Annotated in this window: 49 protein-coding genes, 4 tRNA genes and 1 pseudogene (1 of these 54 only partly in view); 44 read left to right on the top strand and 10 right to left on the bottom strand. The window is 71.6% G+C overall.

Annotated elements, in window-relative coordinates; all coding sequences use genetic code 11:
• The 5 genes in view from AB0H83_RS03875 to AB0H83_RS03855 are tightly spaced (at most 42 nt apart) and all read right to left on the bottom strand, a layout consistent with a single transcriptional unit that may run on beyond the window.
• A protein-coding gene (locus tag AB0H83_RS03875; RefSeq protein WP_360086296.1) for a squalene--hopene cyclase crosses the window boundary here: on the bottom strand, positions 1 to 115 show its 5' portion. Its footprint begins 680 nt before the window's first position; the window shows 115 of its 795 coding nt (coding positions 1-115); its start codon is at positions 113 to 115; the stop codon falls past the left edge of the window.
• 42 nt (positions 116 to 157) lie between these two features.
• Positions 158 to 1,336, bottom strand: coding sequence for an adenylyltransferase/sulfurtransferase MoeZ (gene moeZ, locus AB0H83_RS03870; RefSeq protein WP_360086293.1), 1,179 nt, complete (start codon positions 1,334 to 1,336; stop codon positions 158 to 160).
• A 41-nt stretch (positions 1,337 to 1,377) separates the two neighbouring features.
• A complete protein-coding gene (locus AB0H83_RS03865) occupies positions 1,378 to 2,253 on the bottom strand; it encodes a DUF3152 domain-containing protein (protein WP_360086290.1) in 876 nt (291 codons plus the stop codon).
• A 7-nt stretch (positions 2,254 to 2,260) separates the two neighbouring features.
• On the bottom strand, positions 2,261 to 3,298 hold the full coding sequence (locus AB0H83_RS03860; RefSeq protein WP_360086287.1) for an alpha/beta hydrolase: 1,038 nt from the start codon (positions 3,296 to 3,298) through the stop codon (positions 2,261 to 2,263).
• A gap of 23 nt (positions 3,299 to 3,321) precedes the next feature.
• Complete coding sequence (locus AB0H83_RS03855; RefSeq protein ID WP_360086284.1) at positions 3,322 to 5,664, bottom strand: hypothetical protein; 2,343 nt, start codon at positions 5,662 to 5,664, stop codon at positions 3,322 to 3,324.
• A gap of 341 nt (positions 5,665 to 6,005) precedes the next feature.
• Between AB0H83_RS03855 and AB0H83_RS03850 the strand changes: the two genes are divergently transcribed.
• Positions 6,006 to 6,644 (top strand): TetR/AcrR family transcriptional regulator, encoded by a 639-nt coding sequence (locus AB0H83_RS03850; protein ID WP_360086503.1) that lies wholly within the window; start codon positions 6,006 to 6,008, stop codon positions 6,642 to 6,644.
• 75 nt (positions 6,645 to 6,719) lie between these two features.
• A complete protein-coding gene (locus AB0H83_RS03845) occupies positions 6,720 to 6,953 on the top strand; it encodes a DUF3107 domain-containing protein (RefSeq protein WP_344501879.1) in 234 nt (77 codons plus the stop codon).
• A 45-nt stretch (positions 6,954 to 6,998) separates the two neighbouring features.
• On the opposite strand, the gene AB0H83_RS03840 is transcribed toward AB0H83_RS03845, so the two are convergent.
• On the bottom strand, positions 6,999 to 7,646 hold the full coding sequence (locus tag AB0H83_RS03840; protein WP_360086280.1) for a ferritin-like fold-containing protein: 648 nt from the start codon (positions 7,644 to 7,646) through the stop codon (positions 6,999 to 7,001).
• Positions 7,647 to 7,889: 243 nt separating this feature from the next.
• On the opposite strand from AB0H83_RS03840, the gene AB0H83_RS03835 reads away from it, so the two are divergent.
• Positions 7,890 to 9,602 carry a DEAD/DEAH box helicase gene (locus AB0H83_RS03835; protein ID WP_360086277.1) on the top strand — a complete coding sequence of 571 codons (1,713 nt, stop codon included), beginning with the start codon at positions 7,890 to 7,892 and terminating at the stop codon, positions 9,600 to 9,602.
• A 299-nt stretch (positions 9,603 to 9,901) separates the two neighbouring features.
• Here the strand turns inward: AB0H83_RS03835 and AB0H83_RS03830 are convergent, their stop codons facing one another.
• Positions 9,902 to 10,753 (bottom strand): hypothetical protein, encoded by an 852-nt coding sequence (locus AB0H83_RS03830; RefSeq protein WP_360086274.1) that lies wholly within the window; start codon positions 10,751 to 10,753, stop codon positions 9,902 to 9,904.
• Positions 10,754 to 10,839: 86 nt separating this feature from the next.
• Here AB0H83_RS03830 and AB0H83_RS03825 point away from each other — a divergent pair, with 86 nt between their 5' ends.
• From AB0H83_RS03825 to AB0H83_RS03815, 3 genes are all read left to right on the top strand, one after another.
• Entirely contained in the window at positions 10,840 to 11,808 is a 969-nt protein-coding gene (locus AB0H83_RS03825) for an NlpC/P60 family protein (RefSeq protein ID WP_360086271.1), read from the top strand.
• Between the two features lie 233 nt (positions 11,809 to 12,041).
• The gene (locus AB0H83_RS03820; RefSeq protein ID WP_360086268.1) at positions 12,042 to 15,668 is read left to right on the top strand and encodes a PQQ-dependent sugar dehydrogenase; all 3,627 of its coding nucleotides are present in this window, start codon (positions 12,042 to 12,044) and stop codon (positions 15,666 to 15,668) included.
• Positions 15,669 to 15,698: 30 nt separating this feature from the next.
• On the top strand, positions 15,699 to 17,789 hold the full coding sequence (locus tag AB0H83_RS03815) for a DEAD/DEAH box helicase (protein WP_360086265.1): 2,091 nt from the start codon (positions 15,699 to 15,701) through the stop codon (positions 17,787 to 17,789).
• Between the two features lie 433 nt (positions 17,790 to 18,222).
• Here the strand turns inward: AB0H83_RS03815 and AB0H83_RS03810 are convergent, their stop codons facing one another.
• Complete coding sequence (locus AB0H83_RS03810; RefSeq protein ID WP_033357701.1) at positions 18,223 to 18,519, bottom strand: MGMT family protein; 297 nt, start codon at positions 18,517 to 18,519, stop codon at positions 18,223 to 18,225.
• A 52-nt stretch (positions 18,520 to 18,571) separates the two neighbouring features.
• Between AB0H83_RS03810 and proB the strand changes: the two genes are divergently transcribed.
• Entirely contained in the window at positions 18,572 to 19,672 is a 1,101-nt protein-coding gene (gene proB / locus AB0H83_RS03805; RefSeq protein ID WP_360086261.1) for a glutamate 5-kinase, read from the top strand.
• Positions 19,673 to 19,678: 6 nt separating this feature from the next.
• On the opposite strand, the gene AB0H83_RS03800 is transcribed toward proB, so the two are convergent.
• The gene (locus tag AB0H83_RS03800; RefSeq protein ID WP_360086258.1) at positions 19,679 to 20,998 is read right to left on the bottom strand and encodes a gamma-glutamyltransferase; all 1,320 of its coding nucleotides are present in this window, start codon (positions 20,996 to 20,998) and stop codon (positions 19,679 to 19,681) included.
• 143 nt (positions 20,999 to 21,141) lie between these two features.
• On the opposite strand from AB0H83_RS03800, the gene AB0H83_RS03795 reads away from it, so the two are divergent.
• From AB0H83_RS03795 to AB0H83_RS03725, 15 genes and pseudogenes are all read left to right on the top strand, one after another.
• Positions 21,142 to 22,482 (top strand): MFS transporter, encoded by a 1,341-nt coding sequence (locus tag AB0H83_RS03795; protein ID WP_360086255.1) that lies wholly within the window; start codon positions 21,142 to 21,144, stop codon positions 22,480 to 22,482.
• A complete protein-coding gene (locus tag AB0H83_RS03790) occupies positions 22,479 to 23,885 on the top strand; it encodes an aminotransferase class V-fold PLP-dependent enzyme (protein WP_360086252.1) in 1,407 nt (468 codons plus the stop codon). The genes AB0H83_RS03795 and AB0H83_RS03790 overlap by 4 nt, the downstream gene beginning before the upstream one ends.
• A gap of 5 nt (positions 23,886 to 23,890) precedes the next feature.
• A complete protein-coding gene (locus tag AB0H83_RS03785) occupies positions 23,891 to 24,403 on the top strand; it encodes an NADH-quinone oxidoreductase subunit B family protein (RefSeq protein WP_360086249.1) in 513 nt (170 codons plus the stop codon).
• Positions 24,404 to 24,412: 9 nt separating this feature from the next.
• The gene (locus tag AB0H83_RS03780; RefSeq protein WP_360086246.1) at positions 24,413 to 24,979 is read left to right on the top strand and encodes an NADH-quinone oxidoreductase subunit C; all 567 of its coding nucleotides are present in this window, start codon (positions 24,413 to 24,415) and stop codon (positions 24,977 to 24,979) included.
• Entirely contained in the window at positions 24,979 to 25,938 is a 960-nt protein-coding gene (nuoH, locus tag AB0H83_RS03775) for an NADH-quinone oxidoreductase subunit NuoH (protein WP_360086243.1), read from the top strand. Before AB0H83_RS03780 ends, nuoH begins: the two co-directional genes overlap by 1 nt.
• Before the next feature lie 15 nt (positions 25,939 to 25,953).
• Positions 25,954 to 26,586: pseudogene (locus AB0H83_RS03770) on the top strand (NADH-quinone oxidoreductase subunit I).
• Positions 26,526 to 28,109: a methyl-accepting chemotaxis protein gene (locus AB0H83_RS03765; protein ID WP_360086240.1), complete on the top strand. Its 1,584-nt coding sequence runs from the start codon at positions 26,526 to 26,528 to the stop codon at positions 28,107 to 28,109. Before AB0H83_RS03770 ends, AB0H83_RS03765 begins: the two are co-directional and overlap by 61 nt.
• Before the next feature lie 83 nt (positions 28,110 to 28,192).
• Complete coding sequence (locus AB0H83_RS03760; protein ID WP_360086237.1) at positions 28,193 to 28,723, top strand: NADH-quinone oxidoreductase subunit J; 531 nt, start codon at positions 28,193 to 28,195, stop codon at positions 28,721 to 28,723.
• Positions 28,723 to 29,085 (top strand): NADH-quinone oxidoreductase subunit NuoK, encoded by a 363-nt coding sequence (gene nuoK, locus AB0H83_RS03755; RefSeq protein WP_360086234.1) that lies wholly within the window; start codon positions 28,723 to 28,725, stop codon positions 29,083 to 29,085. Before AB0H83_RS03760 ends, nuoK begins: the two co-directional genes overlap by 1 nt.
• Positions 29,082 to 30,926, top strand: a complete 1,845-nt coding sequence (locus tag AB0H83_RS03750) for an NADH-quinone oxidoreductase subunit L (RefSeq protein ID WP_360086231.1) — start codon at positions 29,082 to 29,084, stop codon at positions 30,924 to 30,926. The genes nuoK and AB0H83_RS03750 overlap by 4 nt, the downstream gene beginning before the upstream one ends.
• Positions 30,923 to 32,449: an NADH-quinone oxidoreductase subunit M gene (locus AB0H83_RS03745; protein WP_360086228.1), complete on the top strand. Its 1,527-nt coding sequence runs from the start codon at positions 30,923 to 30,925 to the stop codon at positions 32,447 to 32,449. The genes AB0H83_RS03750 and AB0H83_RS03745 overlap by 4 nt, the downstream gene beginning before the upstream one ends.
• Before the next feature lie 319 nt (positions 32,450 to 32,768).
• Positions 32,769 to 34,370 carry a proton-conducting transporter membrane subunit gene (locus AB0H83_RS03740; RefSeq protein ID WP_360086225.1) on the top strand — a complete coding sequence of 534 codons (1,602 nt, stop codon included), beginning with the start codon at positions 32,769 to 32,771 and terminating at the stop codon, positions 34,368 to 34,370.
• A gap of 117 nt (positions 34,371 to 34,487) precedes the next feature.
• Complete coding sequence (gene htpX / locus AB0H83_RS03735; RefSeq protein ID WP_360086222.1) at positions 34,488 to 35,360, top strand: zinc metalloprotease HtpX; 873 nt, start codon at positions 34,488 to 34,490, stop codon at positions 35,358 to 35,360.
• Positions 35,361 to 35,448: 88 nt separating this feature from the next.
• Positions 35,449 to 36,648 (top strand): MFS transporter, encoded by a 1,200-nt coding sequence (locus AB0H83_RS03730; RefSeq protein ID WP_360086219.1) that lies wholly within the window; start codon positions 35,449 to 35,451, stop codon positions 36,646 to 36,648.
• Positions 36,649 to 36,768: 120 nt separating this feature from the next.
• Positions 36,769 to 36,918, top strand: coding sequence for a hypothetical protein (locus tag AB0H83_RS03725; protein WP_360086216.1), 150 nt, complete (start codon positions 36,769 to 36,771; stop codon positions 36,916 to 36,918).
• 4 nt (positions 36,919 to 36,922) lie between these two features.
• On the opposite strand, the gene AB0H83_RS03720 is transcribed toward AB0H83_RS03725, so the two are convergent.
• Positions 36,923 to 37,417 carry a YajQ family cyclic di-GMP-binding protein gene (locus AB0H83_RS03720; RefSeq protein WP_033357687.1) on the bottom strand — a complete coding sequence of 165 codons (495 nt, stop codon included), beginning with the start codon at positions 37,415 to 37,417 and terminating at the stop codon, positions 36,923 to 36,925.
• A gap of 99 nt (positions 37,418 to 37,516) precedes the next feature.
• Between AB0H83_RS03720 and AB0H83_RS03715 the strand changes: the two genes are divergently transcribed.
• The 22 genes from AB0H83_RS03715 (at position 37,517) to AB0H83_RS03610 (ending at position 57,536) form a co-directional block, all read left to right on the top strand.
• Positions 37,517 to 37,597: transfer RNA gene (locus AB0H83_RS03715), tRNA-Tyr, on the top strand.
• Between the two features lie 244 nt (positions 37,598 to 37,841).
• Positions 37,842 to 38,153 (top strand): hypothetical protein, encoded by a 312-nt coding sequence (locus tag AB0H83_RS03710; RefSeq protein WP_360086212.1) that lies wholly within the window; start codon positions 37,842 to 37,844, stop codon positions 38,151 to 38,153.
• A 159-nt stretch (positions 38,154 to 38,312) separates the two neighbouring features.
• The gene (locus AB0H83_RS03705; RefSeq protein WP_360086209.1) at positions 38,313 to 38,525 is read left to right on the top strand and encodes a hypothetical protein; all 213 of its coding nucleotides are present in this window, start codon (positions 38,313 to 38,315) and stop codon (positions 38,523 to 38,525) included.
• A 51-nt stretch (positions 38,526 to 38,576) separates the two neighbouring features.
• A complete protein-coding gene (locus AB0H83_RS03700; RefSeq protein ID WP_360086206.1) occupies positions 38,577 to 41,117 on the top strand; it encodes a bifunctional diguanylate cyclase/phosphodiesterase in 2,541 nt (846 codons plus the stop codon).
• A gap of 219 nt (positions 41,118 to 41,336) precedes the next feature.
• Positions 41,337 to 41,409: transfer RNA gene (locus AB0H83_RS03695), tRNA-Thr, on the top strand.
• A 34-nt stretch (positions 41,410 to 41,443) separates the two neighbouring features.
• Positions 41,444 to 41,516: transfer RNA gene (locus AB0H83_RS03690), tRNA-Met, on the top strand.
• Positions 41,517 to 41,615: 99 nt separating this feature from the next.
• Positions 41,616 to 41,783 (top strand): 50S ribosomal protein L33, encoded by a 168-nt coding sequence (rpmG, locus tag AB0H83_RS03685; RefSeq protein WP_033357682.1) that lies wholly within the window; start codon positions 41,616 to 41,618, stop codon positions 41,781 to 41,783.
• A gap of 494 nt (positions 41,784 to 42,277) precedes the next feature.
• Positions 42,278 to 42,724 (top strand): MaoC family dehydratase N-terminal domain-containing protein, encoded by a 447-nt coding sequence (locus AB0H83_RS03680; RefSeq protein WP_360086202.1) that lies wholly within the window; start codon positions 42,278 to 42,280, stop codon positions 42,722 to 42,724.
• A gap of 1 nt (position 42,725) precedes the next feature.
• On the top strand, positions 42,726 to 43,124 hold the full coding sequence (locus AB0H83_RS03675; RefSeq protein ID WP_360086199.1) for a MaoC family dehydratase: 399 nt from the start codon (positions 42,726 to 42,728) through the stop codon (positions 43,122 to 43,124).
• Between the two features lie 123 nt (positions 43,125 to 43,247).
• Positions 43,248 to 43,320 (top strand) — tRNA-Trp (locus AB0H83_RS03670).
• Positions 43,321 to 43,495: 175 nt separating this feature from the next.
• A complete protein-coding gene (gene secE / locus AB0H83_RS03665; protein WP_360086196.1) occupies positions 43,496 to 43,969 on the top strand; it encodes a preprotein translocase subunit SecE in 474 nt (157 codons plus the stop codon).
• 57 nt (positions 43,970 to 44,026) lie between these two features.
• A complete protein-coding gene (gene nusG, locus AB0H83_RS03660) occupies positions 44,027 to 44,740 on the top strand; it encodes a transcription termination/antitermination protein NusG (RefSeq protein WP_360086193.1) in 714 nt (237 codons plus the stop codon).
• A 124-nt stretch (positions 44,741 to 44,864) separates the two neighbouring features.
• Positions 44,865 to 45,296 carry a 50S ribosomal protein L11 gene (rplK, locus tag AB0H83_RS03655; protein ID WP_360086190.1) on the top strand — a complete coding sequence of 144 codons (432 nt, stop codon included), beginning with the start codon at positions 44,865 to 44,867 and terminating at the stop codon, positions 45,294 to 45,296.
• A 68-nt stretch (positions 45,297 to 45,364) separates the two neighbouring features.
• Positions 45,365 to 46,090, top strand: coding sequence for a 50S ribosomal protein L1 (rplA, locus tag AB0H83_RS03650; protein ID WP_360086187.1), 726 nt, complete (start codon positions 45,365 to 45,367; stop codon positions 46,088 to 46,090).
• Between the two features lie 67 nt (positions 46,091 to 46,157).
• A complete protein-coding gene (locus tag AB0H83_RS03645; RefSeq protein ID WP_360086184.1) occupies positions 46,158 to 46,874 on the top strand; it encodes an ATP-binding cassette domain-containing protein in 717 nt (238 codons plus the stop codon).
• Positions 46,871 to 47,557, top strand: a complete 687-nt coding sequence (locus AB0H83_RS03640; RefSeq protein WP_360086181.1) for a hypothetical protein — start codon at positions 46,871 to 46,873, stop codon at positions 47,555 to 47,557. The genes AB0H83_RS03645 and AB0H83_RS03640 overlap by 4 nt, the downstream gene beginning before the upstream one ends.
• 238 nt (positions 47,558 to 47,795) lie before the next feature.
• On the top strand, positions 47,796 to 48,344 hold the full coding sequence (rplJ, locus tag AB0H83_RS03635; RefSeq protein WP_360086178.1) for a 50S ribosomal protein L10: 549 nt from the start codon (positions 47,796 to 47,798) through the stop codon (positions 48,342 to 48,344).
• 39 nt (positions 48,345 to 48,383) lie between these two features.
• Entirely contained in the window at positions 48,384 to 48,767 is a 384-nt protein-coding gene (rplL, locus tag AB0H83_RS03630) for a 50S ribosomal protein L7/L12 (RefSeq protein ID WP_360086175.1), read from the top strand.
• Between the two features lie 526 nt (positions 48,768 to 49,293).
• A complete protein-coding gene (locus AB0H83_RS03625) occupies positions 49,294 to 52,719 on the top strand; it encodes a DNA-directed RNA polymerase subunit beta (RefSeq protein WP_360086172.1) in 3,426 nt (1,141 codons plus the stop codon).
• Between the two features lie 82 nt (positions 52,720 to 52,801).
• Positions 52,802 to 56,689, top strand: coding sequence for a DNA-directed RNA polymerase subunit beta' (locus AB0H83_RS03620; protein ID WP_360086169.1), 3,888 nt, complete (start codon positions 52,802 to 52,804; stop codon positions 56,687 to 56,689).
• Between the two features lie 75 nt (positions 56,690 to 56,764).
• The gene (locus AB0H83_RS03615) at positions 56,765 to 57,100 is read left to right on the top strand and encodes a hypothetical protein (RefSeq protein ID WP_360086166.1); all 336 of its coding nucleotides are present in this window, start codon (positions 56,765 to 56,767) and stop codon (positions 57,098 to 57,100) included.
• Between the two features lies 1 nt (position 57,101).
• Complete coding sequence (locus AB0H83_RS03610) at positions 57,102 to 57,536, top strand: DUF4190 domain-containing protein (RefSeq protein ID WP_360086163.1); 435 nt, start codon at positions 57,102 to 57,104, stop codon at positions 57,534 to 57,536.
• Positions 57,537 to 57,671 lie beyond the last annotated feature (135 nt).

Genomic DNA, 57,671 nt, shown 5'->3' with positions numbered 1-57,671 from the left:
TGTCCAGGACGTCTGCCGGTGGGAACTGGCCGGTGCGCAGCCAGGCGAGGCGGGCGCGATCAACGGCGTCGCCGTGTGCGACGACGTAGCCGATCGCGGCATCAAGGTCGACCATGCGCCGTACGCTACCGCCCGCCCGTTGTCCGCGCGTGGGTCCCTAGTACACCGGTAGTGACGGATCGACGGTCTTCACCCAGGACACGACCCCGCCCTGCACGTGGACCGCGTCCTTGAAGCCGGCCGCCTTGACCGCCGCCAGGGCCTCCGCGGAGCGCACGCCGCTCTTGCAGTACAGGACGATCTGGCGGTCCTGCGGCAGGTCGGCGAGGGCATTGCCGTTGAGGATCTCGCCCTTCGGCACCAGCCGCGCCCCGGGCACCCGCACGATCTCCCACTCGGCCGGCTCGCGCACGTCGATCAGCTCGATCGGCTTGCCCGAGTCCTGCCAGTCCTTGAGCTCGGTCGCGGTGATCGTCGAGCCGAGCGCCGCGGCCTGGGCCTCGTCGGAGACGGCACCGCAGAAGTCGTCGTAGTCGATCAGGGCGGTGACCGTGGGGTTCTCGCCGCAGATCGCGCAGTTCGGGTCCTTGCGCAGCTTGATCTTGCGGTAGGACATCTCCAGCGCGTCATACACGGTGAGGCTGCCCAGCAGCGAGTCGCCGATGCCGGTGATCAGCTTGATCGCCTCGGTCACCTGGATCGCGCCGATCGACGCGCACAGCACGCCCAGGACGCCGCCCTCGGCGCACGAGGGGACCATGCCGGGCGGTGGGGGCTCCGGGTAGAGGCAGCGGTAGCAGGGGCCGTGCTCGGCCCAGAACACCGAGGCCTGACCGTCGAACCGGTAGATCGAGCCCCAGATGTACGGCTTGCCGAGCAGCACCGCCGCGTCGTTGACCATGTACCGGGTGGCGAAGTTGTCCGTGCCGTCCACGATCAGGTCGTACTGCGCGAAGATGTCCATCACGTTGTCGTTGTCGAGGGCCTCGTTGTGGACCACGACGTTGACATACGGGTTGATCTCGCGGACCGAGTCGCGCGCCGACTCCGCCTTCGGCCGGCCGATGTCCGACTGGCCGTGAATGATCTGGCGCTGCAGGTTGGACTCGTCGACGGTGTCGAACTCGACGATGCCGAGCGTGCCGACACCCGCGGCGGCGAGATACAGCAGGGCCGGCGAGCCGAGGCCGCCGGCGCCGACGCACAGCACCCGGGCGTTCTTCAGGCGCTTCTGCCCGATGACACCCACGTCCGGGATGATCAGGTGCCGGGAGTAGCGGCGGACCTCGTCAATGGACAGGTCAGCGGCGGGCTCGACCAGTGGAGGCAACGACATGGTTCTCATTCTGCCGCGCCCGAGAGGCAATCCCACGTGAGCTACGGCACTTTGGTGCCCGTGTACCGCTGGCCACCGACAAACGGCCAGGCGTTGGCGACGCAGCCCTTCAGCCCGTAGGTCTGCTGCTGCATGACCGGCGCCGGCTTCCCGGGCCCGGGGCAGGCCTCGTGGCCGTTGCCGAGCTCATGGCCGACCTCGTGATTGATGACGTAGCTCTGGTACTCCGCGACGGGCGCGCCGTAGTCCGGTACCCCCGTGAGCCAGCGGGCCAGGTTGATGACGACCTTGCCGGTGATCCGGCACGAGCTGAAGCCGGCGGTGTGCAGGCCGGCGGTCGCGCAGATCTGCTCCGAGGTCACCGGCGTGGCCAGGAAGATCGTGAAGTCGGCGGTGCCCTGCCCGGCGACCCGCTGCAGGCGCACCTGGCCGGTGGCCGTCCAGCCGCGCGGGTCGGCGAACACCCGATCGACCGCGGCGGCGAACGCGTCCGCCTCCTGGCCGCTGCCGTTCTCCACCGCCACCCGGTACTTCTTGACCGCCCCGGCACCGCCGGCGACCGGCCCGGCGGCGGTGGCGTAGGCGAACGTGCCGGCGGCACTGGCCGGCCCGGCGTCCGGCGGCTGGCTCGCGGGCCGGCTCGGCGGGTCGAGCATCGGCGCCGGTCCGCGGGTCGCCGCGGCCGACACCGGCGCGTCGTCCCCGCCCCCGTCGCCGGCGAAGAACAACTGCCGGCCGAGCCCGGCGGCGGCGATCAGGAACGCGGCGAGCATCACGCCGGCGACCGCGTACCGCCGGCGCCGGATCTGCTCACGGCGACGGCGCTGCTCGGCCCGGACCACTTCACGGGCCTGCCGCGGGTCACTCGGCAGCGGCACCGGCAGCCGCCGGCGGTCGCTGCTCAGTCGGCTCGCCATCGATAGGTCAGCTTGCCATGCGCACCTGCGGCGCGCGCTGCCGCACCCCGTCCCGCACCTGAGTTGCAACCTGCGGCCGGGCGTCCTGCTCGGCGGCGCCCTGCAGCTCGTCCAGCAGGCCCAGCACCGCGCGGGCCACCGTGCGCGGCACCTCCATCTGTGCCACGTGGCCGACGCCCTCCAGCATCATCAGCCGGCTGTCCGGCACCAGCCGGGCCACCTGCGGCGCGGTGCGGATGTCGACCAGCCGGTCCTGCCGCCCGGCGATCACCAGCGTCGGTGCGGTGATCCGCGCCGCCGTCTTCCACATCGAGCCCTGACCCGGCAGGTACGCCCGCAGGAAGCTGCCGACCAGGCCGCGCAGGCTCGCCACGTACGCCTCGGCGTACCAGGGCACCGAGTGGCGCAGCCGGGCCTCCTCGATCGCCTCGAGCCGCCGCTGCTCCGGATAGCGGGTCGGGTCGGCGTAGCACGACTCGATCACCATCGCGGCGAGCGCCTCGGGGGCCATCGCCGACATCCGCCGCGCCGCCAGCTTCGCCGCGTTGGGCAGCAGCAGCAACGGCACGATGGGGCCCTGCAGCGAGCGGCGCGGGTCGAGGAACGGCATCGCCGGCGAGATCAGCGTCAGGCTGCGCACCAGGTCCGGGCGCAGCGCCGCGGCCACGACCGCCGCCGCGCCGCCCATCGAGTTGCCGAACAGGTGCACCGGGCCGCGGTCACTGTGCTCGATCCAGCGGATCACGTGCGCGGCCATCGCGGTCAGCGAGTAGCTGCGGGCCGGGCCGCTGTTGCCGAAGCCCGGCAGGTCGATCGCCTGGCCCTCGAGCCGCCCCGACAGCACGCCGGCCAGGTCGGTCCAGTTGGTCGACGACCCGCCGAGGCCGTGCACGTAGACCGCCGGCTCCGCACCTGGCGCGGTGGCCGGCGTGTCCCGCACGAATGCCTTCAGCCCGTCGAGCTCCACCTCGCGCCCCGGCCACCGCTCCGGCAGCCGCTCAGGTGACGGGACGGTGAACTCCGGGACAAGAGAAGCTCGCTTCATGTTTCCAGTGTGCCGCAGCGCGCCTACGGCAGCAGGGCCTCCAGGCGCCGGTTGACGGCCGCGAGGGTGGCGCGGACCACCGCCTGCCGCGGGTCGCCCGAGTTGACCGCGGAGCCCGTCAGCTGCTCGACCCAGCCGTCGTACAGCAGCAACAGCACGACGACGGCGACCTCGCACCCGCCGAGCTGCACCACCGCGGCATGCTCGATGTAACACCGGGCCCGTGCGGTCGCGTCCACGTCGACCAGCAGCTGGTCCACGGCGGAGGCCGCTGCGGCCGCGGAGAGCCGCAGGATGTAACCGTCGACCGCGGGCCCGCTGGCGACGCCGACCGCGGGGTGCCCGTCGGCGATCAGCCGCACCTCGACCACCGCGTCCACGCCCTGCGTGCTGACCTCGACCTGGTCGATGACGATCCGCGGCGACACGATCGCGCTGGACTGCGGCACCAGTGCCGGCGGCGCGTCGCGGTTGACCGGGGTCGGCGGCTGCGGGCCGAGCACCGGGGCGTCCGGCTGGCCGGTGACCGGCCCGGTTGCCTGGCCGGTCGGCTGTGCCGTGGCCAGTCTGGGGTCCTGCCGCTCGTCCTGGGTGGCCGGCTGGTCGGCGCGGGGGTGCAGCCCGGGCGGGCTGGGCGGCTGCCGCAGCTCGCCGAGGTCGGGGCGGGGCGCCTCGGCCGGGCGGCGCACGCCGCTCACCGGGCGGCGCCGGCGCGCCTCGCGGCCGTAGCCGGGCAGCGCGCTGTGCGGGGCGTTGCCGCGTATCGCAGACCCGGCCGGCGGGCGCGCCGACGGCGGGGTCAGGTCGGACGGGTGCGGCGGGTTCGGCTCGGCGGCCAGGCCCATCCGCTCGTTGAGCAGCCGCGCCACGGCCCGGCTCACCCGGCCCGGATCGGCCTCGTCGAGCAGCTCGAGCCGCAGCGTGTGCAGCCCGTCGGCGTTCTTGCGCAGGGTCGCCTCGCGCACGCCGGCGACGCCCTGCACCGCGCGCAGCACCGCCGGGATGTCGAACCCGTCCGGGCGGTCGTCGAGGCTGGGCTCGTCGTCCTCGTCCTCGCGGTCCTCGCGCAGGAAGGTCGCGATCCTCGCCAGGTCCTCGCCGCCGGCCGGCACGGCCTCCGCGACGAGCGGCTCGACCTCCACCTCGGGCACCTGTGGCACGTCGGGGCGCGAGGGCACCCGTTGCGGCAGCTCGGGGCCGTTGAAGTCAGCCTCCTCGGCGCCGGGTCCCTGGTACGCCGGGGGCAGGTACGCGGGCTGCGACGGCTCGGGCGCATACGGCGGCTCCGACGCGAACGCCGGCATCGTCGGCTCGGCCGCGGACAGTGGCGTGGCATTGCCGAGCAGCTCCGTCGGCAGCGGGCCGACGAGCGGGTCGTCCTCGGGCACCCGCTGGGCCGGTAGCTGCGGCGCGGCCGGGGCGGCCTGGCCGCCGTGCTGGGCCGCCGGGTCGTGCTGCGGCGCGGCCCAGTCGAAGTCGGGCCCCGGCTGCGGCTCGTACTGCTGCGGCTCGTACTGCTGGGTGTAGGCCGGGTAGCCGTCCTGGGCGCGGTAGGGGTCCTGTGGCTGGTAGGTGTTCTGCGGCTGGTAGGTGTCCTGCTGCGCCCGCTGCTCGTCCTGCGGGTGCGGCTGGGCCTCGGGGCGCTGGTAGCCCTGCTGGGGGTAGCCCTGCGGCTGGTACTCCTGCGGCTGGTACTCCTGCGGCTGGTACTGCTGCTGCGGGTACTCCTGCGAGTGGTACTGCGGCGCCTGGTAGCCCTGCTGCGGATACTGCTCCTGGTAGCCGTCGGCGGGCTCGTCGGGGCGGGCCGCCGCCTCGGTGGCGTGCGCCTGCTCCGGGTAGGCGCCGTTGCGGGGCCGGGCGTCGTAGCCCCAGGCCTGCTCCGGGTAGGCGCCGTACGGCGGCTGGCCGTTGTCGCCGTGCACCCGCGCGCGGGGATCGACCGGCGCAGGCGGCCCGGCGAGGCGGTCCAGCGCCGAGGGCGGCGGGCCGTAACCGCCGGACGTGGGCTGGACGGCCTCGTCGCGCAGCTGCGGCGCGGGCGAGGCAGCGGCGCCGTAGACGGTGCCGCCGGAGGGCACGGCCGGGTGGGCGCCGGTGTGGGAGCCGTTGACGTGACCGGTCGCGTGGCCGTTGACCTGCCCGTTCACGTGGCCGTTGAGGTGGCCGTCCACCTGGCCGCCGAGCGGCGCGCCGTCGTGGGGTGCCGGCAGGCCGGCGCCGGTGGTGGTCGCGGGGACGGACAGGCCGGTCTCGGGCTGGCTGACGGAGCTGGGCCAGCCCTGGCCGTCGGGGCCGTAGTGCCCGTAGTGCAGCGACGTGGTGGTCTGCTGACCGGGCGGCGGGACGGAGACCGGAGGGCTCATCGGGGCCAGCATGTCGGAATAGGCGCTGCGGACCTCGGCCCGGCCGCGCGGGCTGCCGTTGACCGATGCACGCCCGGCGATCGCGCCGCTGGCAGGCTCGCGCCACGCCGAGACGATCGCCTCGAGCGCGTCATCGCTCGGCGTCGAACCGTCGCCGTGGCCGCCGTCCGGTGTCCTCTGCGGATCCGTGTGTCCTCCTCCGCGATATGCGCCTGCACCTTGCGGGCTTCCGGCTTGCCCCGATTCGTCCACCGCGCGCTCCTCCGTCGCCCCTAGGTGAGGCTACCGTGTGGGCGGAAAGGGGGTAAGTTGCAATCCCGACCCAAATCCGGATGGTGAACATGACCTCGGCGATGAGTGGCACCCAGTCGGCCGGACGGCCGGTGCGGCTGCCCCGGTCGGCGCGCCGCAAGCAACTGCTCGCCGCGGCGCAGCAGGTTTTCGTGGCGCAGGGTTATCACGCCGCCGCGATGGATGACATCGCCGAGCGGGCGGGTGTCTCCAAGCCGGTGCTCTACCAGCACTTCCCCGGCAAGCTGGAGCTCTATCTGGCGCTGCTGGACACCCACTGCGACGCGATGGTGTCCCGGATGCGCGCCGCGATGGAGGCGACCACGGACAACAAGGAGCGCGTCCGCGGCGCGATCCAGGCCTACTTCGACTTCATCGACCACGAGAGCGAGGCGTTCCGCCTGGTCTTCGAGTCGGACCTGCGCAACGACCCCGCGGTCCGCGAGCGGGTGGACCGGGTCGAGAGCGGCTGCATCGCCGCGATCACCGACACGATCATGGCCGACACCGATCTGAGCCGGGCCCGCGCGGAGCTGCTCGCCTCCGGCCTGGTCGGCGCCGCGGAGGTCGCGGCGCGCTTCTGGGTGGCCGGTGGCCGCCAGGTGGACAAGCCCGACGCGGAGGCGCTGCTGACCGCGCTGTCGTGGCGCGGCATCGCGAGCTTCCCCCTGCACGGGGAGCACGCCTGATCGCGTTAGTCTTCAACCACACTGGGTGTGCGCGCCGAGGCACGGCCGCGCCGCAGCCCGATCAAGGAGGAAGACGTGGAGGTCAAGATCGGCGTGCAGTATGCGCCTCGGGAGCTGGTGCTGGAGAGCAACCAGTCGCCGGCCGAGGTTGAAGCTGCGGTCACCGACGCGATCGACGGTGGCGACAAGGGAGTGCTGTCGCTCGTGGACGAGAAGGGCCGCCGGGTGATCGTGCCGGTCGGCAAGATCGCCTACGTGGAGATCGCCGAGTCGTCGCCGCGGCCGGTTGGGTTCTCTTCCGCCCGTTGACAGATAGCGCTCAGGCCCTGCCCCGCTTCCGGGTCGGGGCCTGAGTCAGTTGTTCAGCCCGACGGCGCCCATGCGGGCGGTGTGCGCCGACGTGAGGCGCTTGAGCAGCGCCTGGAAGTCGGCGCCGCCGATGGCCAGCAGCCCGGCCAGCGACGGCCGCTCCGCGGCGACCCGCAGCGCCTGCGAGATGCCCTCGCCGACCAGCCGGCGCGACCACATCGACAGCCGGTTGGCGACCTTCGGGTCGGCGGCGATCGCGGCCCGCAGCTCGTCGGCGGCGAAGTCGGCGTGCCGGGAGTCGTGCAGCACGTCCAGGATCAGGTCCTGGTCCGGCCCGGCGAGCACCGCCGCGACCTCCCGGGTGAAATCGTCGGCGATGCCGTCGCCGACGTAGGCCTTGGCCAGGCCCTCCAGCCAGTCGGCGGGCTCGGTCTGGGCGTGGTAGTCCGAGACGGCCTGCACGTAGGGCCGCATGGCCTCCTCCGGGTCCGCGCCCAGCTCCGTGAGGCGGTCGGCGAGCCTGCAGTAGTTGGTGATCTCGCGCCCGGCCATCTCGCTGAGCACCGCCCGGCGGCGCAGGTCGGGGGCCAGGCGCGCGTCGGCCGCCATCCGGTCGAAGGCGACCAGCTCGCCATAGGCCAGCATGCCGAGCAGGTCGACCACTGCCGAGGCGGGCGGAGTGAGATCGGACACGACGGCACACTACATCGCCGGGTCGCCCGGCGCGCTCCGGTGCCACCTGGCGGCGTGGTGCGCGCATTGGTCCGCGAGCCGGTACAATGGCTCCAACGGCCGTGGACGGACCCTAGTCCCGGCGCCGGCGCTTGTAGCCCGCGACCTTGATCATTTCGGTTGCGTGTGGCCCGCGCCCTATCCATTCGAGCGCACCCGGCTTCACCAGGGGCGCTCCCGCGAGAGAGACACCCTGAGCACAACATGACGATCGACAACACTGAGGCCGCCGAAGCTGTGGCCCCGCGCGCACCCGTGCGCCCAGACGCACCCACCTTCGCCGACCTGGGTGCCCGGCCCGAGACCGTGGCCGCCCTCGAAGCCGTCGGCATCGTCCACGCCTTCGCCATCCAGGAATACGCCGTGCCGATCGCGCTGCGCGGCACCGACCTCATCGGCCAGGCGCCCACCGGCACCGGCAAGACCCTCGGGTTCGGTGTGCCGCTGCTGGACCGGGTCACCGCCCCGGCCGAGGGCGCCGACGGCCTGCCGCAGGCGCTCGTCGTGGTCCCGACCCGCGAGCTGGGCCTGCAGGTGGCCCGCGACATCGCCGCCGCCGGCAAGACCCGCGGCATCCGCGTCCTGCCGCTCTACGGCGGCGTCGCCTACGAGCCGCAGGTCGACGCCCTCACCAAGGGCGTCGAGATCGTCGTGGGCACCCCGGGCCGGCTGCTGGACATGGCCAAGAGCAAGCACCTGCGCCTGCACGCCGTGCGGGCCCTGGTGCTCGACGAGGCCGACCGCATGCTCGACCTCGGGTTCCTCGACGACGTCGAGCGGATCCTGACCCTGCTGCCGGAGGACCGGCAGACGATGCTGTTCTCCGCCACGATGCCCGACCCGATCGTGACCCTGGCGCGGCGGTTCCTGCGCCAGCCGATGACGATCCACGCGCACCACGACGCCAGCACCGGCCCGTCGCCGCTGACGAAGCAGTTCATCTACCGCACCCACCCGATGAACAAGATCGAGATCGTGGCGCGGATCCTGCAGTCGACGGACCGCGGCCTGACCATGATCTTCACGCGGACCAAGCGGGCCGCCGACCGGGTCGCCGAGGACCTCGACTTCCGCGGCTTCGCCGCCGCCGCCGTGCACGGCGACCTCGGCCAGGGCGCGCGGGAGCGGGCACTGCGCGCGTTCCGGGCCGGCAAGATCGACGTGCTGGTCGCCACCGACGTCGCGGCCCGCGGCCTCGACGTGTCCGGCGTCACGCACGTCATCAACTACGACTGCCCCGAGGACCAGGACACCTACACCCACCGCATCGGCCGCACCGGCCGCGCGGGCGCGACGGGCGTCGCCGTGACGTTCGTCGACTGGGAGGACATGCCCCGCTGGCGGATCATCGACAAGACGCTGGGCATGGACCTGCCGGAGCCGCCGGAGACCTACCACACCTCCGCGCACCTGCTCACCGACATCGGCATCCCGGAGGGCATGACCGGCTCCCTGCCGACCGGTGACCGCAAGCGCGCCGGCCTCGCCGCCGAGCAGCTCGAGGACATCGAGGGCAAGCCGCGCGGCCGGGGTGCCCGCTCGCGGGGCCGCGGCCGGAGCGAGGCGGCCGCACCGGCGGCAGAGCCGGCCGGTGAGGCCCGCCGCCCGCGGCGCCGCCGCCGGCACGGCGAGGTCGACCCCGCCGAGCTGGCCCCCGCCGACGGCCAGGCCGTCGAGGCGGGTCCGGCCGGCACCGGCGAGGAGGGCGAGCCGCGTGCGGCCCGCACCCGCACCCGCCGGCGCCGGGTCGAGAGCGCCGACGCCCTGGAGGGCGTGGAGAGCAGCCCGGTCGTCACCGCCGAGGCCGGCGAGGAGGGCGAGGCCCGCACGGCCCGCGCCCGCACCCGCCGGCGCCGCCGAGGCGGCCGCGGCCGGGGCGGCGACGCCGCGACCGAGAGCGCTGGCTCGGAAGACTGATCGCTCGTGCCGCTTGTCACCGCCGGGGCCGGCGAGGAGGGCGCGGCCCGCGCCCGCCGGCGCCGCCGGGGCGGCCGCGACCGAGAGCGCCGGCTCGGAGGACTGACCGCTCTTGTCGCTCCTCACCGCCGGGGACGGTGAGGACGGTGCGGCCGCGCTGCACCCGCCGACGCGACCGAGAGCGCTGGCTCGGAGGGCTGACCGCTTGTGCCGCTCCTCACCGCCGGGGCCGGTGAGGAGGGCGAGGTCGCGCGGCCCGCGCCCGCACGGCGCTGGCGCCGCGGCCGAGAGCGCTCGCTTTACCGCACGTCGACGGTGAATTCAGCGCGGTGGACCTGTCCACCGCGCTGGAACTCGAAGTAGAGGCGGTAGCGCCCGACGCTGGGCGCTGACAGCCAGAACTTGACCGCCCCGCCGACGAGCTGGTCCTCGGGGTGCACGTGCAGGTAGCCCAGGTCGCCGTCGCGCAGCACGACCAGGTGGCCGTAGGCGCCGAGGTACCGCTCCAGGTCGGTGACCGGTGTGCCCGATGCCAGGACCCGCAGCGACAGTGGCCGGGTGGCGTTGACCGCGGGCGTGCCCTCCAGCGCCACCGTCATCCCGCCGGTCTCGGCGGTGCGCACCGGGTCGGGCAGCGGCACCGGCCGGTAGTCCCCGGCGACCGTGGCGTCCACGGCGAGCGTGACCGGCACCTGCGCGCCTGACGGGTCGAACGTGAGGAAGTCGGTGTAGATCCGCCAGATGCCGGGCGACGGCAGGCCCAGCGGCACCGACCAGGTGCCGTCCGGCGCCATCTGCGGGTGCAGGTGCTGGAAACCGGACAGGTCGTGCCGGGCCACCACCAGGTGCATGAGCTTCTCGTGGTTGAGCACGAAGCGGGTGACGGCCTTGCCGTCCGGCCCGAGCACCCGGAACGTGAAGGGCTGCGCCGCGCCGGCGGCGAACGTCGTGGCCGCCGGGGCGAGGGTGAAGCCGCCGGCGCTCAGCGACAGCCCGCCCAGGTCGCCGGCGGTGGCGCCGCCGTGCGCGTGCGACGGGATGGCGGTCGGCGCGCTCGCGGCCGGCGGTGCCGCCCGCTCGGTCGACCTGGCGATCACGAAGCCCAGGAGCAGCGCCAACACGAGTCCACCAGCGACGACCGGGCCCTTCATGTCCAAGACCGTAGCCGCCGCCCCGCCCTACTACTCCACCGGGGGACTTTTAGTCACGTTTGTCCATAATGTTTCGTTGGCGACACGTGGGGTCAATCGGCAAGTTATGGAGCGCGGCCGCGGGGTTCGTCGTCGCGGCCCTGATCGTTCCCGGCGCCGGGCACGCGGACCCGGTCACCGACCGGCAGCGCCAGCTCGCCACCGCGTGGCAGGAGCTGGAAGTGGTCATCGAACGGTTCAACGCCGTCCGCGACGACCTGCGCGCGACCGACGCCCAGCTGGAGCGGGTGAACTCCCGCACCGGCCCGCTGCAGGCGCGGGTCGACGCGGCCCAGCGCGACGCCGACGAGGTCGCCGCCACGCTCTATCGCAGCGGCGCGGTGACCACCACCGCGGTGCTCATCAGCGCGCCGTCGCCCGAGTCGTTCATGGACCAGCTGGCCACCCTCGACCACCTGCAGCGCCGGCGGACCGACGCGCTGCGCCGGCTCAAGGCCGACAGGGCCGCCCTGGCCAGGGAGCACGACGAGCTCAGCGGCCTGAAGGTCCGCCAGCGTACGCAGCAGCAGGAGCTGGGCCAGCGCAAGGCGACCATCGAGGCGCAGCTCAGGCGGCTCGGCGGCGACCGGGCCGGCCGGGCCGCCCGCGCCCCCTCCGGCGCGCTGCACGACGGCTACGTGCCGGTGTTCACCGACGACCCGGCGGGCCGCGCGGTCCGCTACGCCTTCTCCCAGCTCGGCAAGGTGTACCGGTGGGGCGCCGACGGACCTGACACCTTCGACTGTTCGGGGCTGACGATGGCGGCGTGGAAGGCGGCCGGCGTGGTCCTGCCGCACAACGCGGCGCGGCAGAAGAAGACCGTCACGCCGATCAGGCGCGAGGACCTGCGCCCCGGTGACTTGGTCTTCTACTACAAGGACGTCAGTCACGTCGGCATGTACATCGGCGACGGCCGGGTCATCGAGGCGCCGCGTGCCGGCGAGCGCATCTCGATGCGGCTGCTCGACTACGCCCCGATCGTCGGGTACGGCCGCCCCGACTATGCGGCGGGGTGATCCGGATCGATCTTGAGGTACCGCAGGTAGTGAGCCGATCGCGAAGCGCTGATCGACTCGCAGAGACGGGCTACAACGGGGTTCTGTTTGTGTCCTAACGGACGAGGCGCGCCAGTCGGCTTGGCGACAGCATCGATCAGGCAGTGGACATCTACTTATGGTTCCCCCAGTGCGTCCGCATCAGGAGTGCTCGCATGAGGCGTCGTCGCCACTCCCGCTTTACCATGGGCCTCGTGCTCGCGCTCTGCGTGCCCGCGTCGGCGGCACTGACCGCACCGCAGTCGGCCGGCGCGGTGACCACGCTGCCGAACGGGTTCTCCGAGCAGATCGTGCTGTCCGGGCTGACGCACCCCACCAAGCTGGTGTTCGCCCCTGACGGCCGGGTCTTCGTCGCGGAGAAGGGCGGCACGATCCAGGTCTACGACAGCCTGTCCGACCCGACGCCCACCCTGTTCGCCGACCTCAGCGCGCGGGTGCACGACAACGAGGACAAGGGTCTGCTCGGCCTGGCGGTGCCGCCGAACTTCCCGTCGAACCCGTCCGTGTACGTCACGTACACCGCGACCACGCCGATCGGCGGCGGCCTCGACCTCGGCGACACCTGCCCGACGCCCGGCACCGGCTGCATCGTCAGCGGGCGGCTGTCCAAGCTCACCGCCAGCGGCAACACCTGGACCGGCACCGAGCAGGTGCTCCTCAACGACTGGTGCCAGCAGTTCGAGACCCACTCGATGGGCGACGTGCGCTTCGGCCCCGACGGCGCGCTCTACGTCAGCGGCGGCGACGGCGCCAGCCCGGTCTTCACCGACTGGGGCCAGCAGGGCAACCCGGTCAACCCGTGCGGCGACCCGCCCGGCGGCGTCGGCGCGGCGCTGAGCCCGCCCACCTCCGAGGGCGGCGCCCTGCGTTCCCAGGACGTGCGGACGCTGAGCGACCCGACCAGCCTCAGCGGCACCATCATCCGCATCGACCCGGTCACCGGCGCGGCCAAGACCGACAACCCGCTCTACAACGCGACCACCGACCCCAACGCGCGGCGGATCGTGGCGTACGGCCTGCGCAACCCCTTCCGCTGGACCTTCAAGCCCGGCAGCAGCGAGATCTGGATCGGCGACGTCGGCTGGCGGACCTGGGAGGAGATCAACCGGCTGCCCAACCCGCTCGCCACGCCCGTCACCAACTTCGGCTGGCCGTGCTACGAGGGCAACGCGCAGCAGGCCGGGTACCGCGACGCCAACCTGAACCTGTGCACCAGCCTGTACAACACCAACGCCGCGACCGGCCCGGTGTACACGTACGGGCACCACCAGTACGTCAACGACAACGACGGCTGCCCGACCGGCGGCTCGAGCCCGACGGGCATCGCGTTCTACCCGACCTCCGGCGGCGCCTACCCCGCCCAGTACCAGGGCGCGCTCTTCTGGGGCGACTACGCCCGCCGCTGCATCTACGCGATGCTGCCGACCAACGGCACCCCGGACCCGAGCAAGATCCAGACGTTCGCGCCCGGCGCGGCCGGCCCCGTCGACCTGGAGATCGGCCCCGGCGGCGACCTGTACTACGTCGACATCGACGGCGGCACGGTGCGGCGGATCAACTACAGCGCCGGCAACCAGCCCCCGTCGGCCGTGATCAGCGCCGACAAGACCTCGGGCGCGCCGCCGCTGGCGGTGCAGTTCACCTCGGCCGGCACGAGCGACCCCAACGCCGGCGACGTGCTCACGTACCAGTGGGACTTCACGAACGACGGCACCTGGGACGCGACCGGTCCGGCCGCGGCCCACACGTACACCAGCATCGGCAACTACACGGCCAAGCTGCGGGTCACCGACGCGGGCGGGCTGTCGGACACCAAGACCCTGCAGATCCTCGTCGGCTCCGACGCGCCCGTGCCGGTGATCGACACCCCCGCGGCCGGCTTCACCTGGGCCACGAACGACACGGTCACCTTCACCGGCCACGCCACCGACGCGCAGGACGGCACCGTCCCGGCGGCGAACCTGCACTGGCAGCTGATCTTGCAGCACTGCGCCGCGCCCGACAACTGCCACCAGCACTACATCAGCGAGGTCGACGGCGCGTCCGGGTCCTTCATCGGGCCCGACCACGAGTACCCGTCCTATGTCGAGTTGCGGCTCACCGCGACCGACAGCAGTGGTCTGAGCACCACGGTCAGCCGCCGGGTCGACCCGAAGACCGTGAACATGACGTTCAACTCCGTGCCGAGCGGCCTCAACGTCACCGTCGGCTCGGTCACCGGCGTCACCCCGTTCGTGGCGACGGTGATCCAGAAGTCGACGCAGACCGTGTCGGCGCCGACGCCGCAGACGCTCAACGGCACCCAGTACACCTTCGGCTCGTGGAGCCAGGGCGGCGCCGCCACGCAGGTCATCACCGCACCGACCGCGGCGGCGACCTACACCGCGACCTACGAGGCGACCGGCGGCGGCTCGTGCTCCGACAGCTTCGGCTACGTCTGCAGCACCGCCACCCGGGCGTTCGTCAACGCCGACACCACGGTGCTGGCCCTGACCGGCGACGACGCCGTGCAGCAGATCTCCCTGCCCTTCCCGATCAAGTTGTACGGCCAGACGTACAGCACCGCTTGGATCGACACCAACGGCCTGGTGAGCTTCGTCAACCCCAACGGGTACAAGTGGGACAACACCGCGCTGCCGAACCCCGCGCTGGCCAACGCGGCGGTCTACGCCTTCCACGACGACCTGATCGTCGACGCCAACGCGTCCGTGCGCACGACCACCATCGGGACCGCGCCGAACCGCCAGTTCGTCGTCGAGTGGCGCAACCCGTACATCTACGGCAACACCAGCCGGCGGATCACCTTCGAGGCGATCCTCTCGGAGAACGGTGACGTGATCACCAACTACGCCAGCCTGGACAGCGACATCGAGCGGGGCAGCACGGCCACCGTCGGCATCGAGAACGCCGACGGCACCGTCGGCCTCGCCTACTCGGTCAACACCGCGAAGCTGCAGTCCGGCCGGGCGGTCGTCTTCACCGCGCCCGGCGGCACCACCCCGCCGCCCCCGCCGCCGCCGTCCACCGCGACGGTCAGCGGCACGGTGACGGTCTCCGGCGGCGGCGCCGCCGCCGGGGCGACCGTGACGCTCACGGCCGGCACGACGACCACCACCAGCGCGTCCGGCGGGTACAGCTTCGCGGACGTGCCCTACGGCTCGTACACCGTGAGCGCCACCGCCAGCGGGCAGTCGACGTCGTCGGCGCTCACCGTCGACGCGGCCAGCAAGACGCTCAACCTCACGCTGCCGGCACCCCCGCCGCCGACCGGCAACTACGCGGTCACGACGGTGGCGACCCCGTTCGTCCCGGCCGACGCCACGGTGCTCACCCTCACCGGCGACGACAACATCCAGCAGGTGACCCTGCCGGCGCCGGTCACCCTGTACGGCCAGACCTACACGACGGCCTGGATCGACACCAACGGCAAGGTCTCGTTCGTGAACCCGGGCGGCGCCTACGTGGAGCACTCCGCGCTGCCGTCGGCCGCGGCGCCGAACGCGACCGTGTACGCCTTCTGGGACGACCTCGTCGTGGACGGCTCGGCGTCCGTGCGCACCGCGCTCGTCAACGGCTCGGTCGTGATCGAGTGGCGCAATCCGTACATTTACGGCAACGGCGTGCACAACCGGGTGGCGTTCTCCGTCGTGTTCGCCCCCGACGGCACGATCACGCTGCACTACTCCAGCCTCGACAACGACGTGAAGAAGGGCAGCGGCGCCACCGTCGGGGTCGAGAACGCGGCCGGCACCACCGCGGCGCAGTACCTGTACAACCAGCCGCTGCTGGTCTCCGGCACCGCGGTGCGCTTCACGCCGTGATTTGTCATACCTGGTTGCTAGGTTCGTGGGGTGCGATCTGAGGCAACCGACGTTCTGAAGAAGCTCGCTGGTCCTTCCGCCGAGTTGCGGGAGGACCAGTGGGCCGCCATCTCCGCGCTGGTCGCCGAGCACCGCCGGGTGCTCTGCGTGCAGCGCACGGGGTGGGGCAAGTCCGCGGTCTACTTCATCGCCACCGCGCTGCTGCGCGCCCGCGGCGCCGGGCCGACGGTGATCGTGTCGCCGCTGCTCGCCCTGATGCGCAACCAGGTCGAGGCGGCGGCCCGGGCCGGCATCACCGCCCGCACGATCAACTCGGCCAACCTGGAGGAGTGGGACCAGATCACCGCCGAGATCGCCGCCGGCGGCGTCGACGTCCTGCTCGTCTCGCCCGAGCGGCTCAACAACCCCGACTTCCGCGACAACGTGCTGCCCAAGCTCGCCGCCACCACGGGCCTGCTGGTCGTCGACGAGGCGCACTGCGTCTCCGACTGGGGCCACGACTTCCGCCCCGACTACCGGCGGCTGCGCACCCTGCTGCTCGACCTCGCCCCCGGCACCCCGGTCCTGGCGACCACCGCTACCGCCAACGCTCGGGTCACCGCCGACGTCGCCGAGCAGCTCGGCGACGCCCTGGTGCTGCGCGGCTCGCTGGACCGCGAGTCGCTGCGCCTGGGCTCGCTGACCCTGCCGTCGGCCCCGCACCGGCTCGCCTGGCTCGGCGAGCACCTGGGCGGGTTCACCGGCTCCGGGATCATCTACACGCTGACCGTCGCCGCCGCCCACGAGACCGCCGCCTATCTGCGCGCCTGCGGTTACGAGGTGGCCGCCTACACCGGCCAGAGCGAGGGCGCCGACCGCCTCGCCGCCGAGGAGGACCTCCTCGCCAACCGGATCAAGGCCCTCGTCGCCACGTCAGCCCTCGGCATGGGCTTCGACAAGCCCGACCTCGGCTTCGTCGTGCACCTCGGCGCGCCGTCCTCCCCGATCGCCTATTACCAGCAGGTCGGCCGCGCCGGCCGGGCCGTCGACAAGGCCGACGTGCTGCTCCTGCCCGGCACCGAGGACCAGGCCATCTGGCGTTACTTCGCCTCCCTGGCCTTCCCGCCCGAGCCGCAGGTCCGCGCGGTCCTCGACACCCTCGCCGAGGCCGGCCGCCCGCTGTCCACCGCCGCCCTGGAGACCCGCGTCGAGCTGCGCCGCACCCGCCTCGAGCTGATGCTCAAGGTCCTCGACGTCGACGGCGCCGTCCACCGCGTCCGCGGCGGCTGGGAGTCCACCGGCGCCCCGTGGCGCCACGACACCGAGCGCTATGACCGCATCGCCGCCGCCCGCGCCGCCGAGCAGGGCGCGATGCGCGACTACGCCGCCCTGACCACCTGCCGCCTCGAGTTCCTGCGCGCCACCCTCGACGACCCCGGCGCCGCCCCCTGCGGCCGCTGCGACAACTGCGCCGGCACCTGGTATCCGACCGCCGTCTCCCCGGACGCCCTCGCCTCGGCCCGCTCCCACCTCGGCCGCACCGGCGTCGAGATCACCCCCCGCCGCATGTGGCCCACGGGCCTCGCCGCCATCGGCGTCCCCCTCGCCGGCAAGATCCCGCCCGCCGAGCAGGCGCTGCCGGGCCGCGCCATCGGCCGCCTCAGCGACCTCGGCTGGGGCGACAAGCTGCGCAAGCTCCTCGCCGCCCCCGACGCCCCGCTCCCCGACGACATCTTCGCCGGCGTCGTCGCCACCCTCACCGAATGGGCCAAGGGCGACGACCCCTGGCCGGCCCGCCCCTCCGGTGTCGTGATCCTCGGCTCCCAGAGCACCCCAACCCTCCTGCACTCCCTCGGCACCCGCATCGCCGAGGTCGGCCACCTGCCCCTGCTCGGCACCGTCGAGCCCGCCCACTCCGCCGACGCCGCCTCCCGCACCAACAGCGCCCAGCGGGTGCGCGCGCTGCACGATGCCTTCACGGTCCCACCGCCGCTCGCCGCCCAGCTGTCCTCCCTCCGCGGCCCCGTCCTCCTCGTCGACGACCTGGTGGACAGCGGCTGGACCATGGCGATCGCCGCCCGTCTCCTGCGCCGGGCCGGCGCACCTGACGTTCTGCCGTTCGCGCTGGCGCTGTCCGCCTGATCGGCGCCTTCACCGGCCTTTGGCTGCACACTGTGCGGTCTTCGCTGCGTCTGTCTCGGCCGTGCCAGTGGCGGGTGGGCCCGTCTCAGCCCTGTCCGCCAGACGCTCTTGCCCGCTCTGTCTGATGCTCTTGCCCGCCTGCCCGGACCCGGGCAGGCTTCTCGGCGGGCCACGTGACCGCTCAGCCAGCCACATCCGCGTTCGCACTGCCTGCGCGGGGGCGCGGCAGCGCCCGTCCATCGATCGCCTTGCTTACCCGGTGGATTGCTGGAACCCGGTGGATCCCTGTTTGCCGGCGACCAGTAATCCACCGGGTTGCAGTAGTCCACCACGTTGTCGGCAATCCGGCCGCTGGTCGATGTGACGGCGGGCCGGGCCGCCAACGCCCATGCGGCCGGACGAAGGTCCGCGCCAGGTGCTGCCGTGGGCCGGGTCAGTCCTCCGGGTACCAGGCGGCCCGGCGCATGTCCACCTTGTCCGACTTGAGGGGGGTTCCCTCCTGGCGGTGGCGGCGGAGGGCTTCCTGTTCGTGGCCCGGGACGAGGCGGCCGTTGGCGGCCACGACGCGGTGCCAGGGGACGCCGCCGCCCTCGCGGGCCATCACGGAGCCGACCTGGCGCGGGCCGCCCCGGCCCAGGTAGTCGGCGATCGCGCCGTAGGACATGACGCGGCCCGGGGGAATGCGTTCCACCACGGTGAGGACCAGCTCGGCGAAGTCGTCATCGGCCACGATATGGGAACCTACCGTGGGTTCCGGACGGGAACCCGGCAAGATAGGCGGCGTGCGGGAACAGGTCATCGAGGCTCGACGGATCGTGGTCAAGGTCGGGTCGTCGTCGTTGACCACCGCGGCCGGCGGGCTCGACGCGGAGCGGGTGGACGCGCTGGTCGACGCGCTGGCGAAGAGTCCGGCGGAGGTCGTGCTCGTGTCGTCGGGCGCGATCGCGGCGGGGCTGGCGCCGCTGGGGCTGGCGCGGCGGCCGCGGGACCTCGCGACGCAGCAGGCGGCGGCGAGCGTCGGGCAGGGGCTGCTCATGCGGGCGTACAACGACGCGTTCGCCCGGCACGGCAGGGTGGTCGGGCAGGTGCTGCTCACCGTCGACGACGTGACGCGGCGGGTGCACTACCGCAACGCGTACCGGACCCTGCGCCGGCTGCTGGACCTGCGGGCCGTGCCGATCGTCAACGAGAACGACACCGTCGCCACGGAGGAGATCCGGTTCGGTGACAATGACCGGCTGGCCGCGCTCGTGGCGTCGCTCGTCCACGCGGACCTGCTGGTGCTGCTGTCGGACGTCGACGGCCTGTACACCGGCGACCCGGCCAAACCCGGCTCGCTGCCGGTGACGGACGTGCGGTCACCGGACGACCTGGCGGGCATCGACGTGAAACGGCCCGGCAGGGCGGGGGTCGGCACCGGCGGCATGGTGACCAAGGTCGAGGCGGCGAGGATCGCGACGACCAGCGGGATCCCGGTCGTGCTGACGTCCGCGCCCAACGCGGCCAGGGTCCTGGCCGGGGAGCCGGTCGGCACGCTGTTCCACCGGCTGCGGGAGCGGCCGCAGGCGCGGCTGTTCTGGCTCGCGCACGCGACCAGCCCGCGCGGCAGGCTGCACCTGGACCCGGGCGCGGTGCAGGCCGTCATCCAGCGGCACGCGTCGCTGCTGCCGGCCGGGATCACCGCGGTCGACGGGCGGTTCGCGGCCGGGGACCCGGTGGACCTCGTCGACGTCGGCGGGGTGCCGGTCGCCCGGGGGTTGGTCAACTACGACGCCACGGAGCTGCCGCCGCTGCTCGGCAGGTCGACCGGGGAGCTCGCCGCGGCGCTCGGCCCCGCGTACGAGCGCGAGGTCGTCCACCGCGACGACCTGGTGCTGCTGTAGCGCCGTCTACAACAGCCGGCCCACGCCGCCCCGGCGCGGGTCGCCGCCGGCACCGGCCAGACCGACGCCGCTGACGCCGCCGAAATAGTGGTCGAGCCGGTCCCACTGCTGCACCACATAGCCGGCCCCGGCGAAGGGCGCGGGGTCGCAGCCCGGCTCGACGTGCATCCGCCGGACCCCGTCGACCGCCACGGGATGGAAGCGCGGCCGGCGGATCGCCGTGGCCATGTCGTCGCCGTGGACCAGCACGTTGGTGAGGGTCTGGATCAGGGCGGTCCGGATGCGGGTCGCCCCGGCGGAGCCGATCGCCATGACCAGGCCGCCGGCGGAGTCCAGCACGACGGTCGGGCACATGCACGACGCCATCCGCTCGCCGGGCAGCGTGCCCGGGCGGATGAGCTCACCCTCGCCGAGCATGGAGTTGAGGTGGACGCCGAGGCCCGGCAGCCACACCCCGGCGCCGATGCCCAGCGTCATGGTGATCACGCAGGCGTTGCCCGAGTCGTCGACGACCGCGATGTTGGTCGTGTCGCCGAGGCGCTGCGAGCCGTACGCCAGCAGCGTGTCGGCCAGCTGCACCGCCGAGAACCCCGCCGGCAACGCGGCAATCGTCCGGATTGTTTCATTCAGGTCGTCCCGTGCCAGGACGCGGTACGGGCCGAATGCGGCCGCCGCCACGGGCACCTGCAGCACCCGGTACGAGGAGAGATCCCGCGCGCTGAGCACCCCGCCGCCGGCCTGCACCTGGGACAGCAGCGCCTGCCCGACCCGCCCGGTGTAGAAGGCGGCCGGCCCCTCCGCGGCCAGGATCCCGAGCGCGTCGTCCAGGCCGGGGTGGTGCAGCAGCTCGCCGCCCTCCAGCAGGCGGCCCTCGGGTGCGTACACGGCCGAACCGAACCCGGGCAGCATCGCCGGCGCGAGCGACACCAGGGTGCGGGCGTGCGCCCCGGGCAGCAGCACGCCGCTGCGGGCCAGGTTCAGCGCCGGCGCCACCACCCGCTGCCAGGGCAGCCGCCCCCATCGACGGTGGATCTCGCCGGCCCCGGCCGGGATGCCGGGCACTCCTACGCTCGACGCGCCGATCTCGTACCGCTGCGGCACACCGCCGAACGAGATCTTGATCGGCACCATGGGCGCCGCCGGTGCGGTGCTGTCCAGGCCGGGCACCGCGCAGAAGAAGTCCAGGCAGGTGGTGGCCCCGGTGGCGGCGTCGAAATAGGTGGCGAACCCGCCGCCGGCCAGGCCGGTCAGCACGCTCTCCGCGACGCAGCCGGCGAGCATCGCGGCCACGGCCGCGTCGGCGGCGGACCCACCGGCCTCGAGCACCCGCAGCCCGACCTCGGTCGTGGCGGGGTGCCCGGCGGCGACCCCGGCCGGGATCCGTGACCGGGGGCGCGATGCTGCCTGCAGCAGGGCGGTCGACAGCGGAGGTTCCTTTCCACGATGGTGATCGCTAGCATTCGTGGACCATGGCCCCAGACGTGCGAACCCAGGTCCTGCCGGGACGTGTGCGGGCGGGCTATGCGCTCGGCTCGCTCGTCACCGGCGCGTTCGGCACCGTGCCGGGCCTGCTCCTGCTGCCTTACCTGACGGACACGCTCGGCGTCGCTGCCGGGGTCGCCGGGCTGCTGGTGCTGGCGCCGAAGGCGTGGGACGTGCTGATCAACCCGGTTGCCGGGAGGATTTCCGATCGTACCCGCACTTCGATGGGGGCCAGGCGACCATTTCTGCTCTTCGGCGGCCTGGCGCTGGCGGTGCTGTTCGCCGCGATCTTCGCCGCGCCGAACGGTGCGGACTCCGCCGCCTACGCGGCCGTGATGTTCCTGCTCGCGGCGACCGCGTTCGCGTTCTACCAGGTGCCGTACGTCGCGATGCCGGCCGAGATGACCGACGACTACGCCGAGCGGACCCGGCTGATGAGCTGGCGGGTCGCCATCCTCGCGGTCGCGATCCTGGTCTCCGGGGCGCTGTCGCCGATGGTGACGAAGCAGTTCGGCGGCGGCATCCCCGGTCACCGGGCGATGGGGATCTTCGTCGCCGCGCTGATCCTCGTCGGCACGTTCGGCTCGTTCTTCGGTACCCGCGCCGCCCCCGTCGGCAAGGTCCTGCCGAGCGAGCCGTCCTTCGCCGCGCAGCTGCGGGTGGTGCGGGCCAACCGGCCGTTCCGGCTGCTGCTGATCTGCTTCGTCGTGCAGGCCGCCGGCATCGCGACCATGCTGGCCGGGGTCAGCTACTTCGCCACGCAGATCCTCGAGTCCCCGGACACCGGCGCGACGCTGCTGTTCGCCTGCTTCGTCGGCCCGGCGCTGCTGGTCATGCCGGTGTGGACCCGGGTCGGCCGGCGGGTCGGCAAGCTGCGCGCCTACGTGTACGCCTCGGTGCTGTTCGCGGCCGCCGCCGGGTTGCTGGCGTTCGCGCCGTTCCTGCCGGTCGTCGCCGTGTACGTCCTGACCGGGCTCGTCGGCAGCGGCTACGCCGGCCAGCAGGTCTTCGGCATGGCCATGCTGCCGGACTGCATCGCGTTCGACGCCCAGCGCACCGGCCGCCGCCAGGCGGGCGTCTTCACCGGTCTGTGGACGGCGGGCGAGACGTTCGGCATGGCGCTCGGCCCCGGGATCTTCGCGCTGCTGCTCGCCGCGTTCGGCTACGTGTCCAGCTCGTCGGGCGAGGCCGCGGCGCAGTCCGGCACCGCGAAGCTCGGCGTCCTGCTCGGCTTCACCGTCGTGCCCGCCATCGTCATGGCATCGGCGCTCATCGGTCTGCGAGGCTACGACCTGGACGAGCGACGACTGACCGAGGGGGTCACGTGAAAGGCATTCCGGCGCAGCAGGTCCTGGCCGAGCTCGCCGAGCTGCGCAAAGGGGATCTGCCGACGCACGGCGGGCGGCTGTTCGCCTACGTCTACGACCCGGCCGTGCCCGGCCTCGACGAGCTGGCCTCGGCCGCGTACGCGTCGTCCGCGCACGTCAACGGGCTCGACCCGACCGCGTTCCCGTCGCTGCTGCGGATGGAGAACGACCTCGTCGGGATGGCCGCGGCCGTCCTCGGCGGGGGGCCGCAGACCGTCGGCAGCGTCACCAGCGGCGGCACCGAGTCACTGATCCTCGCCGTGAAGGCGGCCCGTGACGGCGCCCCGCACATCGCCGAGCCGCGCCTGGTCATGCCGGTCACCGCGCACGCCGCCCTCGCGAAGGCCGCCGCCTACCTGCGGGTGGCGTTGGATGTGGTACCGGTGGGCGCCGACCTGCGGGTGGACCCTGCCGACGTCGCGGCGGCGATCGGGCCGTCCACGGTGCTGGTCGCGTGCTCGGCGCCGTCCTACGCGCACGGACTGATCGACCCGGTCGAGCCGATCGCGGCCGCCGCGGCCGCCGCCGGGGTCCGCTGCCACGTCGACGCCTGCTTCGGCGGGTGGACGCTGCCGTTCCTGCGCCGCCTCGGCGAGCCGGTCCCGGCGTTCGACCTGTCCGTCCCGGGCGTGACCAGCATCTCCGTCGACCTGCACAAGTACGCGTACGCGCCGAAGGGTGTCTCCGTCCTGCTGCACCGCGACGAGGCGCTGCGCCTGCCGCAGTACTTCGGCTACGCCGACTGGCCCGGCTACACGATGGTCAACCCGGTCATCTCCTCGACCCGCTCCGGCGGGCCGATCGCGGCGGCCTGGGCGACCCTGCGGCACCTCGGCAACGACGGCTACCTGGCCCTCGCCGACACCACCCGCACCGCGGTGCGCGGGCTCGCCGCCGCCGTGTCGGCCGTCGACGGGCTGCGGCTGCTGCCGGTCGAGTCGACGGTGGTCGCGTTCCAGTCCGCCCCGCCGGACGGCGTCGACCTGTTCGTGCTCGCCGACGAGCTCGCCGCCCGGGGCTGGCACACCCAGCCGCAGTTCCAGCACGGGGACATCGCGCCGTCGGTACACCTGACGGTGACCGCGGCCGTCGCACCCAGAGTGGAGGAGTTCGCCGCGGACCTCGCCGCGTCCGTCGCCGCTGCCCGGGCCCTTGGCCCCGTGGAACTGCCCGACGGCATCTTCGAGCTGCTCGGCTCGGTCGAGTCGGTGGCCGCCGCGCTCGGCGTCGGTGCCGGCGACGCCGTCCTGCCCGAGCGGATGGCCGTCATCAACACGCTGCTCAACGCCGCGCCACCGGCCGTGCGCGAACAGTTACTGGTCGCATTCCTCAGTCTGCTGCAGCGCCCGACGGGCGTAGGCTGACGCATATGGGGAGTGTCGTGGGCGACCCGATCAAGTTCGTGCTCAACTGGGGACGTCGCTATTCGCTGTGGGTGTTCAACTTCGGTCTCGCCTGCTGCGCGATCGAGTTCATCGCCACGTCCATGGGGCGGCACGACTTCATGCGCCTTGGCGTCATCCCGTTCGCGCACGGGCCGCGCCAGGCCGACCTCATGGTCGTCTCCGGCACCGTCACCGACAAGATGGCGCCCGCGGTCAAGCGGCTCTATGACCAGATGCCCGAGCCGAAGTACGTGATCAGCTTCGGCGCGTGCAGCAACTGCGGCGGGCCCTACTGGGACTCCTACTCCGTCACCAAGGGCGTCGACCAGCTCATCCCCGTCGACGTCTACGTCCCCGGCTGCCCGCCGCGCCCGGAGGCGCTCCTGCACGGCATCATGAAGCTCCAGGACAAGATCGCGGGGGAGCAGTCGGGGCTCGGCGGGGTCAACCGCACCGACGTCAAAGCGCTGACCGCCCCTGCTGTGCGCAAGCCGTAGGATCTCGGCATGAACTCCGACGAGCTCGGCGGGCTGTTCGGTGACGACGCGTCCGTCAGCGAGTCCGCCGGGGGTGGCCGCCACAGCCGGCCGACCGTCGACGTGCCGCCCGAGCGCTGGCACGACGCGCTGCTGACCGCCCGCGACCGGCTGGCCTGCGACTTCTTCGACTGGCTGTCCGCCGTTGACGAGCTGCCAGGCGGCTTCACCGTGGTCGCGCACGTCTGGTCGACGACCGCGCACCACGGCCTGCTGCTGCGCACCTCCCTGCCGAGGGAGGCACCCGCCGTCGATTCGGTCGTCGACGTGTATCCGGGAGCCGCCTGGCACGAGCGGGAGACGCACGAGATGTTCGACATCGGCTTCGTGGGCAACGACGCACTGGCGCCGCTGCTGCTGCCGCCGGAGTTCGAGGGCCACCCGCTGCGCAAGGAGTTCGTGCTCGCGTCCCGGGTGGCGAAGCCGTGGCCCGGCGCGAAGGAGCCGGGGGAGAGCGAGCACACGGTGAGCAAGCGCGCCCCGATGCGCCCGCCGGGCGTGCCCGACCCCAGCGAGTGGCCGGGAGGCCGGGCCTGATGCCGATCTGGTTGGAGCTGGCTCTACGGGTCCTCGTCGTGGTCGGCGCGTTCCTCACCCTGCCGCTCATCGTCGGCCAGGCCGAGCACAAGGTCATGGCGCACATGCAGGGCCGCCTCGGCCCCATGTATGCCGGCGCCTTCCACGGCTGGGCGCAGCTGGTCGCCGACGGGGTCAAGTTCGTGCAGAAGGAGGACATCACGCCGCGCGCCGCCGACCGGCAGGTCTTCCGGCTCGCCCCGGTCGTCGCGCTGCTGCCCTACCTGGCCGTCCTGCTGGTCATCCCGCTCGGGCCGCACGGCCTCGTCGCTCAGCCGCTGGACGTCGGGCTGTTCTTCGTCCTGGCCGTCGTCGGCATCGGCGTGATCGCCGTGCTCATGGCCGCCTGGTCGTCGGCCAACAAGTACTCGCTGCTCGGCGGGTTGCGGGCGGCGGCCCAGCTGCTCGGCTACGAGCTGCCGTTCGTGCTGTCGGCGGCGTCGGTCGCGATGGCCGCCGGCACGCTGTCACTGTCCGGCATCGTCGAGGCATGGCGCCCCTGGTGGCTGCTGTGGCAGCTGCCGGCGATGCTGATCTTCTTCACCGCCGGCCTCGCCGAGATCCGCCGCCCGCCGTTCGACATGCCGATCGCCGACTCCGAGCTGGTCTTCGGCTACCTGACGGAGTACACGGGCCTGCGGTTCGCGTTCTTCCTGCTGGCCGAGTATGTCGGCATCGTCGTGATCGCCGCGCTCACCACCGTGCTGTTCCTCGGCGGCTGGAAAGGCCCGTTCGACGACCAGCTCGGCTGGCTGTGGACGCTGCTGAAGGTCTTCGCCGTCGCGTTCGTGGTGATCTGGCTGCGGGTCGCGTATCCGCGCCTGCGCGAGGACCAGCTGCAGCGGCTGTGCTGGCTGGTGCTGGTGCCGCTCGCGCTGCTGCAGCTCGTCATCACCGCCGCGGTCAAGGTCGCACTGTAAGCAAGGAGGGCACGCATGGAACTTCCCGGTAAGGGCCTCGTCAAGGGCCTCGCGGTGACCCTCGGCACGCTGGGCCGGCGCACCGGCACCCAGCAGTATCCCGACGTCGAGCCCGACCTGCCGCCGCGCAGCCGCGGTGTCATCGCGCTCATCGAGGAGAACTGCACGGTCTGCATGCTGTGCGCCCGGGAGTGCCCCGACTGGTGCATCTACATCGACTCCCACAAGGAGGAGGTCGTCGTCCCGGGCGCGGCGCGGGCCAGGCAGCGCAACGTGCTCGACCGGTTCGCGATCGACTTCTCGCTGTGCATGTACTGCGGGATCTGCGTCGAGGTGTGCCCGTTCGACGCGCTGCACTGGTCGCCCGAGTTCGAGTACGCCGAGCACGACATCCGCGACCTGCTGCACGAGAAGGACCGGCTCGAGGAGTGGGTCGCCACCGTCCCCGCGCCGCCGGCCCACGACCATCGGGGCGAACCGGCCAAGGAGCAGACCGCCGCCGCAAAACGCTCAGGTGGCGGCGCTGCCTGACCGATCCTCGTGGTGAGCCGCGCCTTTGCCGCGGCCGACTGCGCGGAGGTGGCGGCATGTCCCGGCTGGGGATCTCGCAGAAACTGTTCATCGGCTTCCTGCTCGTCTCGGTGGTGACGGTGGTGGTCGGCGTCTACGGGATCACCCGGCTGAAGGTGCTCAACCAGCGCGCCGACGACGTCTACGCCACCGCCGGCGCGCCCGGCTACAACGCGCAGAAGATGCAGAACCACTGGACCGAGACCCAGCTGCTCATGTACGCGGTCGCCGTCAGCCCGGCCGCGAACGTGGAGCAGATCGTGTCCGGGTACATCAAGCCCGTCGACGCGAGCTTCGACGAGGCGTACGCCGCCTACCTCGCCAGCCGCCACACCGCGGAGGGCAAGACGCTCGCCGACGAGCTGGCGCGGCAGATGGCCACCATCCGCAAGATCCGCGACGAGCAGGTCCTGCCGGCCGCCCGCCAGGGCAATCTGCCCGGCGCGCTGCAGGCCCTGTTCACGCCCGAGATGGGCGCCATCCTGGAGGCGCAGCAGAACGCCGGCAGCAAGATCGCCGACATCGAGCAGGCCAACGCGAAGAAGATCTCCGACGACGCCACCGACACGTACGAGTCCGCCCGCACCAGCCTGATCGTCATGCTGGTGCTCGGCATCCTGCTGTCGATTGGCCTCGCCGGGCTCGTCGCCCGGTCGATCGTGCGCTCGGTGCGCCGCGCCAAGACCGTCCTGGACGAGGTCGCCGGCGGTGACCTGACCGCCCGCATGGACGTGACCAGCGGCGACGAGGTCGGCCAGATGGGCCTGGCGCTCAACGGCAGCCTCGACCGCATCGCCGAGATGGTGCGCCTCGTCAGCACGTCGGCGACGTCCTTGGCTGGCTCGTCGACCCGCCTCACCGCCGTGGCCCGCACCATCGCCTCGGGCGTCGACGACGCCGCCGAGCAGGCCACCGCCGTCAGCGGCGCGGCCGGCCAGGTGTCGCGCAACGTGCAGACCGTCGCCGTGGGCACCGACGAGATGAACGAGAGCATCCGGGAGATCGCGCAGAACGCCACGGAAGCGGTACGGGTCGCGAACGAGGCCATGGAGGCCGCCAACGAGACGACCCGCACCATGGCGAAGCTGGGCGAGTCCAGCGCCGAGATCGGCAACGTCATCAACGTCATCACCGGCATCGCCGCGCAGACCAACCTGCTCGCGCTCAACGCCACCATCGAGGCCGCCCGCGCCGGCGAGGCCGGCAAGGGCTTCGCGGTCGTCGCCAACGAGGTGAAGGACCTGGCGCAGGAGACCGCGAAGGCGACCGAGGACATCAGCCAGCGGATCTCCGCGATCCAGGCCGACGCGGCCAGCGCCGTGGCCGCGATCAGCCGCATCAGCGAGGTCATCGAGAGCGTCAACGGCTACCAGACGACGATCGCCTCCGCCGTCGAGGAGCAGACCGCGACGACGAACGAGATGGGCCGCAACGCGGCGAACGCGGCCAGCGGCAGCACCGAGATCGCGGCCAGCATCGGCCGGGTCGCGCGGGCGGCGCAGTCCACCAGCGTCGGGGTGCAGGAGACCGAGTCGGCGGCGGCCGAGCTGGCGGGCATGTCGCAGGAGCTGAGCCGGGTGGTGTCGCGCTTCCGCGCGTAGCTTTTTGTTCCTCTTTTGCCGCCCGCCGGTCGAATCCTGTCGGACCCTGGTGGCAGGATGTCCGCCATGAGGGTGGCATCGGGATGACAGCGGCGGATGTGCTCCTCGTCGCACTCGGCGCCGTCGCGGTGGGCGCGGGCCTGCTGGTCGTGACCACCCGGCACGTGGTCCGGGCCGGGCTGTGGCTCGTCGTCACGCTGGGCGCCGTCGCCGGGCTCTATCTCGTGCTGTCCGCGGAGCTGCTGGCCTGGGTGCAGGTGCTGCTCTATGTCGGCGCCGTGGTGGTCCTGCTGCTGTTCGCCGTGATGCTGACCCGCGCGCCGATCGGCGCCAGCGACGACCTCGACCGGGTCCGCTGGCCGGGCGCGCTCGTCGGTGCCGGCGCCGCCGCCGGCCTGGGGGTGCTGTTCATCGACGCCTTCCATTGGAGCCGGGTCGGGCTGCCCGAGCCCGGCACCGCCGAGGCGATCGGCGGCGCCGTCTTCCGCACCTGGGTGCTGCCGTTCGAGCTGGTGTCGGTGCTGCTGCTGGCGGCGCTGGTCGGCGCGATCGTGGTGTCCCGGCCGGACGTCAGCGCCGGGTCCGGCCCCCGTCCAGGCGGGCGGGGGCGCTGATGCATCCGGTCCTGCCGTTCACGATCGCGGCGCTGCTGTTCGGCATCGGCGTCTACGGCGTCATCGTCCGGCGCAACGCCGTGCTGCTGCTGATGGCGGTCGAGCTGCTGCTCAACGCGGTCAACCTGGTGCTCGTCACCGCCGACGCCACGATCCGCTCCATGGTGCCGCACGGCGGCCAGTCGTTCGCCCTGTTCGTCATCGTGCTCGCCGCCGCGGAGATCGGCGTGGGTCTCGCCCTCATCCTCCAGCTGTACCGGCTGCGCCGCTCGGTCGACGTCGAGGACCTGCCGCTCACCGAGCAGCCCGCCGGCCCGGCTGCCGAGGCGTCGCCCGAGCCCGACCCGGAGGTGGCGCGGTGAAGGTCGACCTGCTCGGGCTTGCGCTGCCCGCGGTCCCGGTGGTCGCCGGGCTGCTCGGTCTGCTGCTGCGCAACCAGCGCCGCGGGATCGCCGCCGCGCTCGGCATCGGCGCCGCGGCCGCCGCGCTGGCCTGCGCGGTTGCTGTCGCCCTGCGCGGGGCGCGGGAGGCCGACGCCGGCGTCGTCGTCGCCGAGTTCGGGCGGCTGTCCGTCACGTTCGGCACCTGGCTCGACGGCCCCGCCGGGCTCGTCGCGGTCGCCGTCGGCGTCGTCGCCCTGTGCGTCCAGGTCTACTCGGTGGCCTACCTGCACGACGACGAGCGCTACGCGCCCTATGCCGCGCAGGTCAGCCTGTTCACCGGCGCGATGCTGCTCGTCGTCGTCTCCGGCGACCTGATCGCCCTGCTGGTCGGCTGGGAGGTCATGGGCATCTGCTCCTACCTGCTGATCGGCCACGACCGGCGGCTGCCGGAGGCACCCCGCGCCGCGGTCAAGGCGTTCCTGGTGACCCGCGTCGGCGACGTCGGCTTCCTGATCGGCATCGTGCTGCTCGGCCTGCACGCCGGCAGCTTCCGCATCGCCGACGTGTTCGCCGCGGACCTGCCCGCCGGCACCGTCACCGCCGCCTGCGTGCTGCTGCTGGCCGGCGTCGCGGGCAAGAGTGCCCAGTTCCCGCTGCACACCTGGCTGCCCGACGCGATGGCGGGCCCCACCCCGATCTCCGCGCTCATCCACGCCGCGACCATGGTCGCCGCCGGCGTCTATGTCGTGGCCCGGCTCTATCCGCTGTTCGAGCAGACCGGCGCGGCGCTCACCGTCCTCGCCGTCATGGCGTCGGTCACGATGCTGCTCGGCGCCCTCGCCGCCCTCGGCCAGGACGACATCAAGCGGGTCCTGGCCTGGTCGACGGTGAGCCAGCTGGGGTACATGACCGGCGCCCTCGCCGTCGGCGCCCCCGCCGCCGCGCTGTTCCACCTGCTCACGCACGCCGCGTTCAAGGCGCTGCTGTTCCTCGCCGCCGGCGCGGTGATCCACGCCGTCGGCACCAACCTCATGGCCGCCATGGGCGGGCTGCGCACCCGCATGCCCGTGACGTTCTGGACGATGACCGCCGGCCTGGCCGCGCTCGCCGGCGTCCCGCCCCTCGCCGGGTTCTGGAGCAAGGACTCGATCATCGAGGCCGCCTGGCACGCCACGTCCGACGCCGGTGCGCCGGTGCCGCGGGCCGCCGCGGTGCTCGTGCTCGCCGCCGCGGCGCTGACCGTGCTGGTCACCGCGGCCTACGTGGTCCGGTTGTGGCGCCGCACGTTCCTCGGCGCGCCCCGCGGCGCCGCCGCCCGCGCCGCGCACGAGCCACCGTGGGCGATGCGCGGGCCGCTGCTCGTCCTCGCCGTGCCGACCGTCCTGCTCGGGTTCGCCGGCCTCTCGGCCGCCTTCGCCCGGCGGCTCGGCGGCGCGCACGCCGTCGCGGAGCTCGGCGCGTTCGCGCTGGCGCCGCTCGCGCTGCTGGCCGCCGGTGCCGCGCTCGCCTGGCGCCGCGACCCGGCCGCCGACCTGCCCGACACCGCCCTCACCCGGCTGCTGGCCAACGCGTTCTATCTCGACGCGGTCCAGGACGCGCTGGTCACCCGGCCGGTCACCGCCCTGGCCCGGCTCGCCCGCCGCACCGACGAGACCGTCGTCGACGGCGCCGTTGACGCGACCGGTGCCGGCGCCGCCGGTGCCGGCGCGCTCCTCGCCCGGGCGCACATCGCCGGGCTGCCCCGCGCCACCGGCGCGGTCCTCGGCGGCGCGGTCGTCCTCGCCGCCGCCATCGCCGTGGTCGTGGGGGTGTCCTGGTGAGTGCCGGTCAGACCCTGCTCCTCGCGCTGCTGATCCTGCCGGCGATCGGCGCGCTGTTCGCCGCGGGCATGCCCGCCCGCCTCGACCGGGCCGCCCGCATCGGCGGCACCGCGTTCGCCGCCGCCACGTTCGGCGTCGCCCTGGCGTTCCTGCCCGGCGCCCCGGCCGTGCCCGCCGGCACCGCGCCCGCCGCGGCGATCGCACCCTGGGCGGAGATCGACGTGCCCTGGGCACCCGACCTCAGCCTCCGCTTCCACCTCGGCGTCGACGGCATCTCCTACCCGCTGGTCGTGCTCACCGCCGCCCTGACGATGCTGTGCTGCGCCTACTGCCTCTGGCGGGTCCCCGACCCGGGCCGCGGCCGGCTCCTCGTCGCCCTGCTGCTGGTCCTCGAGGTCGGCATCATCGGCGTGTTCCTCTCCCTCGACCTGGTGCTGTTCTTCGTCTTCTTCGAGGTCGTCCTCCTGCCGATGTATGCGGTGATCGCAGTCTGGGGCGGTGCCGACCGCCGCCGCGCGGCCCGCAAGTTCGTGCTCTACACGCTGCTGGGCTCGGTCCTGCTGCTCGTCGGCGTCTTCACCGTCGTCTCCGCCACCGGCACCGCCGACCTCGTCGCCCTCACCGACCCGGCGACCCGGCCGATGAGCAGCGGCCTGCAGCTGTTCGCGTTCGTGCTGCTGGCCGCCGCGTTCGCGGTCAAGAGCCCGCTCTGGCCGCTGCACACCTGGCTGCCGGCGGCGCACACCGAGGCGCCGACCGTCGGCTCGGTCGTGCTCGCCGGCGTCCTGCTGAAGATGGGCACCTACGGTCTGCTCCGGGTCGCCGTCGGCGTCGCCCCCGACGCCGCCGCCCGCAGCGCCCCGGTCCTGGGCATCCTCGCCACCGCCGCGATCATCGTCGGCGGCCTCGTCTGCCTCGCCCAGACCGAGCTCAAGCGCCTCATCGCCTACTCGTCAGTCGGGCACATGGGCTTCGTCCTGCTCGGCGTCGCGACCCTCACCACCACCGGCTTCCAGGCCGCCCTCATCGGCAACATCGCCCACGGCGTCGTCACCGGCCTGCTGTTCTTCGTCGCCGGCGGGATCAAGGACCGCGCACACACCGGCGACCTGGCCCAGCTCGGCGGCCTGCGCGAGACCGCACCCGCGCTCAGCGGCGTGCTGGCCTTCGCCGCCATCGCCTCCCTCGGCCTGCCGGGCCTGGCCGGCTTCTGGGGCGAGTCGTTCGCCGTGGTCGCCGCCTTCGAGCGCGGCGGCCCGCTCTGGACCACGCTCGGCGTGCTCGCCGCCGCCGGTGCCGCCCTCGCCGCCGCGTACTTCCTGCGCCTGCTGCGCCGCGTCACCCACGGCGCCGCGACCCCGCCGGTCACCGCCCTCACCACCGCCGGCCGGCTGCGCCCGGGGGAGCTGGTCGCGTGGTCCCCGCTGATCGCGCTCACCCTGGCCGTCGGCGTCGTCCCGGACCTGGTCCTCGGCTACTCCGCCGACCCGGTGGCCGCCCTCGCCGAAGTGATCACCCGATGATCCCCGCCCGCCGCCTGCCTACCTACCGGCCCTCTCCGGCCGGCGTGCCCTGTGGGGCCTTCGCGCCGGCCGGGGTGTCGTTGCCGTCGGGTGCCGCCGGCTCGGCGGTGGCCCTTGCCGCCGGCTCCTGCCGGGCAGGCGGGGCGGCTGTGGGTTCCTCCGCGGCGGTTGCCGGGGCGGGCCGGGCAACGGCGCGCCGAGTGACCGGCACCATCCGGCCGCCCGTTTCCGCCGCCCGCCGGGGCGTGGGCGCGGGGCCGTCACACACCAGGGACTCGGACCGGCCGACCGGCCGCGGGCAGGCCGGGGAGGCCGGGCGATGAGGATCGACCAGGTTGCGCTCCTGCCGACGTACGTGGCCGCCGCCACCGCCGTCCTCGCCCTGCTCGTCGACCTCCTCGTGCCGGGCAGGCGGGGTGCAGTCGTCGGGGTGACCGCGCTCGGCATGCTCGCCACGGCGGCCACCGCGATCGGGGTCGGTCTCGGGCTCGGCGACGCCGGGCGGCGCACCGCGTTCTGCGTCGGGCCGGACCAGTGCTCGCTGGTCTCCGACCCCGCGGCCGCCGCCGTCGGGGCCGCGTTCGCGCTGCTCGCCCTCGGTGCCGTCGCCCTGTCGGTGCCGCTGCTGCGCACCGGCGAGGTGCCCGTCGGCGAATACTGCTTCCTGCTCGCCTGCTCGCTGACCGGCGCGGTCGTCCTCGGTGGCGCCCGCGACCTGATCACGCTGATCGTGGCGCTCGAGACGCTGACCCTGCCGCTGTACCTCCTCGTCGGCATCAGGCGCGGCGCGACCAACGGCGCCTCCGCGGCGGTGACGTTCTTCGTGGTCAGCGTCGTGTCGACGGCGGTGGCCCTGCTCGGTGCGGCGCTCGTCTACACCGCGACCGGCGGCGTACACCTCGCCGGCATCGCCGACGCCGGCGCGAGCGCGCCCGAGCTGCGGCCGCTGCTGCAGGCCGGCGTGATCCTCTTCCTGGCTGGTCTGGCGTTCAAGGTCGCCGCCGTGCCCGCGCACGCCTGGGCGCCCGCTACCTACGACGGCGCCCCGCTGCCCGTCGCCGCCTACCTGTCGACCGCCTCGAAGCTCGGCGGCGTCGTCGCCCTGCTCCTCGTCGGCGTGGTCGCCGGTGGCCCGGTCCTCGCCACGTCCGGCCTGACCCTCGCGGTCCTCGCCGTGCTGAGCATGACCGTCGGCAACCTCGTCGCCCTCCGGCAGCGGCGCATGGTCCGGCTGCTCGCCTGGTCGTCGGTGGCCCAGGCCGGCTATCTGCTCGCCCCGCTCGGCGCGCTTCTCGCCGCCGGCGGCCGCAGCCCCGACGCGATCGCACTCGCCGTCACCGCGACCGTCGCGTACGCCCTCTTCTACGTCATCCTCGAGTTTGCCGCCTTCGCCGCCGTCGTCGCCGTCCGCGGCAGCACCGACGGCGGCGACCTCGACGACTACCGTGGCCTGGCCCGCCGCGCACCATGGCTGACGGCGGTCCTGGTCATCGCGCTGACCGGCCTCGCCGGCCTGCCGCCGGGCCTGGCCGGGCTGTTCGCCAAGGTGGCCGTGGTCCGCTCGCTGCTCGGCGGTGACGCGGCCTGGCTGGCGGTGGTGGTCGCCGTCAACGCGGTCATCGGCCTCGCGTACTACGTCCGCGCGGTCGCCACCCTGTTCGCCGCTCCCGCCGCTGTCCCGTCCGCCGCTCCTGCCGGTGTTGCCGCGCCATCCGCGGCTCCGGAGGCGGCTCCCGTGGCTCCGGCGACGGCTGTGGCGACAATCTCACCCGACGCGATCACCCCGGTCGCCGGCTCGGCAGGTGCGCGGGTGCGCGTCGGCTGGCCAGTCGCCGTGGCCGCGGGGACAGCGACCCTGCTTGCGGTGATCGTCGGGCTCGCGCCGCAGGGCATCCTCGAGCTGGCCGCGTTCTTCTCCTGAGCCGAAGCGCCACCGCCCCGAGGACCCGCCGCCGCCTGCCGTTCGCCCGAGGCACGTTCAGGCACCTCACAGCCAGTGCCGGGAAGGGACACAGCCGGTCGCGGTGTTGTAGGAGGTATGCAGCACAGGCATCTCAACGGTCTCAAGACGGCGGCCCTGCTTGGGCTGCTGACCTCGCTGATCCTGCTTGTCGGCTTCTGGCTCGGCGGTAGCACCGGTCTGGTCATCGCCGTGTTCCTGTCGCTCGGCATGAACGCGTTCAGCTACTTCTACTCCGACAAGCTGGCCCTGCGCGCGATGCACGCCCAGCCGGTCACCGAGGCGCAGGCGCCCGAGCTCTACGCGATGGTCCGGGAGCTGGCCACGTCCGCCGGGCAGCCCATGCCGCGGCTGTACGTGAGCCCGACGATGCAACCCAACGCCTTCGCCACCGGGCGCAACCCGCAGCACGCGGCGGTCGCCGTCACGCAGGGCATCCTCGGCATCCTGACCCCGCGCGAGCTGCGCGGCGTCATCGGTCACGAGCTGTCGCACGTGTACAACCGCGACATCCTGATCTCCAGCGTCGCCGGGGCGCTCGGCGGCATGATCACGATGCTGGCCCAGCTGGCGATCTTCCTGCCGATCGGCGGCTCGTCCGAGGACGACGACGGCCCCGGGCTCGGCGGCATGCTGCTGATGCTCATCCTGGGCCCGCTCGCCGCGACCGTGATCCAGCTGGCGATCAGCCGCAGCCGCGAGTACCAGGCCGACGAGTCCGGCGCGCGGCTGACCGCCGACCCGCTCGCCCTGGCCAGCGCGTTGCGCAAGATTCATCGCGGTACCCAGGCGCTGCCGCTGCCCGCCGACGGCCAGCTCGCCAGCCAGGCCCACCTCATGATCGACAACCCGCTGCGTAGCGGCGGAATCGCGTCGCTGTTCTCGACCCACCCGCCGATGGATCAGCGGGTCGCCAGGCTCGAGCAGATGGCGGGTGTCACACACCGCTGACGCGCCGATCTCCAGCCGGGTGACCGGAGCCTGCCGTTAGGATCGGCAGGCTCTTCACTCGTTACCCGGTTTGAGATGAGGCAAGGCGTTGCGGCAGTACGCGGCGGTGTGGCGGCTTCCCGGCGCACCCGTTCTGCTGATCGTCGGGGTGCTCGCGCGGCTCGGCATCGGCATGGTCTCGCTGTCGCTGCTGCTGCTCCTGCAGCAGACGACCGGCCGGTACGCCCAGGCCGCCGCGGCCTGCGCCGTGTACGCGCTCGCCGGCGCGGCGGCCAGCCCCTTCGCCGGACGGCTCGCGGACCGGATCGGCCCGGGGCCGGTGCTGATCGTCACCGGCGTCGCGCACCCGGTCGCGCTCGGGCTGCTGATCGTGGTCGCGCTCAGGCAGGCGCCGCTGCCCGTGATCATCGGGGCGGCCGTCGTGGCCGGGGCCACGTTCCCGCCGCTGACCGCGGCCGTGCGCGGCACGTGGAACGCGCTGACCGCCGATCTGCCACACGTACGCGTGACGGCACTGGCTGCCGAGACCGCCCTCTTCGAGGTCGTCTTCGTGGCCGGCCCGATGCTCGTCGCGTTGTGCGTCGTGCTGTGGCAGCCCGCCGTCGCGCTCGGCGCCGCGGCCGGGATCACCCTGCTCGGCACGCTGGTCGTGGCGAGGGGCCGGGCGATCCGGTCCTGGCGCCGCCACGTCGATCACACCGACGCCAAGGGCCTCGGCCCGTTGAAGGTCGCCGGCTTCGTGCCGCTGCTGGTGACGGCGTTCGGCCTCGGGTTCGCGTTCGGTGGCGTGGGGGTGGCCGTGCCCGCGTACGCCACCGCGTACGTCGAACACGACCCGGACAGCGTCGGCGGGCTGTTGCTCGGCGTGTGGGGCATCGGCAGCGCCGTGAGCGGCTTCTACTTCGGCACCCGCCCGCCGGGGCGGCTCGGCTGGCTGCTCGGCGGGGTGGCCGCCAGCATTCTCGTCCTCGCAGCCATGCCCACCGCGCTGGCGCTCGGCGTTGCCCTCGTCCTCGGCGGTGCCACCATCGCGCCGGCGCTCACCGTGCAGAACTCGCTCGTCGGCAGGATCGTGCCCGGCTCGATGCTGAACGAGGCGTACACCTGGCTGGTCACCGTCTCGGTCGCCTCCAGCGCCGCCGGGGTCGCCGTCATGGGGCTTGTCGTCGACCACCCCGGCGGCGTCGTCTGGGCGTTCCTGCTGGCGGGCACCGCCGTCGGCCTGGGCGCGCTGGTGGCGGCCAACCCGCGCGGGACGATCGCACGGGCCGCCGCCGCGCAGGCCTGACGGCGCCGCCGTCACCTGGGCGGCACCGGCGCCACGCGCTGTCACCCACTCGGGTGGGCGCCGCGCGGGCGTCACTCGGATGAGTGATGCCTGGCATACGTCCGTGTAGGGTCACGCCTCATGGCAATGCCGCTCCAAGCCGTGCTGGCGGACCCCGATCACCGGGAAGAGCCCGACACCGAGATCCGCGACACCGACAGCTTCGTGCTGATCCGCGCCGAGGAGACCGCGGAGCGTCCCGAGCGGCGCCCACCGGCCCGCCGGGACTGAGCCGTCACCGGTAGTTGGTGAACTGCAGCGCGATGCCGAAGTCCTCGCCCTTGAGCAGCGCGATGACCGCCTGCAGGTCGTCCTTCTTCTTGCCGGTCACGCGCAGCTGATCGCCCTGGATCTGGGCCTGGACGCCCTTGGGGCCTTCTTCGCGGATCTTCTTGGAGATGGCCTTCGCCTTCTCCGACTCGATGCCCTGGATGACCTTGGCGTCGATCTTGTACGTCTTGCCGGACGCGCGCGGCTCGCCCGCGTCGAGCGACTTGAGCGAGATGTTGCGCTTGACCAGCTTCTCCTTGAAGACTTCGAGGGCCGCGACGACGCGCTCCTCGGTCTCCGCCTGGAGGCTGACCGTCTCCTCCCCGGACCACTTGATCTCAGCACCGGTGCCGCGGAAGTCGAACCGCTGCCCCAGCTCCTTGTCGGCCTGGTTGAGCGCGTTGTCGACCTCCTGCCGGTCGACCTTGCTGACGATGTCGAACGAAGGTGCCGAAGCCATGGCAGCTGCTCCTGTGGTGCGGTCGTTGGCGGTTACGGGCGTGCCGAGGGTACCCGTTTGCGTTGCCCCCGGGGCGTACCGCTATTCTTGCTTCCGCCAGGCGGGTTGCCCGAGCGGCCAATGGGAGCGGACTGTAAATCCGTCGCGAAAGCTACAGAGGTTCGAATCCTCTACCCGCCACCGGCAGCATCAAAAGGGCCGCTACCAGGGGAAACCCGGTAGCGGCCCTTTTGCGTCCCTGTCGCGCCGCGTGCGGTGTTTTCCGCGGCGCCGGACCTGTCCGGACTCCCGATGAGCGTGTCCCGGCGGTGGTGTGGTCACCGGTGGCCGGCCGGTGCGCTGCCGCTGTCACCCTGCGGCGGAATCTGCGGCACCGCCCCCGGACGTCCCCGAAATTGTCGTACACCAGTTCTAGGATGTATCCATGAATGAACGGCAGTGGTGGAACGGGCGGTGGTCGCGGCTGGTACGCCGGGACGTCTTCGTGCGCAACGCGGCCGACGGTCGGTGGCAGGTCGAGCTCCGGCGCGGCGGGCCCGAGGGGCGGCAGCGGACGCGGTCGTTCGAGACCGAGCGGGAGGCGGTCGGATGGGTCGAGTCGGCGGTGCTCGACCCGGAGGCCGGCTGGCGCGAGATCCGCGACGCGGCGGTCCTGTCCGTCAGGAAGAGAGGGATGGGCAAGTCTGACTCCCGAAGGCTCGGAAAAGTTGCACAAGGTTTAGATCGGGCCGGTTGATATGGCCGGACCGCCACTCCCGGAATCGGCCGAAAGGTCGATTCTTCCGCGCACGCGCGTCATCCTTGCCGCCGCACTGTCGGTTCCGAGGTTGGCTGTGGCAGGATCGTGGGTATCCATACCGGACCTGATGTCACTGCGATCGCATGGGAGCGACAGATGCGTGAGACGACGCTTGGCCGATGGATGATCCGACTGGCGGTGACGGTTGGCGCTGGGGTTGTCGCCCTCGGCATGTCGGCGGCCGCGGCGCACGCAAGCGAGGTAAGCAGTGAGGCGGCCCCAGTGACCCTCGTCGGTATCGCACAGGCGGTGCAGGCCGGCACGAGCACGCTCCGCCTCAATGCGACCGAGGGCTTCGACTGGAACTAAGGGCCTCAGTGCTCACCGGCCAGGCCCCTTGCCCGAAGGATTGGGGAACGGGTGCCTGCTCCGAAGGTTCCGGTCAGCCGCTCTGACGCTCACTCATGGCTGATCACCGGGCCGCTGCTGCTGCTCGGTGCGCTCCTGTCGCTGCCCATCCTGCTGTCCGACGGTGACACGAGCAGGCCGGGCGACAACCAGGTCGGCTATGCGCTGATCCTGCTGGTGCTTGCCACGCTCGCGACGCCCATGGCGCTCCGCTTCGACATCAGGCGGCAGGCACTCGTCACGCGCATGGACGACATCCCGGTCATCCTGGCGCTGTTCTACCTCTCGCCCTGGCTGGCCGTCGGCGTGCGGGTCATCGCCGGGCTGATCTGGAACATCCTCGGCGCCCGGCTGACCCCGCACAAGCTCGCGTTCAACGCGGCCAGCCACTTCGCGGGCATCGCGACCGCCAATCTCATCGTCTTCGAGTTCGGCCTCGGCAGCGGCGGGTCGCCCGGCACCTGGCTGGTCCTCGCCGCCGCGGTCTTCGCCGGCAACGTCGTGGCCCTGTCGGCGATCGCGGGCGTGATGGTGCTGCTGCAAGGCGTCGGCCAGCTGCCCTACTTCCTGCGCTCGTCGCTGGCCGGCTTCGCCGTCATCGGCGTCAACATCGTGCTCGGCCTGGTCATGCTGCTGACGCTGCAGGCCAGCAAGTGGGGCAGCCTGCTGCTGATCGCCCTCGCGATCGTGCTCGGTGTCCTCTACCGGTCCTATGCCCAGTTCTTCCGCCAGCACCGCAGCCTCACCGAGATGTACGCGCTGACCCGCGACATCGCCGCCACCAACCACGACGGCACGCTGCCCGACGTGCTGCTGGCCCGGGTCCGGGCGCTGCTGGCGGCCGACTCGGCGACGCTGTGGCTGCCGGAGTACGGGCGGCACCACGAGGTCCTGCTGTCCGCCCGGTTCGACTACCCGGGCCTGCTGGACAGTGCCACGACGCCCGACCTGTTCCGGCAGCTGGCGATGCGCACCGGCAACACCGTCGTGGCCGGCCCCAAGTCCGGCCCGCCGGAGCTGCAGTCGGCGCTGCAGGAGGCCCGCGTCAAGGACGTCATCGTCGTGCCGTTGCGCTCCAGCGGCGTCGCGATCGGCACCCTTGAGGTCGCCGGGCGGCTCGGCGACAAGGTCGTGTTCGGCAAGGACGACGTGCAGCTGCTCGAGACGCTGTCGGTGCAGGCGGGCGCCGCGGTGGAGAACAGCCGCCTCGTTGACCGGCTCCAGTTCGACGCCAACCACGACGCGCTCACCGGCCTCGCCAACCGGCGGCGGATGCTGGAGGCGCTCGGCGAGGCGATGACCGGCCGCGGCCCGCGCGAGGTCGTCGCCGTCCTGCTCTTCGACGTGATCGCCCTGCGCGAGGTCAACGACTCGCTCGGGCACGACGCCGGGGACCAGGTGCTCATCCAGGTCGCCCGCCGGCTGCGCGACCTCGCGCCGCAGGGCGCCCTGGTCGCCCGGGTCGGCGGCGACGAGTTCGCCGTCGAGCTGCGCACCGCCAGCGCCGACGCGGCCGTCGCGGTCGCCGACACGCTGCGCGCCGGCCTGCGCGACCGCATGGTCATCGACACGCTCACCGTGGACGTCGACACCAACGTCGGCGTCTCGATCTACCCCGACCACGGCACGGAGCCCGAGGCGCTGCTCCAGCGGGCGATCGTGGCCACGTACGTGGCGAAGTCCCGGGGGATCGTGCAGATGTTCAACGCCGGGCTGCAGTCGCGCTCGGTGCGGCGCGTCGGGCTGGCCGCGGATCTCGAGGCCGCGCTCAACACCGGTGAGCTGGAGGTGTACTTCCAGCCGAAGGTCGCGCTGCAGGACCGGCGGCTCGTCGGCGTGGAGTGCCTGGCCCGCTGGGAGCACCCGGTGCACGGTCAGGTCGCCCCGCCGGACTTCGTCTCCGTCGCCGAACACACCGGGCAGCTGTCCCGGCTCAACGGTGTCGTCCTTCGTGAGGGCATCCGCCGGGCCCGTGAGTGGGCCGACGCGGGCCGTTCGCTGACGGTCGCGGTCAACATCTCCGTGCGTACGCTCAACGACGCCGACTTCCCCTTACAGGTCGCGGAGCTGCTCGACGAGCACGGCGTGCCCGCCGACCGGATCATCCTCGAGCTGTCCGAGGAGGAACTGCTGCGCAGCGGCCGGGGCATCCCTGCCCTGCGGCGCCTGCGCGACCTCGGCGTGCAGCTGTCGGTCGACGACTTCGGCGCGGGGCGTTCCTCGTTCGCCGACCTCAGCCGCCTGCCCGTGCAGGAGGTCAAGATCGACCGTACGTTCGTGCAGGGCATGGCCACCGGCGCCAGCGACCTCGCGATCGTGCGCACGGTCGTCGACATGGCCCGGCACTTCGGCCTGGCCGTCGTCGCCGAGGGCGTTGAGAGTGAACTCACACTCGGCCTGCTCGAGGACATGCACTGCGACATGGGTCAGGGCTTCCTGTTCAGCCGGGCGTTGCCGTACGAGCGCTTCGAGTCCTGGCTCCAGGTCCAGGCCGACGCCGACCCGACGGTCGTCCCGGCCGGCGAGGTCCGCTGGCTGCGCGCCGTGCCGTAGGCGGCATCAGTCGCTGTGCAGGCGGGTGCGGGCAACTGGCGGCGTCAGTGGCGTTCATCGGGTGTCGGACGCTGTGCTGCCCTCCGCGCCGGCCGCCGGGGTCACACGCGGAAGCGCCCATCGCGACCAGGGTAAACACCACTTCGGGGAAGTCGATTTCGTGCCACGGCGAGGGCCGTGTACGCTTAGCGAGCGCATGTGCGGGATCGCACGTGATGCGCCCCCTTAGCTCAGTCGGCAGAGCGTCTCCATGGTAAGGAGAAGGTCTACGGTTCGATTCCGTAAGGGGGCTCGAGAGACCGGGCTTGAGACATCGAGTCCGCCGCGGCGGTGTAGCTCAGATGGCAGAGCAAGCGGCTCATAATCGCTGTGTCGCCGGTTCAAGTCCGGCCACCGCTACAGACCCACCACAGAGATCGCCGACTCGGCGACTACCAGTGTGAGCCGCTATGCTCGTTCGCTGGACCTGGACCCCGTTCTGAAGGAAGGCACTTCGCCATGGCCAAGGCGACCGACGTTCGTCCGAAGATCACGCTGGCGTGCACGGAGTGTAAAGAGCGGAACTACATCACGAAGAAGAACCGCCGTAACGACCCGGACCGCATCGAGCTGAAGAAGTTCTGCCCCCGGGACGGCAAGCACACGGTGCACCGCGAGACGCGGTAACCCGTCCATCACAGCTGACGACGACGCCCCGGGCCCAGCGGCCGGGGCGTCGTCGCGTCTGCGCCCGTGCGGCGAAGGGCCGGCGGCGCCGGGTCCAGCGAAGCGCGCCGGCGGTCACGCTGCCGGAGATGCCGGAGATGCCGGAGATGCCGGCGGTGAAGCGGCCGAGGTGACCGCCGAGGGCGCCGGGGGACATCGCCGGGTGGTCAGGCGGCGAGGTCGCGGTAAGGCCGCGGCAACGACGCCGGCGGCCGGCCGGCATCGGCACTCAAGTGGCGAGGCCGCCGAACACCGGGTGGCGTAGACGGCTGTAGGTGCCAGCAGCTCGGTGGTGGCCTCACCGCAGAGGACCCCTGCAGGCAGCCAGTCAGCCCACCGCAGAGGAGTTCGCAAGCAGGCAACCGGCTCACCGCAGAACGCGCCGGCGGTCAGGTGGGGGGACGGCGCCGGAGGGCGTCGGCGGGGCGACCGGCGGTAGCGGTAAGTTGCACATCATGCCGTTGGATCAGTCGTTCATGGGTCGGGTGTATCCGCCGACCCCGCCCTATGAGGTCGGCCGGGAGAAGATCCGGGAGTTCGCCGACGCGGTCAGCGCCAGTGACCCCGTCCACCGGGACCTCGCCGAGGCGCGCGCCAAGGGCTACAAGGACGTGATCGCCCCGCCGACGTTCGCGATCATCCTGAGTCAGAACGCCGGGCAGCAGCTCGTCGAGGACCAGAGCTTCGGGTTGGACTACAGCCGGGTGGTGCACGGCGGGCAGACGTTTCGCTACGAGCGCCCGATCGTCGCCGGCGACCATCTGGTGACGGTGATGGCGGTGGAGGAGATCAGCAGCCGCGCCGGGCACGCGTTCCTGACGACCCGGCACGAGGTGTCGACCGTCGAGGGCGAGCTCGTCGTGACGATCTGGACCCGTCTCGTGGTCCGTGGGGAGGGCTGACATGGAAGCCGGCACCGTGTTCCCGCCGCAGACGTTCCAGGTGACCCGCGCCGACCTGGTGCGATACGCCGGAGCCTCGGGCGACTTCAACCCGATCCACTGGAGCGACCGCGTCGCGACCTCGGTCGGCCTGCCGGGTGTCATCGCGCACGGCATGCTGACGATGGCCCTGGCCGGTCAGGCGGTTGCCTGCTGGGTGGGTGGCACCGCGGCGATCGTCGAGTACACCACCAGGTTCGCCAACCCGGTGGTCGTGCCGGACGACGACAAAGGCACCGAGATCGTGGTGAGCGGGGTCGTGAAGCGGGTAGGCGAAGACGGTGTCACGCAGATCGACATCACCGCCACGTGTAACGGTGAAAAGATTCTCGGCGCCGCAAAAGCCCTGGTCAGGGCCTGACACGCGGCTCGGGAGAGGGGGGTGGTTGGGATATCCCACCCGAACCCGTACACTGGTCGCCCGTGGGGTGAGCAACCTCTCGGCACCTGATCCGTCAGGTCCGGGAAGGGGCGATCACCACGAAGGGGTGTGGCGCAATTGGCAGCGCAGCGGTCTCCAAAACCGCAGGTTGCAGGTTCAAGTCCTGTCGCCCCTGCGCCGAAGGCCTGACCTGGGTCTGGGGTGCCCGATCCGCCGATCGGGTCACGACCTCCAGCGGTCACGGGTTGGTCCCGCCGAGTGCCGCCGGCTCTTCGCCGGTGGCCTGGTTGGGCGGATCCGCGGGCCACTCATCGGACCGAGCACTCGCGAGATCACGGAAGAGGGCGAAAGTGGCCGAACGCAGGCGACGCGGGACCGACCCCGCCGACGATCGCCGTGACGAGGAGCTCAGCGCCGAGGACGCGGCCATCGAGGAAGAGTTCGCGGACGAGCTCGATGAGCTCGACGACGACCTCGACAGTGACCTCGACGACGCGGACGCCGATGAGGACAAGGACGGCGGCAAGCCGGTCCTGACGAAGTCGAAGGACACGAAGTCCAAGTCCAAGGACGTCAAGGACACGGACAAGAAGAAGACCAAGGTCAAAGAGGGCAGCTCGAACAACATCTTCGCGCGGCTCGTCAACTTCGTCCGCGAGGTTGTGGCCGAACTGCGTAAGGTGATCTGGCCGACCCGCAAGGAGCTGACCACTTACACGGTCGTCGTCGTCGTGTTCGTGATCGTGATGCTGACGATCGTGGGCGGACTCGACTACCTGTTCGCCAAGGGCGTCCTCTGGGCCTTCGGCAACAAAGCGGAGTAGTCCACATCAGCGGGACCGGCCGCAGACGCGAAGACTTGACAGACGGAAGTGAGCAGCGTGCAGGAATTCGACGAGACCGCCGGGACCGACGACGAGCAGCGCGAGGAAACGTCGACGGTGATGACGGCCGCCACGCCGAGCACGGCCCCTGAGCCGGCTGCGGCGGCGACCGACGCCGAGGACCCCGTCGCCGAGCTGCGTGCCGCTCTGCGCTTCGCACCCGGTGACTGGTATGTGGTGCACTCCTACGCCGGCTACGAGAACAAGGTCAAGACGAATCTCGAGACCCGCATCACGAGCCTCGACATGGAAGAGTTCATCTACCAGGTCGAGGTCCCGACGCGTGAAGAAGTCGAGATCAAGAACGGCAAGCGCACCCAGGTGCAGAACAAGGTCTTCCCGGGCTACATCCTGGTCCGGATGGAGCTGACCGCTGAGTCCTACTCCTGCGTGCGTAACACGCCCGGCGTGACCGGCTTCGTCGGCGCGACCGACCGGGCGGACCGCCCGGCGCCGCTGTCGCTCGACGAGGTGCTCAAGTGGCTCGCGCCGGTGGTGCAGCAGGAGGGCAAGAAGGCCGGCAAGCCCGAGGTCAAGGTCCTCGACTTCGAGGTCGGCGACTCGGTCACCGTCACCGACGGCGCCTTCGCCTCGCTGCAGGCGACCATCAGCGAGATCAACGCCGACCAGCAGAAGCTCAAGGTGCTGGTCTCGATCTTCGGTCGCGAGACCCCGGTTGAGCTGAACTTCAACCAGGTCACGAAGATCTAATTCCCCTGCGGTACGCTTGAGCGTCCGGCCAAGTGCCGGGCGCTCAGTCGTGCGCAAGGACAGCTGCGGCGCAAGCCGTCAAGCGAAGCACGAATCATTCCAGCCCAGGAAGACGAAAGCAGCCATGCCTCCGAAGAAGAAGCTCGTCAAGACCTTCACGCTTCAGTTGCCGGGCGGCCAGGCCACTCCGGCGCCGCCGGTCGGCCCCGCGCTCGGTCAGCACGGTGTGAACATTATGGAGTTCGTCAAGGCGTACAACGCCCAGACGGAGTCCCAGCGCGGCGACATCATCCCCGCGCAGATCAGCGTCTACGAGGACCGGACGTTCACGTTCATCCTCAAGACCCCGCCCGCCGCCCGCCTGCTGCTCAAGGCCGCCGGCGTGGCGAAGGGCTCCGGCGTGCCGCAGAAGGACAAGGTGGGCTCGATCACCAAGGCCCAGCTGCGAGAGGTCGCCGAGAAGAAGATGTCGGACCTCAACGCCAACGACATCGAGCAGGCCGAGAAGATCATCGCCGGCACCGCCCGTTCCATGGGCATCGTCGTCAAGGACTGACCTACCCGACCACGTGGGAGGGCGTTCGACCGGATCGCCCGCACGATCACCACAGGAGTAAAAGCGACATGTCGCAGCACGGCAAGAACTACCGCAAGGTCTCGGACCTTGTCGACCGCAGCGCGCTCTACAGCCCCATCGCCGCGGTGAAGCTGGCCAAGCAGACCAGCACCGTCAAGTTCGACCCCACCGTCGAGGTGGCCATGCGGCTGGGCGTCGACCCCCGCAAGGCCGACCAGATGGTCCGTGGCACGGTCAACCTGCCCCACGGCACCGGCAAGACCGCCCGCGTCATCGTCTTCGCGCAGGGCCCGAAGGCCGCCGAGGCCGAGGCCGCCGGCGCCGACGCGGTGGGCACCGATGACCTCGTCGCCCGGATCCAGGAAGGCTGGCTGGACTTCGACGCGGCGATCGCGACCCCCGACCAGATGGCCAAGATCGGCCGGATCGCGCGGATCCTGGGCCCGCGCGGCCTGATGCCGAACCCGAAGACGGGCACGGTCACGATGGACGTCACCAAGGCGGTCAACGAGATCAAGGGTGGCAAGATCACCTACCGCGTCGACAAGCACTCCAACCTGCACCTGATCATCGGCAAGGCGAGCTTCTCCGACCAGCAGCTGGTGGAGAACTACGCGGCGGTCCTCGACGAGGTCAACCGGGCCAAGCCGAGCGCGGCCAAGGGCAAGTACCTGAAGAAGATCTTCATCACCACCACCATGGGCCCCGGCATCCCGGTCGACCCGAACCGCACGCGCAACCTCCTCGAAGAGGACACCCCCGCGGCGGAGTAACACAGCACGACGCAGCGCGGCGACGGCGGGCACCCGAGGGTGTCCGCCGTCGTCTATGTTCGGGGACGTGCACCTGCAGGACGTCTGGTTCCGCTACGCCCGCAAGGCGGCGTGGACGTTGTGCGGCGTGGACCTGGCGCTCGGCCCGGGCGAGACCGCCGTCGTGCTCGGCCCCAACGGCTCTGGCAAGTCGACCCTGCTCCAGCTCGCGGCCGGCGTGCTGCGGCCGGCGCGGGGAGCCGTGACGGGCCGCCCGGCCGTGGTGGGCTGGGTGCCCGAGCGGTTCCCCGCGGACCAGCCGTTCACCGCCCGTGCGTACCTCACCCGTATGGCCGCCGTGCGCGGCGCGCCCGAGGCCGCGATCGACGAGTGGGCCGCGCGCCTCGACTTCACCGGGTTCCTCGACGTGCGGCTGCACCGCCTGTCCAAGGGCTCCGCCCAGAAGGTCGGCCTCGTCCAGGCGCTGCTGGACCCGCCGGGGCTCCTCGTGCTCGACGAGCCGTGGGAAGGGCTGGACGCGGCGACCCGCGAGCAGGTGCCGGCCATCGTCGCCGACGTCGTCGGCCGCGGCGGCGCCGTCCTCATCAGCGACCACCTCGGCGAGGTGTCCCGGCTGCCGCGGGCCCGCCGCTGGCACGTCCGCGAGGGCCGGGTCAGCGAGGGGGAGCGGCCCGCGACCCGGCGGATCATTGAGCTCGCGGTGGCTCCGGCGCACGCCGACCGTGCGGTGGCGAAGCTGCGCGCCGACGGCTTCGACGTGCTCGGCGTCCGGGAGGAGCGATGACGGCGCTGGTCCGGATGCGGCTCGCGGGGTTCGTGCAGACGGGCCGCGCCGCCGCGCCGTTGCTGGCCGCGCTGGTCGTCCTTTCCACCCTGTACGGCGGGGGCCAGGCCCAGGCCGGCGAGGCGTACGGGGTTTCCGCCGCCATCCTGTTCGCGGTCCTCGCCTGGCAGACCAAGATCCTGCTCGACGTGGAGCCGGATGTGCAGCGGCGCCTCGGCCGGGTGGCGCTCGGCGCCGCCCGCGAGACCGCCGCCGGCCTCGTCGCGGCGCTGGTCGCCGGCCTGCCGGTCATCCTGGTCGCGCTGATCCTGCCGTGGCTGGTCGGCGGCGTGACCACGCCGGGCGAGGGCGACCCGGCGCTGGCGCAGGGCATCGCCCTGGGCGTGTGGGCGCACCTGCTGCTGCTCCTGCCCGCGGTCGCCCTCGGTGCCCTGTCCAGCCGCGCCGTGTCCGCGCAGACGGCCCGCGGCCTGGCGATCCTCGTCGGCGGTGTGGTGCTGGCGATCGTGCTGGGCCTGAAGCAGTCACCGGCGCCGTGGCTGGCCCCGCCGCTGATGACCGCGGCCCGCGACACGGTCGGCGGCGCCGACGCCGCGGCGGTGCTCGTCACCACCGGATGGGGCCTCGCGTGGGCCGTGCTGGCGGTCGCCGGGTACGCCGCGCTGCGGCGCGATCGGCCGTGATTTGGTGAGGCACGCCGCGTCAAGTACAGTTTCGAACGAAACCCGAAGACCGCTGGTCATGTCCGCGTGAGCGGACATCGAAGGTTCTGCGTCAGCGCAGGCGACCCGCGCAGGGCCGGACAAGCGCTGCCGACATCACCGTCGCTCCGCCCCGTGCGCCCCTGCGCCCGGGGCGTTTTTCGTTGCCGCGGCTCGACCCGAGAGCGTGGCCAGCACCGTAGCAAGAGAGAGGAGGGACATGGCGGACAAGCCGGTTCGAGACGACAAGGCCACCGCGGTCGCGGAGCTCACCGAGAGCTTCCGGGGCTCGACGGCCACCGTGCTGACCGAGTACCGCGGCCTGACCGTGGCGCAGCTCAAGACCCTGCGCCGCAACCTGGGTCGCGAGACCACGTACGCCGTCGCGAAGAACACGCTCGCGAAGCGTGCCGCGACGGACGCGGGCATCAGCGGGCTCGACGATTTGTTCACCGGTCCTACCGCGCTCGCTTTCGTCTCCGGCGACCCGGTCGAGGCGGCGAAGAGCCTCCGCGAGTTCGCGAAGGCCCACCCGCTGCTCGTCATCAAGGGCGGCGTTTTCGAGGGCAAGGCCATCAGCGCGGACGAGGTCCGTCGCCTGGCCGACCTGGAGTCCCGTGAGGTGCTGCTGGCCAAGCTGGCCGGCGCGATGAAGGGCACCATGTCCAAGGCCGCCGCGCTGTTCCAGGCGCCGCTGTCGAAGACGGCCCGCACCGTCCAGGCCCTGGCCGACAAGCGCGCAGAGGAATCCGGCAGCGCGGCCGAATAGGCCCGTGCTCCACATCACTTTTTCGAAAGGAACGCCAACATGGCGAAGCTGAGCACCTCCGAACTCCTCGACGCGTTCAAGGAGATGACCCTGATCGAGCTCTCCGAGTTCGTGAAGGAGTTCGAGACCACGTTCGACGTCACCGCCGCCGCTCCGGTCGCGATCGCCGCCGGTGGCGCCGCCGCCGCTCCCGTCGAGGAGAAGGAGGAGCAGTCGGAGTTCGACGTCGTCCTCGAGGCTGACGGTGGCAAGAAGATCCAGGTCATTAAGGTCGTGCGCGAGCTGACCGGCCTGGGCCTGAAGGAGGCGAAGGACCTCGTCGAGGCCGCGCCGAAGGCCGTCCTGGAGAAGGTCAACAAGGACACCGCCGACAAGGCCAAGGCCAAGCTCGAGGGCGAAGGCGCCAAGGTTACCCTCAAGTAACTTTTGCGACGAAGCGCGAGGCGGCCGCCGGGTTTCCGGCGGCCGCCTTTCGTTGTGCCAGGTGTAAGGACCCAAGATCTAGGGGTGGGCACCACAACACCTTGTGATCGGAGTGCGAGATATCCGTCACGGTGGCCCGACGCGCGTGGGAACCCTTGACGCGATGACCAGCGGGCAGGCACGCTAATCAGGCACTGCCTTTCCGCGGACGCGGCGGCCGGCGGCCCGACAGATGTGCCCCGACCCTTCTTGGGTCTGGCTCAGCGCACATCGACCGGTGAGCCCCAGGCCACGACCGACGCGAGCGGCTCGGCCGGTGGAACAGCGATCTTCAAAAAAGATCGTTGAAACATCGTGCACGGGGCCGCTCGACAGCGGTTAGCCTTTCGGCTACACTGCTAGTTTGCGCTGTCTTCTGACTTCACCTCTGGCGTGGAGTGCCTCTTCGTGGGCACTTTGCATCGGGGGTCGTCAGGCTGCACGCGAAACGGCCTGTCTGCACCACCGGTCCTCGGAAGGACGCATCTTGGCAGCTTCCCGCCCTGCGAAGACCAGTTCGAGCGCATACGCTCCCCGCCGGGTCTCCTTCGGCAGGATCACCGAACACCTTGAGGTTCCCAACCTCCTTGCCATCCAAACCGACTCGTTCGACTGGTTGGTTGGCAACGAGAACTGGCAGAGCCGCTCGGCCGGTGATCAGCACGCCCGTTCCGGGCTCGCGGAGATCCTCGATGAGATCAGTCCCATTGAGGACTTTTCCGGCACGATGTCACTGTCGTTCTCCGCGCCCCGCTTCGACGAGGTGAAGGCTCCAATCGAGGAGTGCAAGGAGAAGGACCTCACCTACTGCGCGCCGCTGTTCGTGACGGCGGAGTTCACCAACCACACCACCGGCGAGATCAAGAGCCAGACGGTGTTCATGGGTGACTTCCCGATGATGACGCCGAAGGGCACCTTCATCATCAACGGCACCGAGCGCGTCGTGGTGAGCCAGCTCGTCCGGTCCCCGGGCGTGTATTTCGACAAGCAGCCGGACAAGACCTCCGACCGCGACCTCACCAGTGTCAAGGTCATCCCGAGCCGGGGTGCCTGGCTCGAGTTCGACATCGACAAGCGTGACACCGTCGGTGTCCGCATCGACCGCAAGCGCCGGCAGGCGGTCTCCGTCCTGCTGAAGGCCATCGGCTGGTCCGCCGAGCGCATCCGGGAGAAGTTCGGCTGGTCCGAGCTCATGATGACGACGCTCGAGAAGGACCACATCGCCGGCCAGGACGAGGCGCTGCTCGACATCTACCGCAAGCTCCGCCCCGGCGAGCCGCCGACGCGTGAGAATGCGCAGACCCTGCTCGACAACCTCTTCTTCAACCCGAAGCGATACGACGTCGCCAAGGTCGGTCGATACAAGTTCAACAAGAAGCTCGAGTTGGACCTCCCGATCAACCAGGGTGTGCTGACCGAAGAGGACATCGTCGCCACGGTCGAGTACCTCTGCCGCCTGCACACGGGCGAAGAGGGCTACGAGGCCGACGACATCGACCACTTCGGCAACCGGCGCCTGCGCACGGTCGGCGAGCTCATCCAGAACCAGGTCCGCGTGGGCCTGTCCCGGATGGAGCGCGTCGTCCGCGAGCGGATGACCACCCAGGACGTCGAGGCGATCACGCCGCAGACCCTGATCAACATCCGTCCCGTCGTGGCGGCGATCAAGGAGTTCTTCGGTACGTCGCAGTTGTCCCAGTTCATGGACCAGACCAACCCGCTGGCGGGCCTGACCCACCGGCGCCGGCTGAGCGCGCTCGGCCCGGGCGGTCTGTCGCGTGAGCGGGCCGGCTTCGAGGTCCGTGACGTGCACCCGTCGCACTACGGCCGCATGTGCCCGATCGAGACCCCTGAGGGCCCCAACATCGGTCTCATCGGCGCGCTGTCGACGTTCGCGCGGGTCAACCCGTTCGGCTTCGTCGAGACGCCCTACCGCAAGGTCGTCGACGGCCGGGTCACCGACCAGATCGACTACCTGACCGCCGACGAAGAGGACCGCTTCGTCAAGGCGCAGGCCAACGCTCCGCTCAAGAGCGACGGCAACTTCGCCGAGGACCGCATCCTCGTCCGACGCAAGGGCGGTGAGGTCGACAACGTCCCCGCGGACCAGGTCGACTACATGGACGTGTCGCCGCGGCAGATGACCTCGGTCGCCACCGCGATGATCCCGTTCCTCGAGCACGACGACGCCAACCGTGCACTCATGGGCGCCAACATGCAGCGCCAGGCGGTGCCGCTGGTCAAGGCCGAGGCCCCGCTCGTCGGCACCGGCATGGAGTACCGTGCCGCCGTCGACGCCGGTGACGTGGTCGTGGCCGAGGTCGCCGGCGTGGTCGAGGACATGTGCGCCGACTACATCACGATCCACCAGGACGACGGTCACCGCCGCACCTACCTGCTGCACAAGTTCCGCCGCTCCAACTCCGGCTCCTGCGTCAACCAGAAGCCGGTGATCTTCGAGGGCGACCGGGTCGAGGCGGGGCAGGTCATCGCCGACGGTCCGTGCACCGACGAGGGCGAGATGGCGCTCGGGCGTAACCTGCTCGTGGCGTTCATGCCCTGGGAGGGCCACAACTACGAAGACGCCATCATCCTGTCCCAGAAGCTGGTGCAGAACGACGTCCTCACCTCGATCCACATCGAGGAGCACGAGGTCGACGCGCGCGACACCAAGCTGGGGCCGGAGGAGATCACCCGCGACATCCCGAACGTCAGCGAGGAGATGCTCGCCGACCTCGACGAGCGGGGGATCATCCGGATCGGCGCCGAGGTCGTGACGGGCGACATCCTGGTCGGCAAGGTCACCCCCAAGGGTGAGACCGAGCTGACCCCCGAGGAGCGGCTGCTCCGCGCGATCTTCGGTGAGAAGGCCCGCGAGGTGCGCGACACCAGCCTCAAGGTGCCGCACGGCGAGACCGGCACGGTCATCGGCGTGCGCACGTTCAGCCGGGAGGACGGCGACGAGCTGTCCCCGGGCGTGAACGAGCTGGTGCGCGTCTACGTGGCCCAGAAGCGGAAGATCCAGGACGGCGACAAGCTCGCCGGCCGCCACGGCAACAAGGGTGTCATCTCCAAGATCCTTCCGGTCGAGGACATGCCGTTCCTCGAGGACGGCACCCCGGTCGACATCGTGCTCAACCCGCTCGGCGTGCCGAGCCGGATGAACATCGGCCAGGTCCTGGAGACCCACCTCGGGTGGGTGGCCAAGACCGGCTGGAAGATCGACGGTGACGAAACCGAGTGGAAGCGGGCGCTGAAGGCCATCGGCGCGGGGGAGTCCGAGCCGGACACCAACGTGGCGACCCCGGTCTTCGACGGTGCCAAGGAGGAAGAGATCGCGGGCTTGATGAGCAGCACGCTGCCCAACCGGGACGGCCACCAGCTCATCGGCGCCAGCGGCAAGGCACGGCTGTTCGACGGCCGCTCCGGTGAGCCGCTGCCGGACCCGATCGCGGTCGGCTACATCTACATCCTCAAGCTCAACCACCTGGTCGACGACAAGATCCACGCTCGCTCCACCGGCCCGTACTCCATGATCACGCAGCAGCCGCTGGGTGGTAAGGCGCAGTTCGGTGGCCAGCGCTTCGGTGAGATGGAGTGCTGGGCGATGCAGGCCTACGGCGCGGCATACGCGCTGCAGGAGCTGCTGACGATCAAGTCCGACGACGTCCTTGGACGCGTCAAGGTCTACGAGGCGATCGTCAAGGGCGAGAACATCCCGGAGCCGGGCATCCCGGAGTCCTTCAAGGTGCTGCTCAAGGAGCTGCAGTCGCTGTGCCTGAACGTCGAGGTGCTCTCCAGCGACGGTGTGGCCCTGGAGATGCGCGAGACGGACGACGAGGTGTTCCGCGCCGCCGAGGAACTCGGTATCGACCTCTCCCGGCGTGAGCCGAGCAGCGTCGAGGAAGTTTGATCTCGTGGCGGGCGCCCCGCGAAGGCGCCCGCCCACGACCTAGCAATTACCCGAGCAACTGAATCGTGAGGACATAGACGAAGTGCTCGACGTCAACTACTTCGACGAACTGCGCATCGGTCTGGCCACTGCTGACGACATCCGCCAGTGGTCGCACGGCGAGGTCAAGAAGCCCGAGACGATCAACTACCGCACCCTGAAGCCGGAGAAGGACGGGCTCTTCTGCGAGAAGATCTTCGGTCCGACCCGGGACTGGGAGTGCTACTGCGGCAAGTACAAGCGGGTCCGGTTCAAGGGCATCATCTGTGAGCGCTGCGGCGTCGAGGTGACCCGGGCCAAGGTCCGCCGTGAGCGCATGGGTCACATCGAGCTGGCCGCCCCGGTCACGCACATCTGGTACTTCAAGGGTGTGCCCAGCCGGCTCGGCTACCTGCTCGACCTGGCGCCGAAGGATCTCGAGAAGATCATCTACTTCGCGTCGTACGTGATCACCAGCGTCGACAAGGACGCCCGCCACCGCGACCTCGCCACCCTCGAGAACGAGGTCTCGGCGGAGAAGCGGCAGGCGGAGAACGCCCGCGACTCGGAGATCGAGAAGCGCGCCGCGAAGCTGGAGCAGGACCTCGCCGAGCTCGAGGCCGAGGGCGCGAAGGCCGATGTGCGCCGCAAGGTCAAGGAGTCCGGCGAGCGCGAGATGCGCCAGATGCGTGACCGCGCGCAGCGTGAGATCGACCGTCTCGACGAGGTCATGGACACGTTCCGCAAGCTGGACCGCAAGAACCTCATCACCGACGAGCTGCTCTACCGTGAGCTGCGCGACCGGTTCGGTGAGTACTTCACCGGCGCCATGGGCGCCGAGGCGATCAAGGCGCTGCTGGAGAACCTGGACCTCGACGAGGAGGCCGAGTCGCTGCGCGAGACCATCCGCAGCGGCAAGGGCCAGCGCAAGATCCGGGCCCTCAAGCGCCTCAAGGTCGTCGCGGCGTTCCTCAACACCGCCAACTCGCCGCTGGGCATGGTGCTGGACTGCGTCCCGGTCATCCCGCCGGACCTGCGCCCGATGGTGCAGCTCGACGGTGGTCGGTTCGCCACCAGCGACCTCAACGACCTGTACCGGCGCGTGATCAACCGAAACAACCGGCTCAAGCGCCTGATCGACCTGGGTGCCCCGGAGATCATCGTCAACAACGAGAAGCGGATGCTGCAGGAGGCCGTCGACGCGCTGTTCGACAACGGCCGCCGCGGTCGTCCCGTCACCGGCCCGGGCAACCGGCCGCTGAAGTCGCTGTCCGACATGCTCAAGGGCAAGCAGGGCCGCTTCCGGCAGAACCTGCTGGGCAAGCGCGTCGACTACTCCGGCCGTTCGGTCATCGTCGTCGGCCCGCAGCTCAAGCTGCACCAGTGCGGCCTGCCGAAGCAGATGGCGCTGGAGTTGTTCAAGCCGTTCGTGATGAAGCGCCTGGTCGACCTGAACCACGCGCAGAACATCAAGTCGGCCAAGCGCATGGTCGAGCGTCAGCGTCCGGTCGTGTGGGACGTGCTGGAGGAGGTCATCGCGGAGCACCCGGTGCTGCTCAACCGCGCGCCGACCCTGCACCGCCTGGGCATCCAGGCCTTCGAGCCGCAGCTGGTCGAGGGCAAGGCCATCCAGATCCACCCGCTCGTCTGCACCGCCTTCAACGCCGACTTCGACGGCGACCAGATGGCCGTGCACGTGCCGCTGTCCGCGGAGGCGCAGGCCGAGGCCCGCATCCTCATGCTGTCCAGCAACAACATCCTCAAGCCGGCCGACGGCAAGCCGGTCACCATGCCCACCCAGGACATGGTCATCGGCCTGTACCACCTGACGCACATCCAGAAGAACCTGCTCGGCGAGGGGCGCACCTTCAGCTCCGACGCCGAGGCCCGGATGGCGTTCGACAACGGCGAGCTGCACCTGCAGGCCCCGGTGAAGATCCGGCTCAAGGACATCATCGGCGTCGACAACGGTGCGTCCGGCCCGCAGTGGGAGGCCCCCGAGGGCTGGCAGCCCGGCGACTCCGTGACGGTCGAGACCACCCTGGGCCGGGTCCTGTTCAACGAGACCCTCCCGGTGGGCTACCGCTTCGTCAACTACGAGATCCGCAAGGGTCAGCTGTCGGCGATCGTCAACGACCTGGCCGAGCGCTTCCCGAAGGTCTCCCTCGCGGCGACCCTCGACGCGCTCAAGCTGGCGGGCTTCCACTGGGCCACCTGGTCCGGCGTCACCATCGGCATGGAGGACGTCATCCAGCCGCCTCGCAAGCGCGAGATCCTCGAGCGCTACGAGAAGGAGGCCGAGCGGATCGACAAGCAGTACCAGCGCGGTCTCATGACGGCCGAGGAGCGCCGCGGCGAGCTCATCGAGATCTGGACCAAGGCGACCGGCGAGGTCGCCAAGGAGATGGAAAGCGCGCTGCCGCAGGAGAACCCGCTGTGGAAGATGATCAACTCGGGTGCCCGCGGTAACCTGCTCCAGCTCCGCCAGATCGCCGCGATCCGTGGCCTGGTGGCCAACCCGAAGGGCGAGATCATCCCGCGGCCGATCAAGGCCAGCTACCGGGAGGGTCTGTCCGTGCTGGAGTACTTCATCTCCACGCACGGCGCGCGCAAGGGTCTGGCCGACACCGCGCTGCGGACCGCCGACTCGGGTTACCTGACCCGTCGTCTGGTGGACGTGTCGCAGGACGTCATCATCCGCGAGGAGGACTGCGGCACCGACCGCGCCATCCCGATGACGGTCGGCGAGCTGCACGACGGCGTCATGCGCATCCACCAGCACGCGGAGACGGGCGTGCACGCGCGCACCCTGGCTGACGACGTCCGCGACAAGGACGGCAAGCTCGTCGCCGAGCGCGGCACGGACATCAACTCGATCACGGTCGACCTGCTGGTCGCCGCCGGGACCGAGACCGTCCGCGTCCGCAGCGTGCTCACCTGCGAGTCGAAGCTGGGCGTCTGTGGCGCCTGCTACGGCCGGTCGCTGCCCACGGGCAAGACCGTCGACGTCGGCGAGGCGGTCGGCATCATCGCCGCCCAGTCGATCGGTGAGCCGGGCACGCAGTTGACGATGCGTACCTTCCACACCGGTGGTGTCGCGGGTGAGGACATCACCCAGGGTCTGCCCCGTGTGCAGGAGATCTTCGAGGCCCGTGTGCCGAAGGGTAAGGCGCCCATCGCCGACACCCCCGGCCGCGTGCGGATCGAGGACGGCGAGCGGATGCGGAAGATCATCATCGTGCCGGACGACGGCAGCGAGGAGATCGTCCACGACAAGCTCAGCCGGCGCGTCAAGCTGCGCTACCAGGACGGCGAGCACGTCGAGGTGGGCGAGAAGCTCACCGAGGGCACGATCGACCCGCACGAGCTGCTGCGCATCATGGGTCCCCGGGCGGTCCAGGTCCACCTGACGTCCGAGGTCCAGGAGGTGTACCGCTCGCAGGGTGTGCTCATCCACGACAAGCACATCGAGATCATCATCCGGCAGATGCTCAAGCGGGTCACGGTCATCGACTCCGGCTCCACCGAGTTCCTGCCCGGCGTGCTGGTCGACCGTGCGCTGTTCGAGGCGGAGAACCGCCGCGTCGTCGCCGAAGGCGGCGAGCCGGCGGCCGGCCGTCCCGTGCTGATGGGTATCACCAAGGCGTCCCTGGCGACGGAGTCGTGGCTGTCCGCGGCCTCGTTCCAGGAGACGACCCGGGTGCTGACCGACGCCGCGATCCACGCGCGCAGCGACTCGCTGATCGGTCTGAAGGAGAACGTCATCATCGGCAAGCTCATCCCGGCGGGTACCGGCATCAGCAAGTACCGCAGCATCCGGGTCGAGCCGACCGAGGAGGCGAAGGCGAAGGTCTACTCGATGACCGGCTACCCGGAGGCCGACTACGGCTTCGGCCCGGCCAGCGGGCAGGCGGTCCCCCTGGACGACTTCGACCTGGGCTCCTTCCGCTAGGAGTGACGGCACCACGCAGAGGGCGGGGACCCACGGGTTCCCGCCCTCTTGCCGTGCACCGGATAGGCTCGGGTGGTGACGTCGTCGACCCGCCACCCGCTCGACCCCGACCCGGTCCGCGCCAGCAAGGCATCGGCCGTGTTCGGGCTGGGTCTGCTGTCGGTGGTGATCGGGCCGTTCCTCGGCGGGCTCATCCCCGCGACCCTCGCCCTGCTGATGGCTCGCGAGTCGCACCGGGAGCTGGTCGCCGCCGAGGGCTTCCTGCTGGGCGCCAGACGGGTCCGCAACGGTGTGCGGCTCGCGTGGACCGGCATCGTGCTGTCGATCGCCGCGCTGGTCGTCCTTTCGATCGTGGGCCTGCTGGCGTACGCGCGTGGCCGCGGCACCGACTTCGACCCGACGGTGAACTGACGTGACCTACCCCTACCAGCGGCAGGTGCCGCCCCCGCACGCCGCGCAGTCCGGCATGCGGATCGACCTCGTCCAGGGGACCCCGTTCGGGGTGGCGTACCCACTCGTCCAGGGGACCCCCAGCGGCCCCGCGATCGGCAGCCTCGTCGCCGGCATCGTCTCCGTCTTCGTCGGCCTCACGGTGAGCTGCCTCGGCCTGGCCGGCGCCGCGGAGGGCTGGGGCCCCGTGGCGGGCGGCGCCTTCACGGTGCTGGCGGTGTTCCTCGGCCTCGGCGCGATCGGCCTGGGCGTCTTCGGCATACGCCAGGTCCGCCGGTCGGGCCGCCTGGTCACCGGCCGGGGGATGGCGGTGACAGGCGTCGTCCTCGGCTCGGTGGGCGCCGGCATCGGCGTGCTGTCGCTGCTGGCCGCCTTCGTCTTCGCCGCCGCCGTATAGCCATCGGCGGCCGTGGTGCCGCCGCTCGCCGGCCTGGCCTTCGTATAGCCATCGGCGGCCGTGGTGCCGCCGCTCGCCGGCCTGGCCTTCGTATAGCCATCGGCGGCCGTGGTGCCGCCGCTCGCCGGCCTGGCC

This window comes from Dactylosporangium sp. NPDC050688, from assembly GCF_040654515.1.
Classification (GTDB): Bacteria; Actinomycetota; Actinomycetes; order Mycobacteriales; family Micromonosporaceae; genus Dactylosporangium.
Note: the sequence above shows the minus strand (reverse complement) of the source record. Positions and strands in the feature narration are given on the sequence as shown.

Coding starts and splice junctions, on each gene's coding strand:
- nuoK (WP_360086234.1), top strand. CDS start 28,723: ATGCATCCGGTCCTGCCGTTCACGATCGCGGCGCTGCTGTTCGGCATC.
- AB0H83_RS03785 (WP_360086249.1), top strand. CDS start 23,891: ATGGGGAGTGTCGTGGGCGACCCGATCAAGTTCGTGCTCAACTGGGGA.
- AB0H83_RS03675 (WP_360086199.1), top strand. CDS start 42,726: ATGGAAGCCGGCACCGTGTTCCCGCCGCAGACGTTCCAGGTGACCCGC.
- AB0H83_RS03855 (WP_360086284.1), bottom strand. CDS start 5,664: ATGAGCCCTCCGGTCTCCGTCCCGCCGCCCGGTCAGCAGACCACCACG.
- htpX (WP_360086222.1), top strand. CDS start 34,488: ATGCAGCACAGGCATCTCAACGGTCTCAAGACGGCGGCCCTGCTTGGG.
- AB0H83_RS03765 (WP_360086240.1), top strand. CDS start 26,526: ATGTCCCGGCTGGGGATCTCGCAGAAACTGTTCATCGGCTTCCTGCTC.
- AB0H83_RS03720 (WP_033357687.1), bottom strand. CDS start 37,417: ATGGCTTCGGCACCTTCGTTCGACATCGTCAGCAAGGTCGACCGGCAG.
- rplK (WP_360086190.1), top strand. CDS start 44,865: ATGCCTCCGAAGAAGAAGCTCGTCAAGACCTTCACGCTTCAGTTGCCG.
- AB0H83_RS03780 (WP_360086246.1), top strand. CDS start 24,413: ATGAACTCCGACGAGCTCGGCGGGCTGTTCGGTGACGACGCGTCCGTC.
- AB0H83_RS03850 (WP_360086503.1), top strand. CDS start 6,006: ATGACCTCGGCGATGAGTGGCACCCAGTCGGCCGGACGGCCGGTGCGG.
- AB0H83_RS03705 (WP_360086209.1), top strand. CDS start 38,313: ATGCGTGAGACGACGCTTGGCCGATGGATGATCCGACTGGCGGTGACG.
- AB0H83_RS03725 (WP_360086216.1), top strand. CDS start 36,769: ATGGCAATGCCGCTCCAAGCCGTGCTGGCGGACCCCGATCACCGGGAA.
- AB0H83_RS03795 (WP_360086255.1), top strand. CDS start 21,142: ATGGCCCCAGACGTGCGAACCCAGGTCCTGCCGGGACGTGTGCGGGCG.
- moeZ (WP_360086293.1), bottom strand. CDS start 1,336: ATGTCGTTGCCTCCACTGGTCGAGCCCGCCGCTGACCTGTCCATTGAC.
- AB0H83_RS03740 (WP_360086225.1), top strand. CDS start 32,769: ATGAGGATCGACCAGGTTGCGCTCCTGCCGACGTACGTGGCCGCCGCC.
- rpmG (WP_033357682.1), top strand. CDS start 41,616: ATGGCCAAGGCGACCGACGTTCGTCCGAAGATCACGCTGGCGTGCACG.
- AB0H83_RS03835 (WP_360086277.1), top strand. CDS start 7,890: ATGACGATCGACAACACTGAGGCCGCCGAAGCTGTGGCCCCGCGCGCA.
- AB0H83_RS03680 (WP_360086202.1), top strand. CDS start 42,278: ATGCCGTTGGATCAGTCGTTCATGGGTCGGGTGTATCCGCCGACCCCG.
- rplA (WP_360086187.1), top strand. CDS start 45,365: ATGTCGCAGCACGGCAAGAACTACCGCAAGGTCTCGGACCTTGTCGAC.
- AB0H83_RS03710 (WP_360086212.1), top strand. CDS start 37,842: ATGAATGAACGGCAGTGGTGGAACGGGCGGTGGTCGCGGCTGGTACGC.
- rplJ (WP_360086178.1), top strand. CDS start 47,796: ATGGCGGACAAGCCGGTTCGAGACGACAAGGCCACCGCGGTCGCGGAG.
- AB0H83_RS03860 (WP_360086287.1), bottom strand. CDS start 3,298: ATGAAGCGAGCTTCTCTTGTCCCGGAGTTCACCGTCCCGTCACCTGAG.
- nuoH (WP_360086243.1), top strand. CDS start 24,979: ATGCCGATCTGGTTGGAGCTGGCTCTACGGGTCCTCGTCGTGGTCGGC.
- AB0H83_RS03865 (WP_360086290.1), bottom strand. CDS start 2,253: ATGGCGAGCCGACTGAGCAGCGACCGCCGGCGGCTGCCGGTGCCGCTG.
- AB0H83_RS03760 (WP_360086237.1), top strand. CDS start 28,193: ATGACAGCGGCGGATGTGCTCCTCGTCGCACTCGGCGCCGTCGCGGTG.
- rplL (WP_360086175.1), top strand. CDS start 48,384: ATGGCGAAGCTGAGCACCTCCGAACTCCTCGACGCGTTCAAGGAGATG.
- AB0H83_RS03640 (WP_360086181.1), top strand. CDS start 46,871: ATGACGGCGCTGGTCCGGATGCGGCTCGCGGGGTTCGTGCAGACGGGC.
- AB0H83_RS03830 (WP_360086274.1), bottom strand. CDS start 10,753: ATGAAGGGCCCGGTCGTCGCTGGTGGACTCGTGTTGGCGCTGCTCCTG.